The organism is Allokutzneria sp. NRRL B-24872 (assembly GCF_002155965.1).
Classification (GTDB): Bacteria; Actinomycetota; Actinomycetes; order Mycobacteriales; family Pseudonocardiaceae; genus Allokutzneria.
Genome location: NZ_MUMH01000048.1, coordinates 56,703 through 112,907, shown reverse-complemented (window position 1 = coordinate 112,907; position 56,205 = coordinate 56,703). Strand labels below are relative to the sequence as shown.

Genomic DNA, 56,205 nt, shown 5'->3' with positions numbered 1-56,205 from the left:
ATTGCGCTAGTGGCATCTCCGGAGGTGAGTAGCCCTAGCGAAATTCCGAGAAGTCGGGTAGCGGCCATGTGATCTCCCCGGCCTTCGGGTGATATGTTCAGTAGCTCCAGGGTGAGGTCTCTTGCTGCTACTTTGTCTCGGCGGGCTGAGTGGATTTCGAGAAGGTAATATGCGCAATGAACGATCGGAAAGTTCCATCCAATATCACGTTGAATGCTTGTCGACTCGTTGAGGAGCCTCTCAGCTTCGTCGAGCTCGCCAAGGTCGATGAGATTCTCGGCCATGTTAGCTATGGCGAGCGCGCGATCGATACTTTTTGCTCTTCTTGGCAGAAAGTTGAGGGATTCTCGATAGTGTCGATCGGATTCTCGGAATCTCCCCAGTGCGTTGAGTATTTCGCCAGCTTGGTTTGAAACGCGCAGCTTTAGTTCCTTGCTCAGCTCGACGGAGGTGCCCTCCGAGCGTTTTTCGAGATCGACAAGCTCCTTGAGTGCGTGGGTGAGATGTCCGGTATGGCGGTAGCACAAGGAGATGTTGCGCGTCATTCGTGCGTGTTGTTGCGGTTCTGTTTCTGGTAGTAGTCGTCTGGCGTTCGTGTAGTTCTCGATCGCGGAGTTGAATTTTCCCTGCGTGAAGTCAAGGTGCCCTTTGTTCGTGAGTAGTTCGAAACTGAGTTGCCAGTGGTCGTCGACGTGGGGTGCCTCGAGTGCGGCGGAGAGAATTCTTTTCAGCTCCTTGAGCATTCGCTGTGAGCGCAAGTATCCTGTCATGGACACCGCGAGGTATGCGGATGTCGGAGTCTGTCCCTGAAGCGTGCCGGCAAGCAAGTTTTCAAGATTATTATTTATCCAGTACAGTGCTTGGCTGGCTTCGCTTAGATTCTCGCAGGGGCCCGTGTAGTCTGCCGTCGTCAGGCCAAGAGGTAGATCGATTGCAAGATTTGCCTCCTGGATCTGCCGCAGGTAGTAGCCTATAAGCCCGCTATGGGCTTGCTTGATGGCATCCCTTTGTTCGTTCTTGATGCATTTTTCATGGGCGTACAAATGGATGAGGTCGTGCAGGTGATAGTGTTCGATGGGACTCTTTTCGATCAGATTGGCGCTGTGGAGAAGATTCAGTTCTCGTTCTGCTGCCTGGATGGAAATTTTGGCGAGGGCGGCCGTTGAGTAACTTGTGAAGCTTGTGTCGAGCATTGAGCCCAGAAGTCGAAAGACGCGTCTAGTTTCTGGTTTCAGCTGCTGGTACGAGAGTTCGAAGCTTGACCTTACTGCGGCGTCTCGATCCCCATCGATTGATAGCGAGGAGAGTCTGCTTTTCGACCTAAGTTGTTCGAGGTAATTATGGAGATCGCGGTCGACTGAGAACGCGATGTTGGCGGCGGCGATGCGCAGCGCGAGGGGAAGGGCGCCGCAGAGGTCGACGAGGGTGTCGGCGGCCTCGGGGGAGCCGCCGGGGCCGATGATGCGCTCCAGCAGGAGAAGCGCGGGCTCGCGGGCGAGGACGTCGACGGGGACGAGTTGGGCGCCGGTGGACGAGACGAGTTCGCCGAGGGTGTTGCGGCTGGTGACGACGGTGGCGCAGCTCGTGGAGCTGGGGGCGAGGGCGCGGGCCTGCTCGGCGGCGGAGGCGTTGTCGAGGACGACGAGGATGCGGCGGCCGGACAGCAGGGTGCGGTACAGCGAAGCCTGCTCCGGCTCGGCGAGCGGCACCTGCTCGGGCGGGACGCCGAGGGCGCGGAGGAACTGGGGGAGCACCTGCGCGGCGGTGAGCGCGGGTTCGGGGGAGTAGCCGCGCAGGTTGACGTAGAGCTGGCCGTCGGGGAAATCGGGCTTCAGCTCGTGCGCGGCGTGGACGGCGAGCGCGGTCTTGCCGACGCCGGGAGGGCCGGAGAGCACGACGAGCGGGGCGGTCAGCGAACCACGACGCCGGAGCAGTCCGGAGATCGTGGCCAGCTCGTCGGAGCGCCCGACGAAGTCACCGACGCGTGGCGGCAACTGGGAGACCGGGGTCCAGTCCGAAGTGGACGGAGTGGGTGGTGCGGGTGACTCGTCCTCGCCGCGCAGGATCGCTTGGTGCAGCTCGCGAAGCTCGACGCCGGGCTCGGCACCGAGTGCCGCGCGGAACTCCTGGTAGGCGCTCAGAGCGTCGGCTTGGCGGCCACTGCGGTGCAGCGCGAGCATCAGCTGGCCGAGCGGGCGCTCGCTGAACGGCCGACGCGCCACCATCGCGCGCAGCTGCGGAACGAGGTCGTGGTGGCGGCCGAGGGACAGGTCCAGCTCGACGCGGCGGTCGGCGGCGGCCATCTCCTCGTGGTCGAGCCGGGTGGCGTCGGCGTGCAGCGCGTCGGAGGGCACGGTCGCCAGCGCGGGACCTCGCCACAGCTCTGCGGCTTCGCGCAGCAGCGCGGACTCGGCGACGGGATCGCGCGCTTGGCGGCTGAGCCGGACCAGTGAGCGGAATCGGAGCAGGTCGAGCTGGTCGTCGCGGACGACGGCGCGGTAGCCGTTGGGCAGCGTCTCGATCAGCTCAGCCGAACCGAGCGCCTGCCGCAGCCTGCTGACGTAGGTGTGCACGACGGCACGCGCCGTCACGGGCGGGTCGTTGTCCCACAGGCACTCGACGAGCCTGGCGACTGGAACGACCTGGTTCGCGTCGGCGAGCAGGCGCGCCAGCAGCACCCGGTGCTTCGTCGCGGCCACCGGCACGGGCGCGCCGTCGCGGGTGATGTCGAACGGACCCAGGATGCGGAACTCGATTCCCCCACTCACGCACCGAACGCTACTGCGTGCGGAACTGGCGTGCGCTGTGCAGGGCGGTCAGTCCACGGAGGTCGTTCTCGCTGGTCACGAGCATCGCGCAGCCGGAGTCACCGGGCAGCAGGGGCCGGACTTGGTCGGGGTCGGCGACCGAGTCCAGCACCACGAGCACGCGGCGGTTGGCCAGCAGGGAGCGGTAGAGCGCCGTGCGCTCCTCGGGCTCCGGAGGCACCTGCTCCTCGCGGACGCCGAGCGCGTGCAGGAAACCGACCAGGACGCTCGCGGTATCGGTGTGCAGGGCGGCGTGCAACTGACCGCCGGGGAAGGCGTGGCGGGCCCGGTGGGCGATCCGCGCGGCCAGCTCCGACCGGCCGCCGTCCGGGCTGCCGGTCAGCACCACCAGCGGCACGGTCGGCCGCTCGTCGGGGTTCACCAGGAGCTTGGTGATCTCGTCGACCAGCTCCGTGCGCCCGGGCAGCTCGCCGGGGTCGGCGGGCAGCTGTGACGGCACCACCGCCGAGGCGCGAGGTGCTTGTGGCGCAAGGGGAAAGTCGTCGTCCCGGATGCGGTCGCGCAGCGCGCGGATCTCCGCGCCGGTGTCGATGCCCAGCTCGTCGGCGAGGCGCCGGGACACCTCGTCGTAGGCGGCGAGCGCGGCATCCCGGCGGTGCGCGCGGTAGAGGGCGATCATCAGCTGGCCCCAGAACCGTTCCCGGAGCGGGTGCGCGGCCGTCACGGAGTGCAGTTCGTCGAGCAGGTCGTGGTGCCCGCCGAGCTGGAGTTCGGCGTCGAAGCACTGCTCCAGCGCCTGCAACCGCGCCTCGGAGTGGATCGGGATGTCCGGGATGCGCTCGCGCAGCGCGACGCCGCCGACGTCGTCGAGCAGCGGACCGCGCCAGAGCCCGACGGCCTCGCGCAGCGTCGCGGCCCGCTCCGCAGTGTCGCGCGAAGCCTGCGCGCGGGTGACGAGGGCGTGGAAGTGGTGCAGGTCCACGTTCTCGGCGGCGGTCTCCAGCACGTAGCCGTCGGGACGCGTCTTGACCAGCTGCGCGTCCTGGTCGCCGATGGCCTGCCGCATCCGCATCACGTACGCCTGCACGGTGCCCTTGGCCCCGGCGGGCGGGGAGTCCTCCCAGAGGCAGTCCACCAGGGTGGCCACCGGCACGACCACGTTGGCGCGCAACAGCAGCACGGCCAACAGCGCGCGCTGCTTCGCCGGGCGCAGCGGCACCGGCTCCTCGCCCCTGGCGATCTCCAGCGGTCCGAGGACCCGGAAGATCGTGTGCACGTTCGTCCTCCCCCACGCGACGGCCCCGGCAGATCCTAAGCCGCGTCACCACGACGTCAGCGATACGACAGAACCGGCTGAGAAGCTTCTCGTCGTGGGGGAGGGATGGCCCGCACAGGAGCCGGGGGGACTCGGTGCGGGCCATCCAATGACCTTCCCCGCCACGGATTTCCCTCACCGGGCTTTCCCAGGTCCCCCAGCCTGGATCGCCCGGCGCACCCGCCTCTTCGCGTCGACGGCCCGTACGCGGGGAGGCGGTGATCCGGGGACGAGTGCCGGTAGCCATGAACCGGTGCTGGACACCGCGGTCACGAGGGAAACGAGGGTGGCCCGCGCCAGGGGGGATACCAGGCGCGGGTCGCTCTCATTACTGCTTTCGGCGGTATCTGAACTGTTCCATTTGGGCATTTGCCAGTGTTAGCCTCCGCCGCACTTCCGCGACGCACCCTGGGGGCCGCATGACCTGGCGACTGCCGCTGACCGACCCGGGGGCCCACGCGCCCAGACCGCTGGCGGACCTGTACGACCGGCTGCACGCCTCCGGGCTCGGGACCTTCCGCGACGCGGACTCCCAGCTGTACCCGGTGTGGCGCTACGAGTTCGTCGAGAACGTCCTCAAGGGCGCCGATCCCGGGGTGACCAACGCCAACACCCTGGACCCGCTCACCCCGATGGGGCGCTTCGCCGCCAATCCGGGGACGTGGTCCAGCCTGGTGCACCTCGTCGGCGTCCCGAAGGCGACCGCGAACTCGGGAGGTGCCGCGCACGAGGCCGTGCGGCGCGCCGTGTTCGCCCCGCCCGGCGGCCTCTCGCTGAGCCCCGCCACCACCGAGGAGAGCTTCGGCGAGCTGATCCGGCGCCGCGTCGCCGCGGTCGCCGACGACGTCGAGAAGTTATCGGCAAACGATGACGCGGTGGACTTCGCGGCGGTCTTCGCACGCCCGCTGTCGGCCGGGATCATCAGCGAGATCGTCGGTTTCGCCGAGTCCGACGAGGAGCGCGTGCGCTCGTGGAGCGACGGCCAGACCTCGTTGCTCGGCCGCGTGCTCGACCGGCCCGGCCAGGTCTCGGGTGTGCGCGGGCTCAGCGATCTGTCGCGCGCGTGCAGGCGCCTGGTCGCCGAGCGGGTGCGGACCCCGGCCGAGGACATGGCCAGTCACCTTCTGCGCCAAGGGCTTCCGGAGAAGCGCGCGGCGGCGGTGCTGATGAACACCATGGCCGCCGGCTACTCCACGACCTACGGAACGCTGCTCAACGCCATGCGCTACCTGCTCGCCGAAGACGGGCGGGAGCACTGGGAAGCCTTGCAGGACAAGGAGATCGTGCCCACGCTGAGCAACGAGCTGATGCGCGTCGAGACCGGACTCACCGGCTGGAAGCGCAAGGCCAAGGACGCGGTGCGGCTCGGCGACTCCGAGATCCCGGCGGGCGGGCAGATCCTGGTGATGCTCGGCGCGGCCAACCGCGACCCCGAGCACTTCCAGCAGCCGCACCGGATTCGGCTCGACCGGGCGGAGCGCAAGGAACCCAAGCCGCTGACCTTCGGCGCGGGACCGCACCTGTGCATCGGCCGCGAGGTATCCCGGTTGGAGATCGGCGCGGCGCTGAGCGTGCTGCGGGAGCGCTTCCCGGACATGCGGCTCGCGCTGCCGGGGCCGGAGGCCGACTACGACCCGGACTACCTGTTCCGCACCCCGGTCGCGCTTCCCGTTCGGCTGTAGGAGCGGAGCACGGGCGGCCGGTCGGACCGGCCGCCCGAGGGCTCACCTGGTGTACATCGCCTTGATGTCGCCGGAGAAGGTCTCCGCGACGACGTTGCGGCGCAGCTTCAGGCTCGGCGTCAGCTCGCCGCCGGACTCGGTGAAGTCCACCGGCAGGATGCGGAACTTCTTGATCGCCTCCGCGTTGGACACCGCCTGGTTGGCCTCGTCCACCGCCGCCTGGATCTCCGCGAGCAGCTCGGCGTCACCCGCGAGGGACTCCACGGAGGCGTCCTTGGGCTTGCCGCGCTGCTCCTTCCACGCCGGGAAGAACTCCGGGTCGATGGTGATCAGCGCGGCGATGAACGGCTGCTTGTCGCCGACCACCATGCACTGGCTGATTAGCGGGTGCACCCGCAGCCGGTCCTCCAGCATCGCGGGCGAGACGTTCTTGCCGCCCGCCGTCACGATGATCTCCTTCTTCCTGCCGGTGATGCTCAGGAAGCCGTCGGAGTCCAGCTTGCCCAGGTCGCCGCTGTGGAACCAGCCGTCCTGGACCGACTCGGCGGTCGCGGTCTCGTTGCGCCAGTAGCGCTCGAAGACGATGTCGCCCTTCACCAGGATCTCGCCGTCGTCGGCGATGCGCACCGAGGTGCCCGGAACCGGCCTGCCCACCGTGCCCACGCGGAAGGCCTGCTCGGTGTTCACACAGGCCGCCGCCGAGGTCTCGGTGAGGCCGTAGCCCTCGAAGACCGGGATGCCGACGCCGCGGAAGAAGTGCGCCAGCCGCTCGCCGAGCGGGGCACCGCCGGAGACCGCCGCGACGCAGCGCCCGCCGAGCGCGGCGCGCAGCTTGGTGAAGACCAGCTTGTCGAAGACCAGGTGCTTGAGCTTGAGCCCGATCCCGGCGCCACCGGCGTCCTGGGCCTGGCTGAAGGCCACCGCGGTCGCCTCTGCGGCGTCGAAGATCTTGCCCTTGCCCTCGGAGTGCGCCTTCTGCTTGGCGCTGTTGTAGACCTTCTCGAAGACCCTGGGCACCGCGACGACGAAGGTCGGCCGGAACGAGCCGAGGTCGCGCACCAGGTTCTTCACGTCGGCGGTGTGCCCGATGGTCAGCCGCGCGTAGACGCCGGTGATCGTGATCGCGCGGGCCAGCACGTGCGCCAGCGGCAGGAACGCCAGCAGCGAGTTGCCCGGCTGCATCAGGCGGGGGAACGCGGCGATCTCGGCGCGCACCTCGGCGAGGAGGTTGCGGTGGGTCAGCTCGCAGCCCTTGGGGCGGCCGGTGGTGCCGGAGGTGTAGATCAGCGTCGCGAGGTCGTCGGCCTTCACGTCCTTGCGGCTGTCGTGCACCTGGGAGTCGGTGACGTCGGCGCCGAGCGCGGTCAGCTCGTCGACGGCACCCGCGGCGCCCTCGCGGCCCGGACCGTCGATCTGCCACACGTGGCCGACCTCGGGAAGCCGGTTGACCACGCCGTCCACGGTGCTGCGGTGCGCGGCGGTCTCCAGGAACACCGCCTTCGCGCCGGAGTCGGACAAGATCCACTCCACCTGGTGCGCCGAGGAGGTCTCGTAGATCGGCACGGTGGCGCAGCCCGCCGCCCAGATGGCGAAGTCGAGCAGCGTCCACTCGTAGCGGGTCTTGGACATCAGCCCGACCCGGTCACCCGGCTTCAGCCCGGCGGCGACCAGGCCCTTCGCCACCGCGAGCACCTGGGCGGCGAAATCGGCGGCGGTGACGTCGACCCAGGTCCCGTCGACACGGCGGCGGAAGCTCACCGCCGTGCCGAACCGCTCGGCATTCGCCCACACCATGTCGGTGAGGTTTTCTTCCTCAGCCACGGTGGCGGTGGCGGGGACGCTGAACTCACGCACGTCATGACCTCCGGGTGACAGGTGTTACTGACGGGTTAACGTAGCGCGCGGCAACGCGCAGACAATAGGCCGTGACCCAGATGTTCCCGTCCGTGGCACGCTGCCGCTATGCCATCGGTTGACGTCCTCGACGAGATCTTCCTCGCCGTCCCGCCCGCCACCGTCGCCGCCGTCTTCGCGGATTCCGTTGCGTGGCGCCGGTTCTGGCCCGATCTGCGTCTTGAGGTCTACGCCGACCGGGGTGTGGAGGGGCTGCGCTGGACGGTGGACGGCGCGCTCGTCGGCACGCAGGAGGTCTGGCTGGAGCCGGTGCTCGACGGGACCCTGCTGCACTACTTCCTCCGCGCCGACCCACCGCCCGGCGGGAGCGTGCGCCCCGGCGAGGCCCAGCGCAGGCAGCTCGCCGCCAAGCGCGTCGGCTTCGCCGTCAAGGCCCGGCTGGAGGCGGGACGGGCTCCCGGATGTCCGCCCCCTGCCGCAGACTGACCCCATGCCGAGCCCCAAGCCGAACACCGTCGAGGAGTACCTGGAGTCGTTGCCGCAGGACCGGCGCGACATCGTGGGCGAGCTGCGCCGGATCATCCTGGACAACCTCCCCGAGGGCTACGAGGAGGGCATCCAGTTCGGGATGATCGGCTACTACGTCCCGCTGGAGCGCTATCCGGTCACCTACAACAAGCAGCCGCTGGGCTACGTGGCGCTGGCCTCGCAGAAGAAGCACCTCTCGCTGTACCTGATGGGCGTCTACGCGAACCCGGGCGGCGAGGAGGGCTTCCGCGCGCGGTGGGCGGCCTCGGGCAAGAAGCTCGACATGGGCAAGTCGTGCGTCCGGTTCCGCGAGCTCGCGGACGTGCCGCTCGACGTCGTGGCGGAGACGGTGGCCGGGGTCTCCGTCGAGGAGTGCATCGCGCTGTACGAGCGCAGCCGGGGCGGTCGCTAAGGTCGGCTCGTGCGAGTCCATGTGGTGTCCGACGTCCACGGAGCTGCCGAAGCGCTGGCGCGGGCGGGTAAGGGTGCCGACGCGCTGGTGGTGCTCGGCGACCTGATCGACTTCGTCGACTACCACGACCACTCGAAGGGCATCCTCGGCACGGTTTTCGGCGCCGAGAAGGTCACCAGGTTCGCCGAGCTGCGCCGGGGTCACGGGCGCGAGGCGGGCGCCTACGTCCGCTCGCTGTGGGCGACGCTGGACGATCCCGCCGCGGTGGTGCGGGAGGCGGCGCGCAAGCAGTACGCGGAGATGTTCGCCGCGATGACCACGCCCACCTACGCGATCCCCGGCAACGTCGACCTGCCCGAGCTGTGGCCGGAGTTCGCCGGTCAGGGCGTGCACCTGGTCGACGGAGGCACGGCGGAGATCGGCGGGCTGAGGTTCGGCTTCGTCGGCGGGACCTTGATCCCTCCCGGTTTCACGTTGAACCACGACGCGCCGTGGGTGCCCTACGTGCGCCCGGTCGAGGAGCACGCGGCGGCCGTGCGCGCGCTGCCCGCGATGGACGTGCTGTGCAGCCACGTACCGCCTGCCGTCGCGGAGCTGACCTACGACGTGATCGCGACGCGCTCGGAGTTCGGCTCGAAGGCGCTGCTGGAGGCGATCGGCGAGCACGCGCCGCGCTGGTCGCTGTTCGGCCACGTGCACCAGCCGCTCGCGCGGCGGGTCAGGGTCGGGCGGACGGAGTGCGTGAACGTCGGGCACTTCCAGCGCACCCGTCAGCCGTATGCACTGCGGTGGTAGGCGTACGGGTAACCTGCGCGACATGGCCGACCAGTCCACTCAGTCCATCGTGATCGACGCCACCCCCGAGCAGATCATGGCGGTGATCTCGGGCTTCGCGAAGTACCCGGAATGGGCCGAAGCGGTGAAGCACACCGAGGTGCTCAGCAGCGATTCCGCCGGGCGCGGCGAGCAGGTCCGGTTCGTCATCGACGCCGGTCCGATCAAGGACGAGTACGTGCTCGACTACGACTGGGCGCAGGACGGCCGCTCGGTGAGCTGGAACCTGATCAAGGGCCAGATGCAGAAGGCGCAGTCGGGCAGCTACGTGCTCGCGCCCGAGGGCGACTCGACCAAGGTGACCTACACCCTGTCGGTCGAGCTGACCATCCCGATGATCGGCCTGTTCCGCCGCAAGGCCGAGAAGATGATCATGGATGTGGCGCTCAAGGAGCTCAAGAACAGGGCCGAGAGCGCGGCCTGATCCGCCGTCACGGACAATCGTCCCTCGTGCGCGTCCTGCTGTTCACCGGTAAGGGCGGCGTGGGCAAGACGACCCTCGCCGCCGCGACGGCCGCTCGTCTCGCCTCGGACGGCCACAAGGCGCTGGTGGTCTCCACCGACCCGGCGCACTCCCTGGCCGACGCCCTCGGCGTCCCGCTGGGGGCGGAGCCCTCGGAAGCGGGACCGTCCGGCCTGTTCGCGGCCCAGGTCGACGCCAGGTCCCTGGTCGACGGCGCGTGGCGCGAGCTGCGCGAGCACCTGCACACCGTGCTCTCCGGGGCCGGCGTGGACGAGGTGCAGGCCGAGGAGCTGACCGTGCTGCCCGGCGTCGAGGAACTGCTGGCGCTGTCGGAGGTCCAGCGGCTCGCGGCGACCGGCCCCTGGGAGACCGTGGTCGTGGACTGCGGGCCGACCGCCGAGACGCTGCGCCTGCTGTCGCTGCCGGAAGCGCTCGCCGGGTACCTGGAGCGGCTGTTCCCGACCCACCGCAGGGTGGTCCGCGGACTGCTCGCCGGGCTGGCCGGAAGCTCCACTGTGGAGCGTTGGGACGCCGCGGCCGATGCGCTCGGCCGCCTGGCTGAACGGCTGGAGTCCTTGCGCGCCATGCTGATCGACCAGGACGTCACCAGCGTCCGACTCGTGCTCACGCCGGAGCGCGTCGTCGCGGCGGAGACCCGGCGCACGCTGACCGCGTTGGCGCTGCAGGGCATCCGCGTCGACCGCCTGGTCGCCAACCGCCTGCTGCCCGAGGTCGAGGGCGAGGAGGGCGTCGCCGCCGCGTGGCTGCGCACCAGGCGCACCGAGCAGGACGCCGTGCTCAGCGAGCTGGGCGGCGATGTCCGGACGCCGCTGAACACCGTCGGCCACCGCGCTGAGGAGCCCATCGGGGTGCCCGCGCTGCTGGAGGTCGCCGAGGAGCTGTACGGCGACGGCGACCCGCTCGGCGGGGCGGGCAGCGCGGAGCTGATCGAGGTCACCGGCGGCGGCAAGGGCCTGGACTCCGAGTACGCGATGCGGCTGCACCTGCCGCTGGCCGCCGACGCGCAGCTGGACCTGGCCAGGGTCGATGATGAGCTGGTGATCACCCTCGACGGCCGCCGCAGGCTCGTGGCCCTGCCCGCCGTGCTGTGCCGCTGCGAGATCGTCGGCGCGAGCGCGGATGACGAGGGCATCACCGTGCGGTTCCGCCCTGACCCCCGAGTGTGGATGCGGTGACATGAGCGAGAACGTGAACCAGGAGCTGAGGCAGCTGTTGGACGCTGTCGCTCAACGCGCGGAGCCGTGGCTGCGGAAGATCGCCGAGGGCAAGCCCGACGCCGAGCACAGCGCGACTTGTACGTGGTGTCCTTTGTGCGCAGCCATTTCCCTCGCGCGCGGGGAGCGGCCGGAGCTTGCCGCCAAGGCCGCCGAGCACCTCAGCGGCCTGCTGACCGTGCTGCGCGCGTCGATGGAGCCGCAGAGCCCGGAGCCGACGCCCGAGCCCGCCGCCGAACCCCGTCCGGAGCCCGCGCCGCGGGTGCAGAAGATCAGCGTCGACCGGTGCTGACCGTCGGCGTCGACGTGGGCGGCACGAGCGTCCGGGCGGGCGTCGTCGACGCGTACGGCGCCATCCTGGACACCGCCGTCGCGCCCACCCCGAGCGGGGAGGCGCCGCTGGAGGACGCGATCGTCGCGGAGGTCAAGGACCTCGCCTCGCGGCACCAGGTCACCGCGCTCGGGCTGGCCGTCGCCGGGTTCGTCACCGCGGACCGCAGGGGAGTGCGCTTCGCCCCGCACCTGGCCTGGCGCAACGCCGACGTGGCCGAACGGATCTCCGGGCGGCTCGGGCTGCCCGTGGTGCTGGAGCACGACGCCAACGCCGCCGCCCTCGCCGAGTACCGCTTCGGTGCCGCGCGCGGAACGCGGGTCGCCGCGCTGGTCGCGCTCGGCACGGGCATCGGTGGCGCGTTGCTGATCGATGGCGAGATCTTCCGAGGCGCTTACGGCGTAGCCCCCGAACTGGGCCACCTGCGCGTGGTACCGGACGGACGGCCGTGCCCGTGCGGGAAGCGCGGGTGCTGGGAGCGGTATTGCAGTGGCACCGCGCTCGCCGCGACCGCCGTGGAGATGCTGGCGCGCGACCCGGGCTGCTCGACGCTGCTCGCGCGCGAGGCCGCCGGCGACATGCGCGCGGTCACCGGCAGGAAGGTCGCGGGGGCCGCTCTGGACGGCGATCCGTTGGCGCAGCGGGCGATGGACGAGCTGGCGAAGTGGCTCGGTCAGGGCCTGGCGCTGGTGGCCGACGTCTACGACCCCGAGGTGATCGTGATCGGGGGCGGGGTCTCGCAGTCGGCGCCGCTGTTCCTCGACGACGCCCGGGAGCACTACGCGTCCCTAGTTACGGGGGCGGGGCACCGGCCGCTCGCGCGCATTCGCACCGCGCAGCTGGGCGATGACGCCGGGATCGTGGGAGCCGCCTCGCTCGCGGCCGATCTGGCAGGGCGGCGGCTGAACACCCGCTGAGGGGGTCGGGGCTGGAGGGGGACGCGGCCGGCGACGCTGCCGACAGCGCTCACTCGTCGTGCTCTCGCGGAGAAGGTCCTAGCGGTTGCGACGGCGGAGCCACCGGCGACGGGTCTTCTCGGCGGAGTGGTGCGTGCGCCGCTCGGACCGCTGTTCGGCGGCCTGGGACAGCGCACGCACGAGCACGAAGGCTTGCAACTGATCCATGAGTCACTCCCTCCGGTGCGCGGGACCCGGGGTTGTGCCCCGGAGCCCGCGATCACGTTACGGCAGCACTGAATCGTTGTGACAAGCGGAAAAGCACTTTCGTGCCCGATCTCACCGTGTTGGCCCACGGCGCGTGAGCCTGCTCTCAGCCTGGCGGCGGAGCCCGGTGCGCTCCGGGCCATGCTGCGTAGTGGTCTAGACCTGTGCGCCGTCGTCCCAGCCGGAGTCCGGCGGGGGTCCCTTGCGCATCCGCAGCACCAGCCAGCCGATGCCGCCGCTGATCGCCAGCAGCGCCAGCGGGGTCGCCGAGCCCGCCGCCATGCCGAGCAGGTTCGGCGCGATCAGCAGCAGCGCCCCGACGCAGAACAGGGCGAGCGCGCCGAGGGTCGCCGGGCGCAGCGGGGGCAGGGGCGGCGGGTCCGGCGGCACGAAGTGGTCGTCGATCGACGAGGCCGAAGACCCGCTCGCGGGGCCCGGAGGTCCGCTCGCCGGGTCGAGGGGCGAGCTCGAGGACCTGCTCGCGGCCTCGGGCGTCGAATCCGGCGACCCGCTCGTGGAGCCCGGGTCCGGTTCCACGTCCGGCTTCGGGGTCCTGCCCTTCCTCCCGGCCTTCTTCTCGGTCTCGGCGTCGCTGTCGGGCCAGTCGGCGGAGACCCCCTCGCGTTGCAGTCCGGCCACGATCGCGGCGAACGCGGCGTCGACGTCCTCGGGACCGCCGGTCTCCTCGGCCTTCTTGCTCAAGCAGCCTCCCCCACCCTGGACTCGTGCACGCGGCGCGCGAACTCCGTGCTGGCCGCGAAGATCGTCGGAGCGTCGTGGTCGAGCGTGGCGACGTGGTAGCTGTCCGGCAGCACGACCTCGGTCACGTCCTCGCTGGTCACGCCATCCAGCAGAATTCGCGAGCTGACCGCGGGCACCACCGGGTCGACGGCCGAGCGGAACAGCAGCAAAGGCTGCTGCACGCGGGCCAGGTCGCCGCGGACCACGCCCCACAGCTGTTGCAGGCTCGCCGCCGCGCGCAGCGGGGTGCGGTCGTAGGCGACCTCGTGCACCCCGGGCTTGGCGATGTTGTCGGCGACGCCCGCCACCGACGGCAACACCTTGGACAGCAGCGGTACCAGGCCCGCTCCGCGCTTGAGCGTGGTGAGCGACGGGTTGACCAGTGCGAGCCCGGCCACCTCAGCCCCGTGCCGCTGGGCGAGCCGCAACGCCAGGGTCCCGCCCATCGACAGGCCGAAGACGAAGGTCGAGCGGCACCGCGCCGACAGCTGGCCGAAGTGCGTGTCCACCCGGTCGTACCAGTGCTGCCACCGGGTGCGGTTCATGTCCTGCCACCGCGTCCCGTGCCCCGGCAGCAGCGGCACCCGCACCGAGAAGCCCTCGGCGGCCAGGTGCTCCGCCCAGGGCCGCATGCTGTGCGGCGTTCCGGTGAAACCGTGGCAGAGCAGCACACCGATGTCGTCGGAGCCCTCGTGAGCGAAGGGCTCCGCACCGGTCAGCACGGGCACGATGGCCTCCCTGTCTTGCTGGGGACGGTGGCGAGACGCCGACCTCCATAGTCCCACGCGGCACCGACGGTGCGGCAGATCTCATCGAGTTGGGCACTGTGGTTGGCTGTGCCGCGTTGTGTTCGGTAAGGAACGCTCCGTAGGCTGGCGCGTCACGCTGAGGGCAGGGAGGAGGCGGTCTTCGCAGTGCTCTACTGGCTGATGAAGTACGTCTTTCTGGGACCGCTGCTGCGGTTGTTCTTCCGGCCGACCATCGAGGGGTTGGAGAACGTGCCGCGCAAGGGCGGCGCGATTCTCGCGAGCAACCACCTCGCGGTCGCCGACTCGTTCTTCCTGCCGCTGATGGTCCCGCGCCGGGTGACCTTCCTGGCGAAGCGCGAGTACTTCACCGGCAAGGGGATCAAGGGCCGCTTCAAGAAGGCGTTCTTCAGCGGGGTGGGCCAGGTGCCCATCGACAGGGCCAGCGCCGCCGCGGCGCAGGACGCGCTGGACACCGGCGTGCGGCTGCTGCGCGAGGGCCACCTGCTCGGCATCTACCCGGAGGGCACGCGCTCGCCGGACGGCCGCCTCTACAAGGGCAAGATCGGCGTGGCCAGGATGGCGATGGAGGCCGGGGTCCCGGTCATCCCCGTGGTCATGGTCGGCACCGACAAGGCCAACCCCATCGGCTCCAAGATGTGGCGCCCGCACCGCATCCGCATCGTGATCGGCGAGCCGCTGGACTTCAGCCGCTACGACGGGCTCGGCGGCGACCGCTTCGTGGAGCGCTCGGTCACCGACGAGATCATGTACGCGCTGATGGAGATGTCCGGCCAGGAGTACGTCGACGTCTACGCGGCCAAGGTGAAGGACCCCGTGCCGCCCCGGCAGCGCAAGCCCGCCGCCGACCGGGTACCGGGGGCCAAGGCGGGCTGAGCGGACTCTAGAGTCCCTGCGGTGCGGTTTTTCTACGACACCGAGTTCATCGAGGACGGCGTGACGATCGACCTGGTGTCGATCGGCGTCGTTGACGAGCGGGGCCGCGAGTTCTACGCGGTGTCCACCGAGTTCGACCCCGACCGGGCCGGGTTGTGGGTGCGGCAGAACGTGCTGGACAAGCTGCCCCCGCCCGCCGATCCCGCGTGGCGCAGCCGCAAGCAGATCCGCGACGACCTGCTGGACTTCCTCAACGAGCCCGGCGAGGACATCGAGCTGTGGGCCTGGTTCGCCGCCTACGACCACGTCGCGCTCGCGCAGCTGTGGGGCGCCATGCCCGCGCTGCCCAGGGAGATCCCGCGCTACACCAAGGACCTGCGGCAGCGCTGGGAGGACCTCAGGCGCCCGCGCCTGACCCCGCCGCCCGCCGACGCGCACTCCGCGCTGGCCGACGCCCGGCACAACCTGGTCCGCTGGAAGATCATGGAACCCCTCTGGAAGCGCGGCTGAGCCCCAGGCCCCGTCTGGCAGGTCCGTGTTCGCGATAGCCGGGCCGCTGTGGCCAGACTTCGACCTGCGGCCGGGGCAGACTCTCCTCGAACGAGACCCACCAGGCAGGCCCCAACTGGGACCCGCCTTGCTGCACCGATCCAGCTCCTGAAAGGCTGAGCGCGACGACGGTCACACTCTGCGCGCATCCGGCGCAGCGAGGAGGCGATGAAATGCGCATCGGCGTGCTCACCGGCGGCGGGGACTGCCCCGGCCTCAACGCGGTCATCCGCGCGGTCGTCCGCAAGGGCGTCGAGGTCTACGGGCATGACTTCGTCGGCTTCCGCAACGGGTGGAAGGGCCCGATCGAGGGGCACACCCGCCCGCTCGGGCTCGACCAGGTCGAGGACATCCTGACCAGGGGCGGCACCATCCTGGGGTCCTCGCGGACCAACCCGTACAAGGTCGACGGCGGCGTCGACGCGATCCGCAAGACCCTCGCCGAGCAGCAGGTCGACGCGCTCATCGCGATCGGCGGCGAGGACACCCTGGGCGTCGCCAAGAAGCTCACCGACGACGGCATCGGCGTCGTCGGCGTGCCGAAGACGATCGACAACGACCTCGGTGCCACCGACTACACCTTCGGCTTCGACACCGCGGTGCACATCGCCACCGAGTCCATCGACCGGCTGCGCACCACCGCCGAGTCGCACCACCGCGCGCTCGTCGTGGAGGTCATGGGCAGGCACGCGGGCTGGATCGCGCTGCACTCCGGCCTCGCCGGTGGCGCCAACGTGATCCTGGTGCCGGAGAAGAAGTTCAGCGTCGACAAGGTCGTGGAGTGGGTGCAGCGCCGCTTCGAGCGCGAGTACGCCCCGATCATCGTCGTCGCCGAGGGCGCCATGCCGCAGGACGGGGCCGAGGTCCTGGTCAGCGGTGAGAAGGACGCGTTCGGCCACGTGCGCCTCGGTGGCATCGGCACCTGGCTCGCCGACGAGATCGCCGCGCGCACCGGCAAGGAGTCCCGCGCCGTCGTGCTCGGCCACACCCAGCGCGGTGGCACCCCCACCGCCTACGACCGAGTGCTGGCCACCCGCTTCGGCCTGCACGCGGTGGACGCGGTCAACGACGGCGACTTCGGCGTCATGGTCGCGTTGCGCGGCACCGACATCGTCCGCGTCAAGCTCTCCGAGGCGACCGCCGAACTGAAGACGGTCCCGACCGAGCGCTACGCCGAGGCCGAGGTCTTCTTCGGCTGATCTCAGGCACTCGCCCCAACCCCGAACGACCCGTTCAGTGCGCTCAACGCGCTGAACGGGTCGTTCGGTGCTTTCAGGGGTAAGACCCGCGTCGTCCGGATCGGGAAATGATCTCCAACGCGTTGTTCTCCTGTCGAAGCGATTTAGTCAGGCAGGTCGTAATCGGCGCTCTTGGCCACCCACGTGGCAGGGCACTTGGCTTCTGCAGAGTTCCCCTTCTGAGTCCAATCGCTGTAGAAGACCTGCCAGGCACCGTGCGTCGACTCGCAGCGGACGCCCACGCGGAACGCGACGTCGTAGCACTTCCCACCGGCTCTGTCGCTGAGGCGCCAGATCGGGTCGCAGTTCGCCATCTGGCGGACGGTGGGCTCCGCCCCGGTGGTCGCGCTGTCGGCGAAGGCGGTTCCGCCACCCATGGTGATCAGGGCTCCGACGACGGGCAGGATGGCAAGGGACTTCCTCATCGACGTCTTCACTGTTCTCCTCGATCAGTCCGGCTCGACGGCCCGATGGTTGTTGCGCCATCGTCACGGCGGCCATCACTTTCAGAGCTGGGTGAAGTCCCACGCCTTCAAAGAATTCGATGCCCACCTTTGCTTTGTGGGCACCTCTCCATTTCCCGCGCGCCAATGACCCGTTTGGTGCGTTGAGGTACCTGAATGAGTCATTCAGGTACCTCAACGCCCCGAATGAGTCATTCAGGGCGAAGACCGCTGCCTCAGCCGGGTGGGCAGCACGGTGCCGGTGACCGCGACGTCGACCCGCCCCGCACGGCGCCCGACCTCGGGCACGGCGACGAGCGAACGGCGGTAGGCCAGGGTGTTCGCGCTGAAGGTGCGCGCGCGCCTCGCCGGATCTCCTTCGCCAGCACTGGAATCGGCCACCTGCCCGCGCCATCGCGCCGACCCCGAAGCGGTAAACGCGACATGGGCGGGCCAGCTCTGGTCGGTCGGGCGGAGGGCGAGTCTCGAAGCCGTTGGCCACGCGGCAAAGCACTCGCTCCGCTGCCCTTTACGGCTGCACGGGGATCAGCTCATCGCGCGAGATCGCCAGCATCTCCTCGCGCGAGACGACCTTGATCCGTTCCCGGCCGCGCGCGTCACCGAGCCGCAGCTCGTGCACGTCCAGCCGGTTCCAGCCCTCGTGCGTGGTGTAGCGGATGTCCCTGCGCTCCAACAGTTCCAGCACCGCGGCGGGGTCCGGCTCGGGCGCGGTGCGCAGCGTCGGCAGGTCGGCGAGCAGGCTGCCGATCGTCTCCAGCGCGTCGCCCTTGGTGTGCCCGATCAGCCCGACCGGCCCGCGCTTGATCCAACCCGTGACGTAGCAGCCCGACAGCGGCTGGCCGTCTTGGTCCAGCACGCGGCCCGCGTCGTGCGGCACCGTGCCGGAGGAGTGGTCGAACGGCAGGTCCGCCAGGTGCGAGCCGAGGTAGCCGACCGCGCGGTACACGGCCTGCACGTCCCAGTCGTGGAACACGCCCGTGCCGCGCGCGCCGCCGTTGCCGTCCAGCTCCATGCGCTCGGTGCGCAGACCCGTCACCCCGTCGGCGCCGAGGACTTCGACGGGCCGGTGCAGGAAGTGCAGGTGCAGCCGCCTCGGACGGTTCCCGGGATCGCGGATCGCCCAGTCCTGCAAGGTCTTCACGACCTGGCGCACCTGGTTGCTGGAGTGGATCGCGGCCATGCTGCCGTCGTCGAACTCGATGTCCTCCGGGTGCACCAGGACCTCGACGCTGGGCGAGTGGTCCAGCTCGCGCAGCTCCAGCGGCGTGAACTTCGCCTGCGCCGGACCGCGCCTGCCGAAGACGTGCACGTCGGTGACCTGGCTCGCGGCGAGGCCCCGGTAGACGTTGTCGGGGATCTCCGTGGACAGCAGCTCGTCGGCGGGCTTGGCGAGGATGCGCGCCACGTCCAGCGCCACGTTGCCCACCCCCAGCACCGCAACGCCGCGCGCGGTCAGCGGCCAGTCGCGCGGCACGTCGGGGTGCCCGTCGTACCAGGACACGAAGTCCGCGCCGCCGTAGCTGCCCGGCAGCTCGATGCCCGGGATGTCGAGGTCGCGGTCCTTGGCAGCGCCCGTGGAGAAGATCACCGCGTCGTAGTGCCGACGCAGGTCCTCCAGCGTGATGTCCAGGCCGTAGTGCACGTTGCCCAGCAGGCGGATCTCCGGCTTCTCCAGCACGCGCTGCAACGCGTGCACGATCTGCTTGATCCTCGGGTGGTCCGGCGCGACGCCGTACCTGATCAGACCGTAGGGCGCGGGCAGCCGCTCGAAGAGGTCGATGCTGACCGGGGTGTCGGATTTGGTCAGGATGTCCGCCGCGTAAATACCGGCGGGACCGGCTCCCACGATGGCGATCCGCAGCGGGCGACGCTGATGAGCACTCACGCCGCCAAGGTTAGCCTTACCTAAGCTCCGCGTCGGTGTGGGTCTGCTTACAGCGCCCCGACGTCCAGGTAGGCGGCGAAGGTGCCCAGCCAGTGGTCGGCCGCGTAGCCGTAGCCGAACACGTAGCGCCAGCCGTCCTCGGCGTGCGTGCGGGCCGCCTCATCGGCGATGCCGCGATACGGGTGCTCAGCGGGCAGGACGGCGGCCAGCGAGCGCCACGCGGCGGCCCTGGACAGCATCAGGCCGGAGATGTGCGAGCCGTGCGGGTCGGACGGGTCGTCGACCGGCACCGGCTCGCGCAGCACGCTCCACCGCGGCGCGTCGAGGTCGGGCAGGAACGCCGCGAGCCAGTCGAGGAACGCGGGCTCGGGAAGCACGCGCCGCATCACGTCGATCTCCGTCAACGCGGGGGAGAGGAAATCCGACGCGTTCGGCTCGAAGCCGCCGTAGCCCGCGTCCGCGCCGTACCACCGCACCACCGCGGCCGTGGTCGCGTCGACCAGCTCGGTGTCACCGACCGCCCGCGCGGAGTCCAGCACCAAGCCCGCCGCGAACGCGGTGTTGGAGTGCACGCCGCTGCGCACCGGCCACCGCGCCTTGCCCGTCCACTCCAGCCAACGTGCGCGCAACACCTCCGTCAACGGGCGCAGGGCGTCCGCCCACGTGCCAGCGCGCTCACCGCCCAGCTGCGCCGCCCACAGCCGAAGTTCGGCGTCGAGCACGAACAGCCACGCCCAGCCATAGGGGCGCTCCCAGTAGCCACCGCGCGGACCTCGGAAGAACTCGGCCTCCTTCTCGCAGCCCTCGACGGTCAGCAGGCTGTCGAGCACATCGGCTGCGCGCGCCGCCTCGGCCAGGGCCGGACGCAGCCGCAGCAAGCGGACGATCAGCCACGTCTGGTGCACGCAGGAGTGCCAGTCGTAGCTGCGCGCGAACACCGGGTGCAGCTCGCTCTGCGGGACCAGCTCCTCGTCGGAGGAGATCAGGTGCGTCCAGTGCACCGGGTGGTCGCGCAGCACGTTCTCCAGCGCCACCGAGAGCAGCCTGGCGGCGGTGTCGTCGTCCAGTCGTGAGGCCATGAAAAACCATCCTGCCCCGCCCCGTGCGCGCCCACAGCACCCGATCGGCCGCACGCGAGCCGGATTCACCCCTTCCCAGCTGGTGGAACCGGAGTACCGATAGCCAGGAGATAGGCGTCACGCCGTAGGCTTGTTGGGTGAACTGGACCGTGGATGTGCCGGTCGACACGCTGCCCGAGCTGCCCCCGTTGCCGCCGGAGCTCCGTGCTCGGCTCGATGACGCCTTGTCGCGTCCTGCCGCTCAACAACCCGAGTGGCCGAATCCCGAGCAGGCCCGCAACGTGCGGACCGTTCTGGAGAGCGTCCCCCCGATCACCGTTCCCGCCGAGGTCGACCGCCTCCGCGAGCGGCTGTCGGAGGTGGCGCAGGGCCGGGCGTTCCTGCTGCAGGGCGGGGACTGCGCGGAGACCTTCGTCGACAACACCGAACCCCACATCAGGGCGAACATGCGCGCCCTGTTGCAGATGTCGGTCGTGCTGACCTACGGCGCGAGCATGCCGGTGGTGAAGGTCGGCCGGATCGCGGGCCAGTACGCCAAGCCGCGCTCCTCGGCCACCGACTCCCTCGGCCTGCCGTCCTACCGCGGCGACATGATCAACTCGATCGTGGCCAGCCCGGAGGCCAGGGTCAACGACCCCTCGCGGATGGTCCGCGCCTACGCCAACGCCAGCGCCGCGATGAACCTCCTGCGCGCGCTGACCAGCTCCGGCGTCGCCGATCTGCGCCGGGTGCACGACTGGAACAAGGACTTCGTCCGCACCTCGCCGGCCGGTGAGCGCTACGAGGCGCTGGCCACCGAGATCGACCGCGGCATGCGCTTCATGTCCGCGTGCGGGGTCGACGCCTACCCGCTGCACACCGTGGAGATCTACGCCAGCCACGAGGCGCTGGTGCTGGACTACGAGCGGGCCATGCTGCGGCTGGAGAACTCCGGCGCGCAGTCCAAGCTCTACAACCTCTCCGCGCACTTCCTGTGGATCGGTGAGCGCACCCGCCAGCTCGACGGCGCGCACATCGCCTTCGCCGAGCTGCTGGCCAACCCGATCGGGTTGAAGATCGGCCCGACCACCACGCCCGAGCAGGCCGTGGAGTACGTCGAGCGGCTCGACCCGCGCAACGAGCCCGGCAGGCTGACGCTGATCAGCCGGATGGGCAACGGCAAGGTCCGCGACGTGCTGCCGGCGATCATCGAGAAGGTCACCGCCTCCGGCCACCAGGTCATCTGGCAGTGCGACCCGATGCACGGCAACACCCACGAGGCCAGCACCGGCTACAAGACCCGGCACTTCGACCGGATCGTGGACGAGGTGCAGGGCTTCTTCGAGGTGCACCGCGCGCTGGGCACCCACCCCGGCGGCATCCACATTGAGCTGACCGGTGAGGACGTCACCGAGTGCCTGGGCGGCGCCCAGGAGATCTCCGACATCGACCTCGCCGGCCGCTACGAGACGGCCTGCGACCCGAGGCTGAACACCCAGCAGTCGCTGGAGCTGGCCTTCCTCGTCGCCGAGATGCTGCGCTCCTGACCCGATTCACCAGAAAGGCCCGAATCCTCCCCTCAGAGGATTCGGGCCTTTCTGCCGTTGGGGTGTTCGCCTAGATCACGACGAAATGCCGGACAGCGGTCTCGGTCTCCCCGCCGCAGCCCATGACGGCCTCGTACACGCCCTGCTTCACCGACGGAAAGGTGATCGACCAGGTGCCGTTCGCGTAGCTCATCTTGCCGATCTCCTCGGGCTCGTGGCCGCCGACCGTGCTGTACCAGCCGTCCGCGGAGGGGGCCTCGGTGAAGCAGGCGCCGCTGATGGTCACCGAGCTCCCCGAAACGGAGACCTCCATCTCCGGCGGCAGGGCGTGACCGGTGCCGGTGGTCACCACCGCGAGCGACATCGCGCCGAGAACGCCGAGACCGAGCATGCGCTGAATCTTGCCCATTGTGGAATCTCTCCCGATGAGATTGTTGTGCCGGTCGAATCGTTGACCGGCGTGCTGACAAGGGGGAGATGCCGCGGTGAAGACGGAAGTTGGAGCAGAACTGCGTGTCGCGGATCACATGCGCAACTGTGGCTGTTCATCAGGGAAAACGCGTGGGAAGTGCGCCGAACTGAATTCACCGTTCGACGAGGGGCGAATGGTGAATTCAGTTCCGGGTGGTCAGAAGAGACAGGTGAGGATGACCTTGGTGCCGGGGCGGACCCGGGTGCCGGGGGCGGCGGACTGGCTGACGACGGTCGCGTCGTCACGGCCCCCTCCGGGCAGCACGTGCCGCACCTCGACGTCCAAGCCCTTCTCCCGCAACGCCTTCGCGGCGTCGCTGGCCTTCTGGTTGGTCACGTTCGGCACGGTGATGGCGTTGGACAGCATCACCTTCACCCGCCTGGAGGACTTCGAGTCCAGCTTCGTCCCCGCGGGCGGATCGGTCCGCGCCACGCGCCCCGTCTCGTAGTCGGCGCTGAAGTCCTGGCCGCCGTCCTCGGGCTCGAAGCCGAGCCTGCGCAGCTCGGCGTAGGCGGTCTCCCTGGTCATCCCCGCGACGGCGGGCACGGCGACGGGCGGCTTGCCCTTGGACAGCGCGATGGTGACGGGCGAGCCGACCTTCAGCTTCGTGCCCGGGTCGGGCAGGAGCTTGAGGACGAAGCCCTCCGGTATCTCCGCGCTGTAGTCGTTGGCGGAGGCGTTCTGCGCGGGCTGGAGCTTCGCCTCGCGGATCGCCTGCTCGGCGTCGGTGCGGCTCGCGCCCGCGACCACGCGCGGCACCTCGGGCAGCCCGCTGGAGACGACGAGCGTGACCTCGTTGCCCCGCAACATCTTCGAGCCGCCCTGCGGGTTGGAGCTGATCACCTCGTCGATCGGCACCTCGTCGTGCGGCTCGTGCACCACCTTCGCGACGAGGTCCGCGGCGCGCAGCCGTTCCTGCGCCTTGACCAGGGTCTGCCCGGCGAGCACCGGCACGTCGGTGAAGCGCCCCGAGGCCAGCCACCACGCCGTCCCGCCGACCCCGGCCACGAGCACCGTGATCACGATCGACCAGATCAGCGCGAGCCGTCTGCCGCGCGCCCGGTCGCGTTCGCGCTTGGAGGGCTGCCGCTGCGTCGGCTCGTCGAGCTCGGGCTCGGCAGCCTGCGGGCGCTGGGGCATCGCGGGCAGGTCGGAGCGGTTCATCGTCCGCGTGCCCATCGGACCCGCGCTGGTGGGCTGCTGCCGCGGCTTCACCACGGTCGGACCATCTGTGTAGTCCGTGATGGCGGTGATCTGCTCGGTCGGCGGATCGTCGTCGCGCGCGGGCTTGTAGGACGGCAGCTTGGCCGCGACCTTGCTCGGCGGGACGGGGACCGGCACCGGGTGGATGCCGAGCGCGGAGCGCACGCGGCGCAGCTCGGTGAGGAACGCCGTGGCGTCGGAGGGCCGCACGGACGGGTCGCGCCGGGTCGCCCGCACGACCAGCTCGTCGAGCTCGGCGGGGATGCCCTGGCGCAGGGTGCTCGGCGCGGGCACGTCGTTGTTCACGTGGCGGTAGGCCACCGAGAGCGCGGTGTCGCCGGTGTAGGGAGGTGCGCCGGTCAGCATCTCGAAGAGCACCAGACCGGCCGAGTACACGTCGCTGCGCGCGTCGGCGGCGCCGGTGGCGACCTGCTCCGGCGCGAGGTAGGCGACCGTGCCGAGGATGACGCTGTCGCTGGTGGTCCCCGCGCCCGCGATCGCCTTCACCAGGCCGAAATCGCCCACCTTGACGGTGCCGCCGCGCCCGATGAGCACGTTCTCCGGCTTGATGTCGCGGTGCACCAGCGCGGCCTCGTGCGCGGCGGCGAGCGCGGCCAGGATCGGCTCCAGCACGCTCAGCGCCAGCGGGATCGGCAGCTCGCCCCGCTCGTGCAGCACGTCGCGCAGCGTCCCGCCCTCGATGTACTCCATGACGAGGTAGGCGAGCTCGCCGTCCTCGCGGTGGTCCACACCCTGGTCGTAGACGCCGACGATGCTCGGGTGGTGCAGCCGCGCGGCCGTGCGCGCCTCGCGCTCCAGCCGGTCGAGGAAGGACCGGTCCCCGGACAGCCGGGAGTCCATCACCTTGATCGCGACTGGGCGCTCCAGGCGGGTGTCCAGGCCCAGGTAGACCGAGGACATGCCTCCGCGCGCGATCATGGTGTCGATGCGGTAGCGCCGCTCCAGCAGCGTCCCACCCAGTTCGGCACCCCTCGATTCCACAACGCTCGATGTTAGGCGGTCCCTCCGACACCCCCGCCCGCACCTCATGCCCTTGCGGCGTGCGCTTGCGCGTTGTGGCAGGCTGGACCGCTGTGAGTCAGATCCCTACCTCCCCGGATGTGCTCGACGCCGAGGTGGAGGTCCTGCCCCTTCCCGACGTCGCGGAACGCCTCGGCCTCGTGGTGACCCGGGTGCACCAGATGCTCAGGGACGGCCAGCTGCTCGCGGTGCGCCGCGACGGCGTCCGGGCCGTTCCCGCCGCCTTCCTCACCGACACCGGCGTGGTCAAGCACCTCAGCGGCACGGTGACTGTGCTGCGCGACGCCGGCTACGACACCGAGGAGATCCTGCGGTGGCTGTTCACCGCGGACGACACCCTCCCGGGAACGCCGATCGACGCGCTGCGCGGCGACCGCGGCCGTGAGGTGAAGCGCCGAGCACAGGCCCTCGCCTTCTAGTCCTTCCTCCCACCACACCAACGACAAACGGCGCCGTCCCCGCACGTGGGGACGGCGCCGTTCGGCTGTGTACGTGGGCTAGACGTGCGCGCCCTTGCCCCGCCTGGAGAACTTCAGCGGGTCCTGCCGCAGCAGCGAGGCCGCGGCCAGCCCCGCCAGCAGCACCAAGACGGCGACGTGCAGGTAGTTGTTGCTCGCCGCGTCACCGTCGGGGTAGCTGATCGCGATCTGGAAGGCCGAGCCGAAGACGATCACCGTCGAGGCCCACTCCGACAGCGGCAGCGCGGCGGCCAGCGCCAGCGCCAGCGTGAAGTACCAGGGGAACGTGGTCTGCAGCAGCACCGACATGCCCAGCATCACCAGCGCGGCCCGCCGGATGACGTTGGCCTCCTCGCCGTCGCGCGACTTCCACCACTGCCGCACGGCGATGTAGCCGAGCAGGGCCATGCCCAGGGTGCGCGCGGTGTTGTAGTAGAGGCTGTGGCTGGGGCTGTAGAACCAGCTCGCGATGCCGTGCGCCAGCTGGCCCGCCCCGGTCGGCAGCGAGGTCCAGTTGATCACCACGGAGTTGGCCGAGAGCGCGGGGATCCAGCCGAGGCCGACGTTGGCGACCAGCTGGCAGGCGGCGAAGGCGGCGAAGAACACCGCGGCCCCGGTGCCCGCCGCGCGGGTGAAGCGCGCCAGGTCGCTGCCCTTGAGGTGCCGGGCCCAGATCCACACCAGGAACGGCAGCACCACGACGGCCTGGATCTTGATGGCCGCGCCGAGCGTGACCAGGACGATGCCCAGCACGTGCTGGCGGCGCATCACCATCAGCGTTCCCGCGGCGAGCAGGCCGACCATCATCAGGTCGTTGTGCGGCCCGCCGACCAGGTGCACCACCACGAGCGGGTTGGCGACACCGATCCACAGCGCGACGGACGGGTTGCCACCGAGGCGCTCCGCGAGCCTGGGCAGCGTCCAGCACAGCAGCAGCAGGCCGCCGATGAGCGCGACGCGCATCAGCAGCACGCCCGCGATCATGTTGTGCCCGCTGATCGCCACGACGCCCTTGGCGATCAGGATGAACAGCGGCCCGTACGGGGCGGGGGTGGTCTGCCAGATCCACGCCACGTTCTCCGCGATCGGGCCGTCCAGCGCGGCCGGGCCGAGCGCGTAGGTGTCCAGCCCCTCCAGCGGCAGCAGGCCCTGGCCGAGGTAGCTGTAGACGTCCCTGGTGAACAGCGGCGGGCCGAGCATGACCGGCACGCACCACGCGCCGATCGCCAGCAGCACGCCCTTGCGGCCGACGCGGCCCGCGCGCACGTGCCTGCCCAGCCGCACCCAGGCCCAGACCAGCAGGCCCACGCCCAGGTAGACCACGAGCTCGGCCAGGTTCTTGCCGTGCCCGAAGCGGATCCAGGTCAGCGAGGTCCCGGACAGGATGGGGTCCCTGACCAGGATGCCGCCCGCCCCGAGGGCCCCGAGCGCCGCGAGGCAGGCGCCGATGACACCGAGCAGGATGGTGCGACTGGGAATCCCGGTGGCCGGTGCCGTCCGGGAGGTCCCCGAGGCTCCGGTGCCGGAGACGGCGACCGGGCCAGGGTGCGCGCGCTCGACTGGCCGCTCGGCGACCCGGGTGCGCCCCCCGGGTTCGCTCGAGTCCGGCTCGTCGCCGGGACCCGTGATGGGCGGAGAGGACATGGTGGACATCGCTGGCCATGGTCCCATAGCCCCAGGGAGCGCTTGTACGCAACGCCTCGCCCGGCGGCTCCGGCGACCGTCAGTAGCTGCGGTGGGTGACTTCCTGGGCGAGTTCACGCAGTCGGGTGACCGCGGCAGGCGTGATCGTCACCGATTCGAGGGCAGCCAGCCCGGAAGCGGTCAGCCGGTCGATCCGCTCCTCCACGGCGCGCACCGCGCCCAGCCGGATCAGCGCCGCCCGCACCCGCTCCAGCAGCCCGCCGTCCAGCTCCGGGACGCCCAGCGCGCTCTCGATCAGCTCCGCCGATGCCGTCTCGCCCGCCTTGTGCGCCAGCTCCAGCCCGTGCGCCACCAGCGGCGTCCGCTTGCCCTCGCGCAGGTCGTCGCCTGCGGGCTTGCCGGTGACCGCCGGGTCGCCGAACACCCCGAGCAGGTCGTCGCGCAGCTGGAAGGCGATGCCGACGTCCGCGCCGTAGCGCCGCAGCGCCGCGATCAGCTCCCGGTTCGCCCCGGCGATGGCAGCGCCGAAGTGCAGCGGCCGGTCCACGGTGTAGGCGGCGGTCTTGTAGCGGCTGACCTGCTCCGCGCTGTGCAGGTCGGTCGCGGCCCTCGCCTGGGCGAGCACGTCCAGGTACTGCCCGGCCAGGACCTCCGTGCGCATGCCGCGCCACGCCTCGTTCGTCCGCGCGAGCGCCTCCAGACTCAGGCCGGAGGAGCGCACCATGTCATCCGCCCATACCAGCGCCAGGTCGCCGAGCAGCAGCGCCGCCGAGAGCCCGAACCGCTCCGCGCTGCCCGACCAGCCCAGCTCGCGGTGCTTGGCGGCGAAGGCCACGTGCACCGTCGGCTGGCCCCTGCGCATGTCCGAGTCGTCCATCAGGTCGTCCTGCACCAGCGCGCACGCCTGGATCAGCTCCAGCGAGCTGACCGCGCGCAGCACCGGCACCACCGCGTCCAGGTCCTCCGGGTCGCCGCCCGCCGCGCGCCAGCCCCACCACGCGAAGGTGGGCCGGATGCGCTTGCCCCCGGAGGTCACGAAGTCGGAGAGCGCGCCGACCGCGCTGGCGAAGGCCCCGTCGATGTCGGCCGCCGTGCTCCGCTGCTGCCCCAGGAACACGCGGAGCTCGTGCTCCACGTGCGCGGTGAGCTTCGCGTCCACGTCGGAGAGCCGGTCTACCTGCTGTTCTAGCACTGAGACATCCTCTGCCTAGTGGTGGGCGACGGCCAAGTCGGGGTGTGACTCACTACTCCGGTGAACGAGGGGCACACAAGAGATGTCCCCCGTTATCGCCCACGTCACGCCAGGACGGCGACTCCTCGTTCTTCCGCACCCGTGGTTTGTACCTTCTTCCAGTTAGTGGAACTCCGTGTCCGACTATCGGGCACCGCGAGTAACCTTGACGCATGACGGCGGTGGTTGACCGGCTCCGCGTGAGCAGCGACAGTGATCGCCCGGTGTTCTCGGTGGAGTTCTTCCCGCCGAAGGACGCCGAGGCCGAGCGCCAGCTCTGGCGCGCCATCAGGGAGCTGGAACCGCTCGACCCCGCCTTCGTGTCGGTGACCTACGGCGCGGGCGGCTCCAGCCGCGACCGCACGATCCGGGTCACCGGGCGCATCGCGCAGGAGACCACGCTGACCCCGGTCGCGCACCTGACCGCGGTCAACCACTCGGTCGCCGAGCTGCGCAACGTCATCGGCTCCTACGCCTCGGTCGGCGTGCGCAACATCCTCGCGCTGCGCGGCGACCCGCCCGGCGACCCCAACGGCGAGTGGGTCAAGCACCCGCAGGGCCTGACCTACGCGGAGGAGCTGGTCCGGCTCATCCGCGGCCTCGGTGACTTCTGCGTCGGCGTCGCGGCCTACCCGTTCGGCCACCCGCGCTCCGCCGACCTGGACTCCGACGCCGAGTTCTTCGTGCGCAAGCTGCGCGCGGGCTCGCACTACGCGGTGTCGCAGATGTTCTTCCGCGTCGAGGACTTCCTGCGGCTGCGCGACCGCATCGCCGCGCGCGGGATCGACCTGGACGAGGTGCCGCTGCTGCCCGGGCTGATGCCGATCCGCTCGGTCAAGGGCATCCAGAAGATGGCCGAGATGGCCAACACCGAGATCCCGTCGGAGGTCATCGCCAGGGTCGAGCCGCACGCCGGTGACCTGGAGTCGGTGCGCGCGGTCGGCGTGGACATCGCCACCGAGCTCGCGGAGCGGCTGCTCGCCGAAGGGCTGAAGCAGCTGCACTTCTACACGATGAACCGGTCCAACTCGACCGTGCAGGTGCTCGACCGGCTCGGCCTGCTGCCCGCCCGCGCGCGGAACTAGCTAGGCGAGCGACAGGCGCAGTTCGCGGCGGTGGCCGGTGTAGGCCATGGCCATCACGATCACCGCAGCGAGGCCCGTCGCCCCGCCCACGATCAGCGCCCAGCGCACCCACGCCTCCGAGGTGGCGTCGGCGTAGCGGGCCAGCGCGTTCAGCTCGGTGACCTGTCCCGGTCTCGGTGACCAGGTGACCTCGTTGCCGCGCGCGCGGCCGTTGCCGCTGTTGACTTTGCCGGGGAAGGTGACCCTGATCTGCACGTCCGTGCGGTCGGGGGTCAGCTGCGTCAGGTCGACCGAGCCGGAGAGCGTCACGATCCCGCCCGAGCGCCGCAGGCTGAACTGGTACTTCCCGTTGTCACCGGTGGCGGTCGCGGACAACAGCCGCAGTTCCTCGAAGGTCAGCCCGGTGAAGGTCAGCTGCGAGCCGGTGAAGCCGTCCGCCGCCGTCGCCTTGGTGACCCGCGCCCTCCCGGTGAGCCCGGCGGGCACCACCAGCTGCGGCCCGGCGTCGCCCTCCCGCTGCGGCGCCGCGAGCACCTGGAGGTCGCCGGTGACGCGGTCGTCCTCGGCGACGGAGAGCGTCATCCGGGCCCGCACGCAGCCGCTGAGCAGCAGCACCCCGAGCAGCGCCAGCACGAGGACGGCGCGACTGTGTCTTCCTCGGAGTCGGGGCGGCACCCGGCACATCGTGCCAGCGGGGCAGGCCGCACAACACCCTCATCGAGGACTCTTGACCACACCTGCCGTCGGGTTTGCCGCACTCTTGAAGACTGTGAAACCTTCGGTTGCCGGGACGCTCTCGCGGCGGGGTTCGAGGACTCGCAGGTCGGGTAGCGTGCCGGTCATGCCAGCCAGCGTGATCAACCAGATCAGCGACGACTTCGTCGGCGACTACGCCGCGCTCGACCCCAACGCGGCGACCTACCTCGGGGTGCCCGGGCACGACCAGGACCTCACCGACTACTCCCCGGACGGCCACGCCGCGCGCGCCGAGCTGGCCGCGCGGGCGCTGCGGGAGATCGGCGCGGCCGAGCCCGCCTCGGACGCCGAGCGGCTGGCGAAGGCCGTCTTCCAGGAGCGCGTCGGCCTGGATGTGGAGCGGCACGAGGCCGGGCTGACCACGTCCTCGCTGAACGTCATCGACAGTCCGCTGCAGGCCCTGCGCCAGATCTTCGACCTGATGCCCACCGGGACCGCCGACGACTGGGCGGTGATCGCCTCCAGGCTGGCCAAGACCCCGGGCGCGCTGGCGGGTGTGCGCGCTTCGCTGCTGCACTCTGCTGACAAGGGCGAGATCTCCGCGATCCGTCAGGTCTCCGGCGTCGCCGAGCAGTGCGAGACCTGGGCGGGCCGTCGCGGCGGCACCTCCTTCTTCGCCAACATGATCGCCGCCGCTGACAAGGTGGACGGGGTCAGCGACGGGCTGCGTTCGGACCTGCGCGCCGCCGCCGAGGCCGCGTCCGCCGCGTACGGGGACTTCGCCGAGTTCCTCCGCGCGGACCTCGCGCCGAGGGCGCCCAAGCGCGACGCGGTCGGCGAGGACCGCTACCGCCTCGAATCGCGCTACTACACCGGCGCGAAGCTGGACCTGCGCGAGGCCTACGAGTGGGGCTGGGCGGAGTTCTCCCGCATCGAAGCCGAGATGAAGCAGGTCGCGAACCGCATCCGCCCCGGCGCCACGCTCGCCGAGACCGCCGCCGCGCTCGACGCCGACCCGCGTTACCGCGTGCACGGCCAGGACGCCCTCGCCGCGTGGATGCAGAAGCTCTCCGACACCGCGCTCACCGAGTTGCGCGACACGCACTTCGACATCCCCGAGCCGCTGATGCGCCTGGAGTGCAAGATCGCTCCGCCCGGCGGTGGCGTCGGCGCGTACTACACCGGCCCCACCGACGACTTCAGCCGCCCGGGCCGCATGTGGTGGTCGGTGCCCGCCGACCGCGCGGAGTTCTCGACCTGGCGCGAGGTCACCACCGTCTACCACGAGGGCGTCCCCGGCCATCACCTCCAGATCGCCACGGCGGTCCACCAGGCGGCCGAGCTGAACCGCTTCCAGCGCCTCATGTGCTGGGTGTCGGGCTACGGCGAGGGCTGGGCGCTGTACTCGGAGCGGCTCATGCGCGAGCTGGGCTACCTCGACGACGACGGCGACCTGCTGGGCATGCTGGACGCGCACCTGTTCCGCGCGGCGCGCGTGGTGGTGGACATCGGCATGCACCTGGAGCTGGAGATCCCGAAGGGCACCGGCTTCCACGAGGGCGAGCGCTGGAGTCCCGACCTTGGCCTGGAGTTCATGCTCACCCGCACGATCTCCGACCCCACGCACGTGCACGACGAGATCGACCGCTACCTGGGCTGGCCGGGTCAGGCCCCCTCCTACAAGCTCGGCGAGCGGCTGTGGCTGGCAGCGCGCGAGGAGGCCAAGTCGGCCCATGGCGCGGCGTTCGACCAGAAGTCCTTCCACACCAAGGCTTTGCGCGCCGGTGCGATGGGGCTGGACCTGCTCCGCGAGCAGATGATCGGCTGAGCGCGACTTTCGGCGGTGTCGGACGCGCCCTCCTTGATGTGAGATTGATTCATATCGAGGAGGGTGTATGTCCGCAGTGCTGCGCGTGGCCCTGGCCGCCGTCCTGACCGTGCTCCCCGCCCCGGCGCAGGCCCAAGCGGAGCGCACGCTCGCCGACACGACCTACCTGACCACGCACAACGCGCACGTCAGCACCGGCGACGCGAAGTGGTGGCCGCCCAACCAGGGGCAGAGCCTGCGCAAGCAGCTCACCGACGGTGTGCGCGGGCTGATGCTCGACCTGCACATGTACGGCAACGAAGTGCACCTGTGCCACAACGACGGCCGCGAGTGCGGTCCCGTGCCAGGGCTGCACCACGGAACGCCGAGGCAGACATTTGCCGGGTCGCTGCGGACGATCGTCGACTTCCTCAACGAGAACCGCGGTGAAGTCGTCACCCTGCTGCTTGAGGACTACGCGGACGCGCCCGCGCTCGGCGCCGCGCTCGACAGCGTCGCCGGGCTCAACGACCTGATCTTCCGGCCCGACGCGTGGAAGGTGCGCGAACAGGGCTGGCCGAAGCTGAGCGACATGGTGGCGCAGAACAAGCGGCTGCTGATGCTCTCCAGCGCTTCCGGCCGCGAATCGATGGGCGTTTTCCACGGCAAGGACTACACGGTCGAGAACTACTGGAGCCTCGGTCCGCTCGGCGACAAGCTCGAATGCGTCAGCCGGTGGTCGGACGTGCCGCTGAACAAGCAGGAGCCGAACTTCAAGCGGCTGTTCGTGATGAACCACTTCCGCGACGTGCCAGCGGATTTCGCGGCGCGCTCGGACAACGGCGAGAAACTGGCGAAGCGCGTGCGGGACACGTGCACTCCGGCGGCCGGGCGCAAGCCGAACTTCGTCTCAGTGGACTTCTACGAGCAGCCCACGTCGGGGACGCGCCCGGCGAGCGTGGTCGCCGACCTCAACCGCTGACGGGGGTTTCCTCGATCGGCAGCACGCGCCCGAGCACCGCGAACGGGCGTGGGTCACCGGTGAACTGGTAGTGCCGCAGCACGTCCTGGAAACCGAGGCGCCGGTAGAGCTTCCACGCGCGCGTCGGGCCTTCCGGGGTGGACAGCAGCACGCGCTCGGAGTCGACCATGCCCGCCAGCCGCCGCAGCAGCCCCTCGCCGAGACCGCGCCCCTGCGCGTCCGGCCGCACGTGCAGTTCGGTCAGCTCGAAGTAGTCGCGCATCCATTCGTCCACAAAGGACTGATTGGAGTTCGTCCGCGCGTTCAGGCCGCGGCGCACCTGCTCGTGCCACCACTGGCCGACCGCGCCCCGGTAGCCGTAGGAGATCCCGGCGAGCGCCTCGTCCTCGTCCAGCGCGACGACGCAGCGCCACCCGTCGCGCATCATGTGCGCCAACCACATCGGGGCCCGCTGGCGCACGGTGTTGGGCGGGTAGTCCATCGCGGCGACGTAGAGCTCCAGCGCCTCGTCGAGCCGGGGCCGCAGGTCGGCGGCGGTGAACTCGATCAGCCGCAGCTGTTCCGGGCGGGGCGCGGCGGTCACCGGGTCACCTCGGCGGGGGTGCCGCCGGTGAGGGCGACGAGATCGGTGAAGGTGGTGGGGAAGACCGCCTTCGGGTGACCGGCCGCCGCCCAGACCTCGGGGTGCGCGGCCAGCGCGCGGTCGACGAACGTGCGGATCGGGGCCGGGTGGCCGACCGGGGCGACGCCGCCGATGGCCTGGCCGGTGTGCTCGCGGACGAAGTCCGGTGTCGCCCTGCCCACCTCCGCGACCCCGGCCAGTTCGGCCAGCAGCGCCGTGTCGGCCCGGTGCGCGCCGGAGGTGAGCACCAGCAGCGGCGCCCCGTCCGCGACGAAGACCAGGCTGTTCGCGATCGCGCCGACCTCGACGCCGAGCGCGTCGGCCGCCTGCGCGGCGGTGCGGACGGCGTCGGTCAGCACGCGGACCCCGGTCGCGGCGGAGTCGAATCCGGCCTCGGCCAGCGCGGTGGTGACCTTGTGGATGCCCGGGTGGTCCTGTGCGCTCACCGGCTCATCAGACCATGCCCCGGCCGGTCGAGCCCGTCCCGCCCCCTGAACCGCTGCGCGCGCGTCGTTTTGCGGTGACGCGAGAACCGCTCGCGTCGATTTGTGCGAATTCTTCCCGTGAATACGCTGAATTCCGGTCGGGGGACCATCGTGAAAGGCGTCCCATGTCTCGTGTCATGACCGCTCTCGGTCTCGCGCTGCTCAGCGTTCTCGCCCTCGGCGCGCCCGCCTCTGCTGCGACGTACTCGTTCCGCTGCACTCCCCAGGTCTACCCGCAGGTGTGCGGAAAGGCGTTCGCCGTGCCGTCGGGGAAGTCCGTGTGGGTCAATTTCAAGTCCTCGGGCTACATGGCGGGTTTCAAGGCCTACAACAAGGACGGTGACCACTACCTCGGCAAGACGGAGGCGGCGTACTCGGGCAATGTCAGGCTGTGGTTCAACAACACGAACCGGACGATCCGGGTGCAGGTCCGGGCCTCTGTTCTCGTGGGTGGCAACGGTGCCGTGAGCGGGACCTACTGGGTCGGATAGGGCGGGGCGCCAAGAGCCCACCGCCGCATCGGTGGTGGGCCCTTGGCATTCCCCCGGCAGGGTCGCGCCGCAGGTCGCTTGAGACTGTCAGACCCCCCGGGTATCGTTGGTCGTGTTCGAACGAGTGTTCGAGACGCCTGGAGTGACCTGCTGGTTGACCCGACGGGGTGCCGGCACCGCGCTCCGCTGGGCGCTCGGCACCCGTCCGGGCACGCCGGGCGGCGGAGTGGGGGAAGCACCCCGCCGCCCGGCACCGCCGGCTTCCCCTCGGCACACCGTCGTTCCCTGACGTCCCCAGGAGGCCGAGATGTCCGTTCCTCTGCACTTCCCGGTCCCTTCCCCCCGCCATCCCGACGACGCGCGCACCGCCGCCATCCCGGCGCCGCGCAACCCCCAGGCCGTCTCGCTGCTGGCGCACGCGGTGCGCACGCTGCGCGAGGCGGAGGGCTCGACCAAGCCCGCGGACCGCTACTCGGTGGCCTACCTCGCCGCGATCCGCGGATCAGCCGCCGTGCTCGCCATGCGCGGCCGGCCGCACCGCGCCCGGGCCCGCCCGGCCAGCGTGTGGGAACTGCTCGTCCGCAACGCGCCCGAGCTGCGCGAGTGGGCGGCGTTCTTCGCCGCGGGCTCCTCGCGCCGCGCGGCCGTGCAGGCGGGAGCCAGCAGGCTGGTCGACGCCGCGACCGCCGACGACCTCGTCCGGCGCACCGGGGAGTTCCTCCAGCTGGTGCGGCGGATCGTGCACGGGGCGGGGCGGTGAGCGGGGCGGCTCTCATCGATCACGGCCGCCTGCTCGACGTCCTGGTGACCGAGGGCGAGACGCTCGCCCACTCGGCGCCCCCCGACGCCATGGACCTGCCGATCCCGGGCCGCCCCGGGATCACGGTCGGCACCGTGCTGCGCCAGGCCGGTGACGGCTACCGCGGCGCGCTCGCCTGGATGCGCGACCGCGGCGTTCCCGCCTGGCCGGTGCCCGAGCAGCGCGCGTCCGGCTCCCAGGCCCAGCCGGAGGCGGCCGACCTGCGCTCGGGGCTCGTCGACCTCGTTGTGAAGCTCGGTGAGCACGAGCCGGACGAGCCCTGCCCGACGTGGTGGCCGCAGGACCAGACCTACGGTTTCTGGCGGCGGCGGATGGCGCACGAGAGCACGGTGCACCGCATCGACGTGCAGGCCGCGCTCGGCGGGCCGGTGCTCGACGTCCCCGATGACGTGGCGCTGGACGGCGTCGACGAGGTGCTGCTGCTGTGGCTCGGGCATCGCTTGCGCACCAGGGGGATCACCGGTCCGCACCGCTGCTCGCTCGGCGTCCGCACCGCCGAGCACGCGTGGTACGTCCGCGTGGAGCCCGAGGGCATCTCGGTGTTCCGCGCCGCGCCCACCGGCCTCACCAACGTGGACGCCGTGATCACCGGAGCGCCGTCGGCGGTGTACCGCTGGCTGTGGGGCCGCGCGCCCGACCACACCGTCCGCCTCATCGGTGACCGCCACGCCACCGCGCAGCTCTGGGCACTGCTCCGCCTGGCAACTGCCTGACCCTGACCCCGTTTCGTACTCATAGCGGTACGCGTGAGCGCTCTTTTTCCCGCTATGAGTACGAAACGGGCTTTGCCGAGTGAGGAGGGGCCATGTCGTCATCGGTCGGCCAACTGCGCGAGGGGCTGGCGGGGTTGTCGAGGTACCCGTTGCTGTTCGGGCCGTCGCCCGTGCACGAGCTGGAGCGGCTCGGCGCCCACCTCGGCGGCGCGCGGATCTGGGCGAAGCGAGAGGACTGCAACTCGGGCTTGGCCTACGGCGGCAACAAGACCCGCAAGCTGGAGTACCTGCTCGCCGAGGCGATCACCGAGGGCTGCGACACGCTCGTCTCCGTCGGCGGAGTGCAGTCCAACCACACTCGCCAGGTCGCCGCCGCTGCCGCCCGCGCCGGGCTGCGCTGCGTGCTGGTGCAGGAGAGCTGGGTGGAGTGGCCGGACTCCGTCTACGACCGCGTCGGCAACATCCTGCTGAGCCGGCTCATGGGCGCCGATGTGCGCCTGGTGCAGGCGGAGTTCACCATCGGCCTCCGGCCCAGCTGGGAGAACGCGCTCGCCGAGGTGCGCGAGAGCGGCGGCAAGCCCTACGCGATCCCCGCGGGCGCCTCCGACCACCGGCTCGGCGGCATGGGTTTCGCGGGCTGGGCCGCCGAGGTCGCCGAGCAGGAGCGCCAGCTCGGCCTCTTCTTCGACACCGTCGTCGTCTGCTCCGTCACCGGCTCCACGCAGGCGGGCATGATCGCCGGTTTCGCCGCGCTCGACGGCCCGCCCCGGCGCGTCATCGGCATCGACGCCTCCGCGGCGCCCGCCACCACCGAGGCCCAGATCGCCTGGATCGCCGCGGGCACCGCCGACCTGCTCGGAGTCACCGACCTGCCGCCCGTCGAGCTGGACGAGCGCTACCACGCCGGCACCTACGGCATCGCCGACGAACGCACCCTCGCCGCCATGCGCGTCGCCGCCCGCCTCGAAGGCATGATCACCGACCCCGTGTACGAGGGGAAGTCCATGGCGGGCCTGATCGACCTCGTCAGCTCCGGCGAGATCCCCAAGGACTCCACCGTCCTCTACGCCCACCTCGGCGGCCAACCCGCCCTCAACGCCTACTCCGCCCTCTTCCCCTAAGCCGACGTTTCGCAGAGGCCGAGGCGACGCTCGCGGCGGCGGGGTTTGGGGTGGTTAACGACAAGCGGAGGCGGAGTTGGGCGTACTTGAAGACCAGCAAACCGCGCCGGTGCGGCCAAGCGGCCGAGGGGAACCGATCGCCGTCGCGGGATGAGCGGCGGGCCCGTCGCCCGTGTTTCGCGTTTTGGCTACTTGTTGTGATTTGGGAGCGCTCTCCTTCGCAACGCGTTGCCAAAACGTGAGGGGTGAGACCGGGGGTTACTGGGCGCGGAGGCGGAGGCCCTTGGGGGTGGCGCGGAAACCGGCGTCGCGGAGGATGGCGGAGAGGTGGGAGCCGAGGGCCTGTTCGCCGTCGGTGCGCTGCACGGCCAGTTGGCCCAGCCAGCCGTCGCGGACGGCTCCGGCGAGGACGTCGGCCGCGGCGCGCAGTGCGGGCTCGTCCTCGGTGAAGGAGAGCAGCGAGCGGCCGCCGCGCTCCACGTAGAAGACGGGGCGGCCGTCGACGAGGACGGCGATCGCGCCTGCCTTGCGGGCGGGGCGGTGCTTGGTGTCGCCGAGGGCGGCGGGCCAGTCGAGCGCGGCGCCGTAGGGCTGGGCGGGGTCGGCCGCGGCGAGCACGACGGCCACGGAGTCGACGTCGCGCACGGAGCTGGAGTCCGAAGTGGACAGTGCGCGCAGGCGGTCGACGGCGCCGTGCGCGGCGAACTGGGCGGCGCCGAGCCCTTCGACGACGTAGCCGCGCACGACCTGGCCGGACTCCTCCATCGCGCGGAGCACCCGGTACACGCCGCTGAACCCGCCGGTCACGCGCTCGGTGTCCAGGGCGCCCCTGGTCAGAACGCCGTGGCGCTCAAGGAAAGCCTCCGCGCGAGCGTGCGCGCGGCGGGTCGGCGCGGTCTCGCGCTCGGGGGCCAGGGACCACCGCCCCGCGACCGTGGGCGGCCCGGTGCGGCTCGGCATGGTCGGGCGCGGAGCGCGTAGGCGGGCGTAGCGACCGCGCGGGGCGGAGCGGCGTGGTTTGTGCGCGGCGCCCTTGCCGGACACGAGCGCGCGCAGCGGAGCGAGCGTGTCGTTGGTGACCTGCCCGGACCACACGAGGTCCCACAGCGCGGCGATCACGGCGGGGTCGTCGACGGGCTCGTCAGTGACACCGGAGACTGTGCCGGACACGCGATCGGTCAACTGGCGGAAGAACTGCGCCCCACCCTCCAAAGTGGACAGAACGGCGCGGTGCAGCGGGCCGTCGGGGACCTCCTCGTCCACCTCTGGCAGCAGCAGGTCGGCCAGATCCGTTGGGGCGAGGGCGATCCAGCCGTCTCCACCGGCCAGAGCACCGCAGCCGGTCCACGACACCTCGCCGGTCGCGGTCAGCTCGTCGAGCAGCGCGGGGGAGTAGCCGGGCAGCCGAGCGGGCAGGATCAGCGACTCCACCGCGCTCGCCGGGAGCGGCGCGCCCGCGAGCTGTTCGACCACCGTCATCAGGTCGTCGACGGTCGCGGCCGTCCGAGGCGCGAACTGGCCACCACGCCGCTTCCCGCCGATCCCGTGCCAGGACGGCAAAAACCGGCCCAACGCGGCCTGCTCGACGGGCTCGACCTCAGCGCGCAGCTTCGCCAGGGACGCGCGCCGCAGCCGTCGCAACACCTCGGCGTCGCAGAACTCCATGCCCGCGTCGTCAGCCGCCACCAATGGGCGCAGCTCGCCGCGCACGAGCCGTCCGGTACCCGCGAGCCGCTCCAGAACGCTGGTCACCACCGCGACGCCCAAGCCGAATCGCTCAGCCGCCTGGGCAGCCGGGAACGGACCGCGCGTGCGGGCGTAGCGCGAGATCAGGTCGCCGAGCGGATCGGCGACGGGCTCGGTGAACGCCTCGGGCACGCCGACCGGCAACGCGACGCCGAGCGCGTCCCGGACCCGTCCCGCGTCCTCGATCGCGATCCACCGCATCTGCCCGGCGATCCGGACCTGGATCACCCGGCGCTGGTTCTCCAGCTCTGTCAACCACTCCGGCTCGACACCGCGTTCCAGAGCCTCCGCCGTGGACAGCTCGCCCAGCGCGCGAAGCAGGTCGGCCGCGTCCTCAAGGTTGCGGGCCTTGCGCTCCGGGCTCAGCCGCTGGAGCTGCGCTTCGACCTCGGCCAGCACCTCGGGATCGAGCAGCTCGCGGATCGCCTCGGAGCCCAACAACTCGGCCAGCAGCGCCGAATCCAGCGACAGCGCGGCGGCTCTCCGTTCCGCGAGCGGCGCGTCGGTCTCGTAGAGGAACATCCCCACGTAGCCGAACAGCAGGCTGCGGGCGAACGGCGAAGCGGTCGGCGTCTCCACCTCCACGACCCGCACCTTGCGCGCGCGGACCTCCGCCATCAACTCGCGCAGGCCGGGCAGGTCGTAAACGTCCTGGACGCACTCGCGCATCGCCTCCAAGACCACCGGGAAACGCTCGTACTTCGCGGCGACCGACAGCAGTTGCGACGCGCGCTGGCGCTGCTGCCACAACGGCGAACGCCGACGAGGATCGCGCCGGGGCAACAACAACGACCGAGCGGCGCACTCGCGGAAACGGGCGGCGAACAGCGCGGAGCCGCCGAGCTCGGCGACCACGATCTGCTCCACCTCCTCGGGGTTGACCAGCACGTCCTCGGCCGTGGGCAGGATGTCCGCGCCCGCGTCCTCGAAGCCGTCGTCCAACCCCACGGTCGGCAGCCGCAACACGATCCCGTCATCGGAGTGCGCCAGCTGCGGGTCCCACCCGTGCTTCTCCTTCAGCCGCGCGCCGATCGCCAGCGCCCACGGGGCGTTCACCCGCGCGCCGAACGGCGAGTGCACCACGAGCCGCCAGTCGCCCAGCTCGTCGCGAAAGCGCTCGACCAGGATCGTCTTGTCATTGGGCAGGTGCCGGGTGGCCGTGCGCTGTTCCGCCAAGTACGCCAACAGGTTCTGCGTGGCCCACTCGTCGAGCCCCGCGTCGGCCGCGCGTTGGACCGCGTCCGCGTTGTCCAAAGTGGACAGTTCGCGGACGAAGGCGCCGAGCGCGCGCCCGAGCTCCAGTGGGCGGCCTGGCGCATCGCCCTTCCAGAACGGCAGCCGCGCGGGCTGACCCGGCGCGGGGGTGACGATCACGCGATCGTGCGTGATGTCCTCGATCCGCCACGACGACGTGCCCAGCAGCACCACGTCACCGACGCGCGACTCGTAGACCATCTCCTCGTCCAGCTCGCCGACGCGCGAGCCGCCCTTGCCGTCCGCGCCGGGAGTGCTGACGGTGAACAGGCCGCGATCGGGGATGGTGCCGCCGGAGGTCACCGCGAGCCGCTGCGCGCTCGGCCGCCCGTTGAGCACGCCGGTGACGCGGTCCCAGGTGATCCGCGCGCGCAGTTCGCCGAACTCCTCGCTCGGATAGCGCCCGGCGAGCATGTCGAGCACCGCGTGCAGCGCGGAGTCCGGCAGCGACGCGAACGGCGCCGCCCCGCGCACCACGGCGGCCAGCTGGTCGACGGTCCACGGCTCCATCGCGGTCATCGCGACCACGTGCTGCGCCAGGACGTCGAGCGGGTTGCGGGGGTAGCGCAGCGCCTCGATCGAGCCGGCGGCCATCCGCTCGGCCACCACCGCACAGGACACCAGGTCACCGCGGAACTTCGGGAACACCACGCCCTTCGACACCGCGCCGACCTGGTGCCCCGCGCGGCCCACGCGTTGCAGCCCGGAGGCCACGGTCGGTGGCGCCTCCACCTGGATCACCAGGTCCACCGCGCCCATGTCGATGCCCAGCTCCAACGAGGAGGTGGCGACCACGCACGGCAGCACGCCCGCCTTCAGCTCCTCCTCGACCAGGGTGCGCTGTTCGCGGGCCATGGAACCGTGGTGCGCCTTGGCGATCACGGTCGTCGAGCCCGTCGTGATGCCCGAGCCGCCCACCGCCTCGGCGGGGAAGCGCTCCACCTCCGCGGGTTCGCTGGCCAGCTCGTTCAGCCGCGAGGTCAGCCGTTCTGCGAGCCGTCGCGAGTTGGCGAAGACGATCGTGGACCGGTGCTGCCGCACCAGGTCGAGAATCCGCTCCTCCACGGCGGGCCAGATCGACGGCCGCCGCGCCGCTCCCGCCGCCGAGCCGGTGATCTCCTCGTCCTCGGGCAGCTGCTCCGCCGGTCTGTCCAAAGTGGACATGTCCTCGACGGGGACCTCCACCCGCACCGCGACGGTCTTGCGGTTCTCCGGCCGCACCACGCGCACCGGCCGCCCGCCCGCGAGGAAGGAGGTGACCTCCTCGATCGGTCGCACGGTCGCGGACAGTCCGATGCGCTGAGCGGGGCGCTCCAGCAGCGCGTCCAGCCGTTCGAGGGACAACGCCAGGTGCGCGCCGCGCTTGGTGCCCGCGACGGCGTGCACCTCGTCGACGATCACCGTGCGCACCCCGGCGAGTGATTCCCGCGCGGCCGAGGTCAGCAGCAGGAACAGCGACTCCGGTGTCGTCACCAGCACGTCCGGTGGGCGGCGGGCGAAAGATCGGCGCTCCTCCGCAGGCGTGTCACCGGTGCGCATGCCCACGGTGATCCCCGGGTCAGGCAGACCGAGCCGGTGCGCCGCCTGCCGGATACCGGTCAGCGGCGCTCGGAGGTTGCGCTCCACGTCCACCGCGAGCGCCTTGAGCGGCGAGATGTAGAGGACGCGGCAGCGGTGCTTCGGCTCGGCGGGAGGCTCGGAGCGGGCGAGCTGGTCCAGTGCCCAGAGGAACGCCGCCAACGTCTTGCCCGAGCCGGTCGGGGCGACGACCAGGGCGTGCTCGGCGTCCGCGACGGCGTTCCACGCGCCGACCTGGGCATCGGTCGGCGCGGCGAACGCGCCCCGGAACCACTCCCTGGTCGGCGCGGAGAACTTCTCCAGCACTTCGGACATGACCCCATCCTGAACCAGGGGTCTGACAGTCGCCGGGCTACGGCTTGCGATAGGTCAGCAGGTACCGCCAGAAAAGCTGCCGCCGTACATGGTGACCAGGCAAAACGCGATTCGCGTCGGCGCGGATCTCCGCATAGGTCAGCTCGGCGCCCTTGACCGGGGCGTGAACTCCGTCGTCCTTCCGGGTCAAGGCGTTGAGCGCCAGGTTCACCGGCGCTGCGGCCAAGCTCAGCGCGTGGTCCGAAGCGGTCTTCTCCCGGTAGAGCCCCAGGATCGCCAGAACTCCGCCCGGCTTCAGGGAGTCGCGGAGCCGCTCCAACGCGTCAGGGAAGGACGGCAGGTGGTGCACCGTCGCGATGCACGAGACGAAGTCGTAGCGCGCGGGCTCGATGTCCATGAGGTCGCATTGGCGGAACTCGATGTTCGCCGCACCCATGGACCGCGTGCGCGCTACGTCGACCATCTCGGCAGACGCGTCGATCGCGTCCACCCAGCCGGCTTGACGGGCCAGACGCCTCGCGAACACACCGGTGCCGCAACCGACGTCAAGTGCGTCAGCGCAGTGTGAGGGCACGTGTCGCAGGAGTCTTCGGTGATAGAAGTCGTTGTGATTGAAAGTCATCGCTTCAAGGACGCGCTCGCGTCCTCCTTGGTTGTACTCCAACGCCATTGCGACTCACCGTCAACGACCGTGTCTGTTTGAGTGAGCCCGGCAGCCGCGGCGACCGCGCCCGACGCCGCGTGCCCGGGGTGCACGTGGGCCACGATTTCGGTCACACCGCTTGAACGCAGCCAGTCCACCAACGCGCGCGCGGACTCGGTAGCGAAGCCACGGCCCTGCCATGGCGTGCCAACGACCCACGCGATCTCCGCGCTGCCGTGGGCGACGGTGGCCTGCACGTAGCCCGTCAGGCAGTTCTCCGCGCGCGATCTGATGACGAAGTTCATCCAGGTCACAGATGGATCGGGAGAGCCGTCGACCTGCTTCGCGTAGCGCTGGCGCAAGTGCTCGACAGTGGCGGGCGCGCCACCCGTGAACTCGTGCAGTGCCGCGTCCGCCAAGACCTCCGCCATCTCCTCCGCGTGCTCCACGCGGAGCGGAACGAGATCGAGGCGGTCAGTGCGCAACGGACCCATGAGAGGAGACCGTAACCGCCAATCTGGGCAACCCCGCCACATGGCCTAACCCCGACATGGCAGCATCACACCCCAGCGTCCAAACCGGACGCTGTGCGTCCCGTGGCGACAAGGGGAGAGCAGTGCGCGTCCTGTCGGTGGACCTGGGTACGTCCAACACCGTTGCCGTGTTGTCAGCACACGGCAGGCCACCGCGCGTGGTCGAGGTCGACGGCTCGGCGACGATGCCCTCAGCCGTCTTCGCCTCCGAGGACGGCGGACTGGTCGTCGGCCGTGACGCCGAGCGGCGGGCCCGGCTCGACCCGTCGCGCTTCGAGCCCAACCCCAAGCGCCGGGTGGACGACACCACGCTGCTGCTGGGCAACACCGTCATCACGGTGACCGACGCGATGGCAGCGGTGCTCCAGCGCGTCGCGGACGAGACCAAGCGCCAGCTCGGCGGCGAGATGCCGGACGAGGTGCGACTGACGCACCCCGCGCAGTGGGGCGCGATCCGCCGCAACGTCCTGCTCTCCGCCGCGCGTCTGGCCGGGTTCGGCCCGCAGCTGACCCTGGTGCCGGAGCCCGTCGCCGCCGCCGCGCACTTCGCGTCCTTCCCGGAGCGCTCGCTGGCACCCGGACAGGCGCTCGCCGTCTACGACCTCGGCGCGGGCACCTTCGACGTCGCCGTGGTCGGCGCGACCCCCACGGGCTTCGTCGTGCTCGCCGAGAACGGCCTGCCCGACCTCGGTGGTCTTGATGTGGACCACGCGCTGCTGGTGCACGTGGGACGCGAGGTGTCCTACCGCGACCCCGAGAAGTGGCAGCGCGTTCTGCGCCCCGAGTCGACCGCGGACCGCCGTGCCCGCCGCACGCTCCTTGAAGACGTGCGCGCGGCCAAGGAGGCGCTGTCCCGGCACCCGCAGACCGAAGTTCCGATGCCGGAGCCCTTCGACGACGTGCTCGTCACGCGCGCGGAGCTCGAAGCGCTGATCCGCCCCAGTCTGCTGCGCAGCATCGAACTGCTCGCCGACACCATCGGCTCCGCCGGGATGACCCCGGAGTCACTGGCGGGCATCTACCTCGTCGGTGGCTCCAGCCGCATCCCGTTGGTGGCCAAGCTGATCTCCGACCGGCTCCGCGTCGTCCCGACGAGCCTCGACCAGCCGGAGACCGCCGTCGCACTCGGCGCGCACCACGTGCCGCAGGACGGCACCAGCGCGCGCACGGGGCAGCTCCCGCCGCAGGAGATGTACCCGGGCGGCGTGACCGCGCCGTACCCCACGGCGATGACCACCGCGCCCGCGTACCCGAACACCGGGCCGCAGCCGGTGCAGCAACACCAGCACCAGCAGCAGCACCAAGCCCCGCCGCAGTACGGCGGCTACCCGCAGTACCCGCAGCAGCAGCCCAAGAAGAACTCCAAGCCGTTGCTGATCGGCGTCGCGGCCTCCATCGTGCTGGTGCTCGCCGTGGTGCTGGGCATCGTGCTGCTCGGCGGTTCCGGCCTGCCGAGCGCGAGCGACTGCTCGAAGCCGGGCGAGGCCGACCCCAAGGGCTTCACCTCGTGCATGCGCCAGCTCGCCGGCGACCTGGCCGACAACGTCCAGTGCGACCCGGGCGTCAGCGGGCTCGCCCAGAACGCGCTCGGCCGCATCCAGGGCGTCAAGGTGACCTGTCAGCTGCCCGCGGGCAACGGCGCGCCCACGCTCACCATCGCGTACGCGCACGCGGGTTCGATGGAGGTCGTGCAGAACATCGCCAACACCGTGATCGGTGAGTCCAAGACCGAACAGGTCGAGGCGGACTGGGGCGGCAACGGGCTCACCGGGCACTACCAGGCCACCACTGACCAGAGTGTCGGCTACCTCGTCTTCACCGTGAAGGACCGCCCCGTCGTCGGGTTGATGACCGTCGTGAACCCGACCGGAGCAGGCCCGAAGGCCAACGAGCTGGCCGACTACTTCGAGAAGCAGGTTCAGCCCGGGACCTGACCGGAGCTATCCCCGCGCGATTCGCGCGTGCCACGATCGGGGCATGCAGCGTGATCTCTTCGAGGCCGACCACGACGCGTTCCGCGAGCTGGTGCGCAGGTTCTTCGCCGATGAGGTGGTGCCCAAGCACCCGCAGTGGGAGTCCGAAGGGGTCGTCCCGAGGGAGGTCTGGGCCGCCGCCGGCGAGCTGGGCATGCTCGGCTTCGACATGCCCGAGGAGCACGGCGGTGGCGGGCAGCGCGACTTCCGGTTCAACACCGTGGTCGGCGAGGAGCTCGTGCGCACCGGCTCGACCGGTTGCGGCTTCGGTCTGCACACCGACGTCGTCGGCCCCTATCTGCGCGAGCTGGCCACCGAGGAGCAGAAGGCGCGCTGGCTGCCCGGGTTCTGCTCGGGCGAGCTGATCACCGCCATCGCGATGAGCGAGCCCGGCGCCGGTTCCGACCTCCAGGGAGTCCGCACGCACGCGCGCCGCGACGGCTCCGACTTCGTGCTCAACGGCTCGAAGACCTTCATCACCAACGGCATCAACTCCGACCTGGTGCTGGTCGTGGCCAAGACCGACCCCGAGGCACCCGGCAGCAAGGGGCTGAGCCTGCTCGCGGTGGAGCGCGGGATGGCCGGGTTCTCCCGTGGCCGCAACCTCGACAAGATCGGCTTGAAGGCGCAGGACACCGCCGAGCTGTTCTTCGAGGACGTGCGCGTGCCTGCGGAGAACGTCCTCGGCGAGGTCAACCGCGGCTTCTACCACCTGATGGCGATGCTGCCGCAGGAGCGAATCTCCGTCGCCGTGGGTTCGATCGCCACGGTGAGCGCCGCGCTGGAGCTGACCAAGGAGTACGTGCGCGGGCGCAAGGCGTTCGGGCGCAGCGTCGGCGCGTTCCAGAACACCCGCTTCGAACTGGCCGAGCTGGAGACGGAGTACTGGGTCACCCAGGTCTTCCTGGACCGCTGCGTGCGCGACCTCAACGCGGGGACGCTGTCCGCCACCGACGCGGCCATGGCCAAGCTGTGGACCTCCGAGCTGGCAAGGAAGGCCGCCGACCGCTGCCTCCAGCTGCACGGCGGCTACGGCTACATGAGCGAGTACCCGATCTCCAAGCTGTTCCTCGACGGCCGCGTGCAGGCGATCTACGCGGGCACCAACGAGATCATGAAGGAGATCATCGGCCGCTCGCTCGGCCTGGAAGAGCGGTCGTGACCGAACTCCTCGGCCGCCCCGTCGCGGCCGTGCAGCGCCGGGTGCTCGGCACGCTCACCACGAGCCAGGTCCTCGGCGGGGTCGGCGTGGCCACCGGGGTCACCGTCAGCTCGCTCGCGGCGGCCTCGCTGTCCGGCTCCGAGGTGGTCGGCGGGCTCGCCCAGACCAGCGCCGTGATGGGCGCGGCGCTGCTGTCGCTGCCCGCCGCGCGACTGGCCGAGCGCAGGGGCCGCCGTCCCGCGCTGATCATGGGCTACGGCCTGGCCGCCGTCGGCGCCGCGCTGGCGGCCACGGCGATCGCGCTGGGCTCGTGGCCGCTGCTGCTGGCCGCGCTCGTGCTGGTCGGCGGGGGCAGCACCGCCAACCTGGCGGCCCGCTACGCCGCGACCGACCTCGCCGCCCCGGAGCGCAGGGCCAGGTCGCTGTCGCTGGTGGTGTGGGCGACGACGATCGGTTCGGTGGCCGGTCCCAACCTCGCCGAGCCAGCGCAGCGGCTGGCCGGCTGGCTCGGCATCGCGGAGCGCTCCGGCCCGTTCCTGGTGTCGGTACTGGGTTTCAGCGCCGCGGCGGCGTGGGTGTGGTTCGGCCTGCGCCCCGATCCGCTGGTGCTGGCGCGGTCGGTCGAAGCGGTCGAGCCCGGGCCGTCCTGCCCCGCGCACGGTGCCCCGCTGCGGTGGACCGGCAAGCTCGCCAAGCTTCACCCGATGGGGTGGTTGGCGGTGGCGGGCATCGTGCTCTGCCACACCGCGATGGTCGGGCTGATGACCATGACGCCGGTGCACATGGACCACGGCGGCGCCTCGTTGAGCCTGGTCGGCGTGGTGATCAGCCTGCACATCGCCGGGATGTACGCGGCGAGCCCGGTGTTCGGGTGGATGGCCGACCGCTGGGGCCGGGTGCCCGTGCTCGCGCTGGGCGCCGGGCTCATCGTCGCCGCGGCGGGTGTTGCGGGGACCGCCTCCTCGCACGACGCGCCGCAGCTCGCGGTGGGCCTGGTGCTGCTCGGTTTCGGGTGGTCCGCCGGGCTGGTGTCCGGGTCGGCGTTGCTCACCGAGTCCGTGCCGCTGGCCGATCGGCCCGCCCTGCAGGGCATGTCCGACCTGGCGATGAACGTCGGCGGCGCGCTCGGCGGGCTCACAGCGGGGCTGGTGGTGACCGTGTGGTCCTACCAGGTGCTCGGCCTGCTCGTCGGCGTGCTCGCGCTGCCGTTCCTGGTGCTCTGCCTGCTCAGCGCTTTCGGTTCTGGCGGAACCAGATCAGCCCGTAGACGATCACGCCGATGAGGCCGCCCGCGAGGATCAGCTGGCCGAGCGGCGAGGAGAGGCCGGTGGGGTCGTCTTCGGTGAACACCCGCCGAGCGTAGCCTTGCCCCCGATGCGTATCACCCTTTTCCGCAGCCGGATGAACGACGAGTTCGGCTCCGTCCGCGCTGAGCTGATGGCCAGCACCCACGTGTTCTCCTCCCTCGGCGGGCGCACCGTCGACCAGGCCATGGAGGCCGGGATGGACCCGAAGCGGATCTGGCTCGCCGTGTGCGAGGCCTTCGACGTACCGCCGGAACGGCGCTGACCAGCGCTTCTCCTCACTGCCTCACCCCGAAGCGTGTCTCGACTGGACTCGAACACCTGTTCGGCTATGGTGTTGTCCACATCGGCACCAGCTATCCACAGATCCCGACCTCTCCGCGCTGACTGTCAGACCTACGCCGTAGCGTCGACCACGACCCGGTAGAGGGCCCCATCTGACGGCTAAAGGCGAGGCAGTGAAGCAAGGCAGGAAGCCCATGGCAGCGGTAGCACCCGACCGGGACAAGGCTCTTGAGCTTGCCCTGGCCCAGATCGACAAGCAGTTCGGCAAGGGATCGGTGATGCGTCTCGGTGAGGACACCAGGCCACCGGTCGCGGTGATCCCCACCGGCTCCATCGCCCTGGACGTGGCGTTGGGCATCGGCGGCCTGCCCAAGGGCCGCGTCATCGAGGTGTACGGGCCGGAGTCCTCCGGTAAGACGACCGTCGCGCTGCACGCGGTGGCCAACGCCCAGCGCCTTGGCGGCATCGCGGCGTTCATCGACGCCGAGCACGCGCTGGACCCCGAGTACGCCAAGGCGCTCGGCGTGGACACCGACGCGCTGCTGGTGTCCCAGCCGGACACCGGTGAGCAGGCGCTGGAGATCGCGGACATGCTCGTGCGCTCCGGCGCGCTGGACATCCTGGTCATCGACTCCGTGGCGGCCCTGGTGCCGCGTGCGGAGATCGAGGGCGAGATGGGTGACAGCCACGTCGGTCTGCAGGCCCGGCTGATGAGCCAGGCGCTGCGGAAGATGACCAGCGCGCTGAACAACTCCGGAACCACCGCGATCTTCATCAACCAGCTGCGCGAGAAGATCGGCGTGATGTTCGGCAGCCCCGAGACCACCACCGGTGGCAAGGCGCTGAAGTTCTACGCGTCGGTGCGGCTGGACGTGCGGCGGATCGAGACCCTGAAGGAGGGAACCGACGCGGTCGGCAACCGCACCAGGGTCAAGGTCGTGAAGAACAAGATGGCGCCGCCGTTCAAGCAGGCGGAGTTCGACATCCTCTACGGCCAGGGCATCAGCCGCGAGGGCTCCCTGATCGACATGGGTGTCGACCAGGGCATCGTCCGCAAGTCCGGTGCCTGGTACACCTACGAGGGCGACCAGCTCGGCCAGGGCAAGGAGAACGCCCGCAAGTTCATGCGGGAGAACCCCGACATCGCCAACGAGGTCGAGAAGCGCATCAAGGAGAAGCTCAACATCGGCCCGCAGCTCGCGGTCGAGGGCGAGGAAGCAGCGCCCGCTCCCGTCGAGTTCTAGCCCTTCTCGCACAGCACGGCTCCTTCTCGCACAGCGCAACGCGTTCGCCCTCCCGCCCGGGGTGCCGGTCCTCCGGCGCCCCGGCGGGAGGGAACGCCAGGACCGAGGTGATCTCCCATGACCCGGCCCGGTCGTTCCCGGCGCCGCCCCGGTTCCGGCATGCCCGGTGGCTCCGGCCCCAGCTCCGCTGACGGGGCGTCGGCCGAGCGTCGGCAGCAGGCTCCCCGCGATCCGGTGGAGCACGCGCGCGACATCTGCCTGCGGCTGCTCGCGGTGCGTCCGCGCACCCGCGTCGAGCTGGAGCAGGCGTTGCGGCGCAAGGAGATCCCCGATGACGTGATCGCGGCGGTGCTCGATCGCTACAGCGACCTCAAACTGGTCGACGACGCCGCGTTCGCCGAGCTGTGGGTGCGCTCCCGGCACACCCACCAGGGCATGGCCCGCCGCGCCCTCGTCGCCGAACTGCGCCGCAAGGGCGTCGACGGCGAGACCGCGGCCGATGCGGCGTCCACAGTGGACAGTGAGGCCGAGGAGGAGCGGGCGCGCGCCCTGGTCCGCCGCAAGATCCCCTCGGTGCTGCGCGTCGACGAGACCGCCCGCGTCCGCCGCCTGGTCGGCATGCTCGCGCGCAAGGGCTATCCCGAGGGCATGGCCTACCGGGTCGTCCGCGACGAACTCCGCGAAGCAGGCTCCGAAACCACCCTCCTCGACGACTGACCCGAGTCCCCCTTCTCCCGTTTCGTACTCCTAACGGGAAAAAGAGCGCTCCCAACACCCGATTCCGGTACGAAACGGGAAACAGCGATGGGTCAGCGGACGCCGAGCTCGCGGGCGATGACCATGCGCTGCACCTCGCTGGTGCCCTCGCCGATCTCCAGGATCTTGGCGTCGCGCCAGTGCCGGGCGACCGGGTACTCGTCCATGAACCCGTAGCCGCCGAAGATCTGCGTGGCGTCCCGGGCGTTGTCCACCGCGATGGTGGAGGCGTAGAGCTTGGCGATGGCGGCCTGCTTCTTGAACGGCTGCCCCGCCACCAGCCTCGCCGCGGCGTCGTACCAGGCCAGGCGCGCCACGTGGGTGCGCATCTCCATGTCGGCGATCTTGAACTGGATCGCCTGGTAGTGGCCGATGTTGTGGCCGAAGGCGGTGCGCTCGGCTGCGTAGCGCACGCACTCGTCGAGGCAGCCCTGGGCCAGGCCGACGCTGAGCGCGGCGATCGCCACCCGCCCTTCGTCCAAAGTGGACAGGAACTGGGCGAAACCCCTGCCGCGCGTGCCGAGCAGGTTCTCCTCGGGCACGCGCAGGTCGTCGAAGGACAGCTCGCGGGTGTCGGAGGCGCGCCAGCCGACCTTCTGGTACTTCGGCGCCACGGTCAGCCCTGGCGTCCCGGCGGGCACGATGATCGAGGAGATCTCGTCCTCCCCGGTGCGCGCGGCGACGGTGATCATCGAGGTGATGTCGGTGCCGGAGTTGGTGATGAAGCACTTCGAGCCGTTGAGCACCCACTCCCCGCCGTCCAGCCGCGCGGTGCTGCGCAGCGCGGCGGCGTCGGAGCCGCTGCCGGGCTCGGTGAGGCCGAAGGCGGCGAGCCTGCGCCCGGCGACGAGGTCGGGCAGCCAGCGCTGCTTCTGCTCGTCGGTGCCGTAGCGGTAGACGGGCATCGCGCCCAGCGACACCCCCGCCTCCAGCGTGATCGCGACCGAGGAGTCGGCGCGGGCCAGCTCCTCCAGCGCCAGGCAGAGCACGAAGTAGTCGCCGTCCATGCCCCCGTGCTCCTCAGGGAAGGGCAGGCCGAACAGGCCCATCTCCCCCATCTGGCGGACGACGTCGTACGGGAAGGTCCCAGCGGCGTCGCTGGCGTGCGCTTGTGGCGCCACCACGGTGCTGGCGAAATCCGCGACGGTCTTGCGGAAATCTTCCTGCTCGGCATCGAGCCGGTAGTCAGGCATGTGACACCCCTTGCTGAATAGTTGGCCCAAGTGTCACATCCGCGGCGCGTCCACGCCAGGTCCTCGTTCGCGCGGGGGGCGCGTCCGGACGGGTGAACGCCGATTCGTAGACTGCGCCGGTGGCCGCACTGGACGCTCTCTCGCTCCGCCTGCCCCAGCCGTACCGCGATCTGGTGATCAAGCACCAGGAACTGCTGCGGTTCGCCGTCGTCGGCTCCATCACCTTCGTGGTGAACACCGTGGTCTTCTACGGTCTCAAGTGGACGATCCTGGAGCCCAAGCCGGTCAGCGCACTCGCGGTCGCGGTGATCGTGGCCACGATCGTCGGCTACGTGCTCAACCGCGAGTGGTCCTTCCGCACCAGGGGCGGCCGCGAGCGCCACCACGAGGCCGCGCTGTACTTCCTGATCAGCGGCGTCGGCGTGCTGATCAACTCGGCCCCGCTCTACGCATCCCGCTACTGGCTGACGCTGGAGGAGCCGCACGTCAGCGCCCTCACCCAGGAGCTGGCCGACTTCGCGAGCGGCATGCTGCTGGGCACCGTGCTCGCCATGGTCTTCCGGTGGTGGGCGTTCCGGAAGTACGTCTTCCCGGACGAGGGCGCCAGGGTCGTGCGCGACGCGGAGAAACTGCTCAAAGCGGACGTCAGGGCCCGTTCGGCATCCGAGTGATATCCGCGTACGTAGACTCGCGCGGGTGTCCCTGATCCACACGGTCGTCGGCAAGTTCCCCAAGCCCGTGCGCGAGCTGATGCTCAAGCACCGCGAGCTGCTCAAGTTCGCGTTCGTGGGCGGGACGACGTTCGTCATCGACACGGCCATCTTCTACGGCCTGAAGCTGACGATCCTGCACGACCGCCCGGTCACCTCGAAGGTGATCGCGGTGCTGGTCGCGACGATCGTGTCCTACGTGCTCAACCGCGAGTGGTCCTTCCGGCAGCGCGGCGGCCGCGAGAAGCGGCACGAGGCGGCCCTGTACTTCCTGGTCAGCGGCATCGGCGTGGGCATCTACGCGTTCCCGCTGTTCTTCTCCCGCTACGTGCTGGACCTGCGCTTCCCCGACGTCTCGGTGACCTACCAGGAGCTGGGCGACTTCTTCATCGGCCAGATCGGCGGCGTGCTGGTCGGCATGGTGTTCCGCTGGTGGGCGTTCCGGAAGTTCGTCTTCCCCGAGGAGAACGCCCGCCCGCGCGCCAGGGCGGGTTCGGTCGCCCGCAACGGCGACGCCGACTCCGACGAGGAGTTCGGCCACTCCTGAGCTGGTGCTAACGCGGCGTCTCCGCTGGCCAGGGCAGGCCGAGCACGTCGTCCGCGCGCGGCACCGGCAGGAAGATCACGAACGTGGCGCGGCGCGTTGAGGACAGGTCCAGCCGCCCGCCGTCCGCCTCCACCAGCGCGCGGGCCAGTGCCAGGCCGACCCCCGTCGAGCCGGAGCCGGAGACCCCGCGCTCGAAGACGTGCGCGACCAGCTCGTCGGGCACGCCCGTCCCACCGTCGGTGACCTCCACGGTGACCATGCCGTCCCCGTGCTTCGCCGAGATCGTCACCGTGCCGTCGCCGTGCACGCGCGCGTTGTCCAGCAGCACGCCGACCGCCTCGCGCAGCCGCGACGGCGTCGCCCTGGCGAGCAGCCCGGAGGTGACCCTGATGCGCAGCGCCCTGCCTTCCTTGCGCAGCGGCTCCCGCCACTCCGCGGCGATCGCGGGCAGCTCCACGGCGAGGTCCACCGGCTCGGCGCCGACGGAGCGGGCCCGGTGCGCGGCGGCGAGCAGTTCCTCCAGCACGGTGACCAGGTGGTCGACCTGCTCCAGCGCGGCGGCGGCCTCGCTGGAGGTGGACTCCTCCGGGTGCATGGCGAGGGCCTCCAGCCGCAGCCGCATCGCGGTGAGGCGGCTGCGCAGCTGGTGCGAGACGTCGCCGATCAGCTCGCGCTCGCGCTGCATCAGCTCGGCCAACGCGGAGGCCGAGGTGTCCAGCGCCTCGGCGAGGCGGTCCAGCTCGGGAACCTCGTACCGGCGGCGGTCGGGCCGGAAGTCACCCGCGCCGAGCCGGGCCGCGCGGTTGGCGACGTGCCGCAACGGGTCGGCGAGGCGGCGTGCGGTGACCGTCGCGACCGCCGTCCCGATGCCCATCGACAGCACGACCAGCAGCATCACCAGCCCGGCCATCTCCAGCTGGTCGCGGCGCAGGTTGGCGTCGGGGATGGTGAGCAGGACCTCCCCCTGGCGCACGATCGGCTGCCGCTCGGTGAGCGTGTCGTCCTCGACGAGATCGGGGCCGAGCCGCCGGTCCGCCTCCCCCGGCATCCGCACGACCAGCTCCCCGCCGGGTGGTACCAGCTGGACCTCGTTGAGGTCGATCTTGGCGCCCCTGGCGAGCTGCTCGTCCAGGATCGTGGCGATCTGCCTGGCCCTGGTGGAGAGCTCCTTGCGGGTGATGTCCTCGACGACCTGGAGGGCGCTGTAGCCGAGCGGGATGCCCAGCGCGAACCCCGTGACCAGGACGGCGAGCAGGATGGCACGGAGGATGCGGCGGCGCATGCGCCTGTTTATCAGGCCAGGCCGGCGGCCCGCCGCAGAGCCGTCTCGTCGTAGCGGACCAGGTTCTCGACCACGAGCCCGTCGCGCACGACCACCCGGTCCATGCCCTGGAACTCGAACGGCCCGTCCACCCCGGTGCCGCGCGCCACGTAGTGCAGGAAGATCGCATCGCCGGTGGCCGCGTGCGACAGCAGCTCCAGGCGCAGCGTCGGGACCTCGGTGAGCAGCCGGGCGATCCGCGCCAGGTAGTCGGGCAGCCCGCGCACCGGCTCGGGGTCGCCCGGCCAGTACCCGACGATGTCGTCGGAGAGCACGCTGTCCCCGCTCGGCGCGGCGAACGGGTCCTTCCAGAAGTCGGCCCAGAAATCGACGGTGAAGTTCCTCTTGTCAGCCATGCGATGAGCTTCGTTCACCGCGTGCCGCACAGCAATTACCTCACAGGTAAGGGGATTCAGTCGGCGTTGAAGCGGAACCCGACCCCGCGCACGGTCGCGATGCGCCGCTCGGTCATACCGGCGTGAGCGTCGCCGATCTTCCTGCGCAGCCACGAGATGTGCATGTCCAGCGTCTTGCTCCCGCGCAGCTCCGGGTCGTTCCAGACCTCTTCGAGGATGTCGTCGCGGCTGACCACCTGCCCCGCGCGCTCCATCAGCACGCGAAGCAGCTCGAACTCCTTGTTGGCCAACTGCACCTCGCGGCCGTCGACCTGCACGCGACGCGCGGCGAAGTCGATGCGCACACCGTTGGCCTCCAGGCTGCTGTGCGCGCGACGGCGCAGCAGCGCGCGGATGCGGGCCATCAGCTCCGCCAGCCGGAACGGTTTGGCCACGTAGTCGTCGGCGCCGGCGTCGAGGCCGACCACGAAGTCCACCTCGTCCACGCGCGCGGTGAGCATCAGCACGGGTATGCCCCGCCCGGCCGCGCGCAGGCGGCGGCAGACCTCCAGCCCGTCCAGCCCCGGCAGCCCCAGGTCGAGCACCAGCAGGTCCACGCCGCCGTTGACCGCGGCGGCCAGTGCGGCCGGGCCCTCGGAGACGACCTGGACGGAATAGCCCTCCCGGCTGAGCGCGCGGGAGAGGGGTTCAGCGATGGCCGGATCGTCCTCGGCCAGCAGCACGACGCTCACGGTGCCAGCCTAGGTGTATTGACCTATGAGGTTAGAAGTGCGGCTTGCGGATGGTCGGCCCGATCCGGCGACGATGAGGTGTCGCGCCATTGCCCTTGCGCAGACACCCAATCAGCAGTGGACGCAGCCGAGGATTCCGGCGCGACCCGGCGCCCTGGAGCTGTCCCTCAAGCCTGTGCTCGAGGGACAGCTCCGGTGGGCAGGTTGCTGGTCAGGTGGCCTCGTCACCCTCACGCCGGGGAAGACGCGCGAGTCGTTTCGCCCATTCTCGGCCAGCGTCCGGGGCCGGTTGCGGTGCTGGCTGGACCGGGGGTATCGGCCGCGTGCGCGGTGATCTTGGGGTCATGATCAGCTGCGGAGACTGCCGGGTCTCCCGTCTCCTGAAAGGTCGGTTGACGATCAACATGAAGCCGAGCCCAAACATCGAGGCGATCGCCAGCGCGATCACGCTGGAGACCAGCGCCCGGTTCATCTGAAGCTGCTGGAGGTGAATCTCGCTAAACAGATACATCCCGGCAGCCACGCTGAGCCCGACCGTCAGCAGAGCGAAGACCACGATGATTGCGATAATCGCCCCCGGCTCCCAGCGCTCTGTCTGGAACCTCTGCTCGTCCTCGTGCGTTCGCGCACAGACCTGGGAATGCGGGGCTATGGGCACGGCGGGGGTCGTGGCCACGGGGAGTTCAGGCGCAGCGTGTTGCTGTGCGCGACATCGCGTCCACAAGGTCATGATCCGCTGGACCTGCGTACTCGTCAGGCCGCAGGCGACGGCAAAGGCTTGAACATGTTCGTGCTTGACGGGCAGGTTCTGCCGGTCGGGCTTGACCATGTCGTAGCAGGAGCTACGCGGGATACCTGAGGCCTTGGCAAGCTGTCCAGGAGTGCGTCCAGAACGCTCTTGAAGCAGTCGCAGCAGTTTGTTGAATTCCGGCGCCGCCCGCGCATCAAGTTCTGCCAACAGGGTCGGCACAGCTGCCGTGTGCGAGCGTGGCGGTACGTTTGGGGTTTCGGGCATGTTCAGGCGCACGGCGGTGCGACGACCGGCTCCCTGGCGCGGCTTCGATAGGTCCTTCGGTGCACTGCCCGCGAAGTCCAGAGGCATGACCAGTTCGGGGTCGATGCCCTCATGGCCGATCCGGAACGCGACGTTCGCCTGTGCCCGCGCCTGCCGCCCCAGGCGAAGCGACCTAAGTAGCTTTAGTACGGCGTCGGCTGTCGGCGGAACCCAGTCCTGGATATAAGCCAACTCCTCCGTGCGCGACAGGCCTGCGCGCCGGGCCAGCCTGTCGGGCCGGAGCCCTTGCTGAGTCGCGATTCGCTTGATGAATGCGCAGAGATCGTGGCGAGCTTGCATCGCCGGGTCGACCAGCGAGACGGTGCGCAGCGGTACGCCGAGGTTGTACGCCCGATTTGGGGTTTCCGCGGAGGCCATCGGGATGACTTGTGTCTTGCTCATCACCGCTCCGCCGAGGACACGGAGTCCTGCACCACGCGCCAGACGGCGCGGCGCAGTTTGAGAGCACCGGTGGATAGGGCCAGCACCGTCACGACCAGCACCACGGCGGTGCTGACCGCCTCAACCGGGGTATGCCCGCGGTGAAGCATCCAGCCCGCGAACAGCATGGTTAGCGCGAGGATCACTGTCGGGACCCATGCGCTGGACCAGTGCTCCCACGCGTGTGACGGTCGAGTCTTGTTCATCCTGGTCACAGTCATTGAACCTCATGTCGTACGTCGAACGCGGTGTCGCGGGACCACCTCGAGGATCGCCCCGCGACACCACCTGATGGCACGGCCTGCTCGACGGGGTGAACCGTCGACTACAGCCACCGCCAGTTGGCGAACCAGCGGGTTGTGGAAATTTGACGATTTCCACTCGGCGGACACGGGTGACGCGTTCGCCGTGGCGACATTTTCCCCATCAGGGCGGTATTGGTCTAGTCGGTGCAGATGCCCCATGTCCGGATGCATCC

At 70.5% G+C, this 56,205-nt stretch carries 55 protein-coding genes (1 of these 55 cut by a window edge); 28 read left to right on the top strand and 27 right to left on the bottom strand.

The annotated features are described in order from the left end of the window. Window positions 1–2,768 carry the 5' portion of a BTAD domain-containing putative transcriptional regulator gene (locus CCN37_RS14155; RefSeq protein ID WP_086821213.1) on the bottom strand. It extends 451 nt beyond the left edge of the window, so the window shows 2,768 of its 3,219 coding nt (coding positions 1–2,768); it begins with the start codon at window positions 2,766–2,768; its stop codon lies off the left edge, out of view. Between the two features lie 10 nt (window positions 2,769–2,778). Then, a complete protein-coding gene (locus CCN37_RS14150) occupies window positions 2,779–4,044 on the bottom strand; it encodes an AfsR/SARP family transcriptional regulator (RefSeq protein ID WP_086821212.1) in 1,266 nt (421 codons plus the stop codon). A gap of 458 nt (window positions 4,045–4,502) precedes the next feature. Here CCN37_RS14150 and CCN37_RS14145 point away from each other — a divergent pair, with 458 nt between their 5' ends. Then, window positions 4,503–5,765: a cytochrome P450 gene (locus tag CCN37_RS14145; RefSeq protein ID WP_168200661.1), complete on the top strand. Its 1,263-nt coding sequence runs from the start codon at window positions 4,503–4,505 to the stop codon at window positions 5,763–5,765. Between the two features lie 42 nt (window positions 5,766–5,807). Here the strand turns inward: CCN37_RS14145 and CCN37_RS14140 are convergent, their stop codons facing one another. After that, the gene (locus tag CCN37_RS14140) at window positions 5,808–7,619 is read right to left on the bottom strand and encodes a long-chain fatty acid--CoA ligase (RefSeq protein WP_086821210.1); all 1,812 of its coding nucleotides are present in this window, start codon (window positions 7,617–7,619) and stop codon (window positions 5,808–5,810) included. 108 nt (window positions 7,620–7,727) lie between these two features. Here CCN37_RS14140 and CCN37_RS14135 point away from each other — a divergent pair, with 108 nt between their 5' ends. The 7 genes from CCN37_RS14135 to CCN37_RS14105 are packed head-to-tail and all read left to right on the top strand — an operon-like array spanning window position 7,728 to window position 12,339. Beyond that, a complete protein-coding gene (locus tag CCN37_RS14135) occupies window positions 7,728–8,105 on the top strand; it encodes a polyketide cyclase / dehydrase and lipid transport (RefSeq protein WP_086821209.1) in 378 nt (125 codons plus the stop codon). 4 nt (window positions 8,106–8,109) lie between these two features. Beyond that, the gene (locus CCN37_RS14130) at window positions 8,110–8,559 is read left to right on the top strand and encodes an iron chaperone (RefSeq protein ID WP_086821208.1); all 450 of its coding nucleotides are present in this window, start codon (window positions 8,110–8,112) and stop codon (window positions 8,557–8,559) included. A gap of 9 nt (window positions 8,560–8,568) precedes the next feature. Then, a complete protein-coding gene (locus CCN37_RS14125; protein ID WP_086821207.1) occupies window positions 8,569–9,354 on the top strand; it encodes a metallophosphoesterase in 786 nt (261 codons plus the stop codon). A 22-nt stretch (window positions 9,355–9,376) separates the two neighbouring features. Further along, the gene (locus tag CCN37_RS14120; RefSeq protein ID WP_086821206.1) at window positions 9,377–9,817 is read left to right on the top strand and encodes an SRPBCC family protein; all 441 of its coding nucleotides are present in this window, start codon (window positions 9,377–9,379) and stop codon (window positions 9,815–9,817) included. Window positions 9,818–9,843: 26 nt separating this feature from the next. Next, a complete protein-coding gene (locus tag CCN37_RS14115; protein WP_086821205.1) occupies window positions 9,844–11,052 on the top strand; it encodes an ArsA family ATPase in 1,209 nt (402 codons plus the stop codon). Between the two features lies 1 nt (window position 11,053). Then, window positions 11,054–11,383 carry a hypothetical protein gene (locus CCN37_RS14110; protein WP_086821204.1) on the top strand — a complete coding sequence of 110 codons (330 nt, stop codon included), beginning with the start codon at window positions 11,054–11,056 and terminating at the stop codon, window positions 11,381–11,383. Then, window positions 11,377–12,339, top strand: coding sequence for an ROK family glucokinase (locus tag CCN37_RS14105; RefSeq protein WP_086821203.1), 963 nt, complete (start codon window positions 11,377–11,379; stop codon window positions 12,337–12,339). The genes CCN37_RS14110 and CCN37_RS14105 overlap by 7 nt, the downstream gene beginning before the upstream one ends. Before the next feature lie 78 nt (window positions 12,340–12,417). On the opposite strand, the gene CCN37_RS42025 is transcribed toward CCN37_RS14105, so the two are convergent. The 3 genes from CCN37_RS42025 to CCN37_RS14095 form a co-directional block, all read right to left on the bottom strand. Further along, a complete protein-coding gene (locus CCN37_RS42025) occupies window positions 12,418–12,546 on the bottom strand; it encodes a hypothetical protein (protein ID WP_256388044.1) in 129 nt (42 codons plus the stop codon). 195 nt (window positions 12,547–12,741) lie between these two features. After that, window positions 12,742–13,287 (bottom strand): hypothetical protein, encoded by a 546-nt coding sequence (locus CCN37_RS14100; RefSeq protein ID WP_086821202.1) that lies wholly within the window; start codon window positions 13,285–13,287, stop codon window positions 12,742–12,744. Beyond that, complete coding sequence (locus CCN37_RS14095; protein WP_086821201.1) at window positions 13,284–14,054, bottom strand: carboxylesterase; 771 nt, start codon at window positions 14,052–14,054, stop codon at window positions 13,284–13,286. Before CCN37_RS14095 ends, CCN37_RS14100 begins: the two co-directional genes overlap by 4 nt. Before the next feature lie 186 nt (window positions 14,055–14,240). Here CCN37_RS14095 and CCN37_RS14090 point away from each other — a divergent pair, with 186 nt between their 5' ends. The 3 genes from CCN37_RS14090 (at window position 14,241) to CCN37_RS14080 (ending at window position 16,717) form a co-directional block, all read left to right on the top strand. Continuing rightward, complete coding sequence (locus tag CCN37_RS14090) at window positions 14,241–14,969, top strand: 1-acyl-sn-glycerol-3-phosphate acyltransferase (protein WP_086821200.1); 729 nt, start codon at window positions 14,241–14,243, stop codon at window positions 14,967–14,969. Window positions 14,970–14,990: 21 nt separating this feature from the next. Next, entirely contained in the window at window positions 14,991–15,479 is a 489-nt protein-coding gene (locus CCN37_RS14085; protein WP_086821199.1) for a polyadenylate-specific 3'-exoribonuclease AS, read from the top strand. A 212-nt stretch (window positions 15,480–15,691) separates the two neighbouring features. Then, the gene (locus tag CCN37_RS14080; protein ID WP_086821198.1) at window positions 15,692–16,717 is read left to right on the top strand and encodes a 6-phosphofructokinase; all 1,026 of its coding nucleotides are present in this window, start codon (window positions 15,692–15,694) and stop codon (window positions 16,715–16,717) included. Between the two features lie 143 nt (window positions 16,718–16,860). Here CCN37_RS14080 and CCN37_RS14075 read toward each other — a convergent pair whose 3' ends face one another. The 4 genes from CCN37_RS14075 to CCN37_RS14060 form a co-directional block, all read right to left on the bottom strand. Further along, on the bottom strand, window positions 16,861–17,193 hold the full coding sequence (locus CCN37_RS14075; protein ID WP_086821197.1) for a hypothetical protein: 333 nt from the start codon (window positions 17,191–17,193) through the stop codon (window positions 16,861–16,863). Window positions 17,194–17,415: 222 nt separating this feature from the next. After that, entirely contained in the window at window positions 17,416–17,601 is a 186-nt protein-coding gene (locus CCN37_RS14070) for a hypothetical protein (protein ID WP_086821196.1), read from the bottom strand. Between the two features lie 127 nt (window positions 17,602–17,728). After that, a complete protein-coding gene (locus CCN37_RS14065; RefSeq protein WP_086821195.1) occupies window positions 17,729–19,066 on the bottom strand; it encodes a pyridine nucleotide-disulfide oxidoreductase in 1,338 nt (445 codons plus the stop codon). 86 nt (window positions 19,067–19,152) lie between these two features. Then, entirely contained in the window at window positions 19,153–20,184 is a 1,032-nt protein-coding gene (locus tag CCN37_RS14060; protein WP_086821194.1) for a DUF2891 domain-containing protein, read from the bottom strand. Window positions 20,185–20,321: 137 nt separating this feature from the next. Here CCN37_RS14060 and CCN37_RS14055 point away from each other — a divergent pair, with 137 nt between their 5' ends. Continuing rightward, a complete protein-coding gene (locus CCN37_RS14055; RefSeq protein ID WP_086821193.1) occupies window positions 20,322–21,710 on the top strand; it encodes a class II 3-deoxy-7-phosphoheptulonate synthase in 1,389 nt (462 codons plus the stop codon). Between the two features lie 70 nt (window positions 21,711–21,780). Here CCN37_RS14055 and CCN37_RS14050 read toward each other — a convergent pair whose 3' ends face one another. Both CCN37_RS14050 and pknB read right to left on the bottom strand, forming a co-directional pair. Next, a complete protein-coding gene (locus CCN37_RS14050; RefSeq protein ID WP_086821192.1) occupies window positions 21,781–22,119 on the bottom strand; it encodes a hypothetical protein in 339 nt (112 codons plus the stop codon). 219 nt (window positions 22,120–22,338) lie between these two features. Next, the gene (gene pknB / locus CCN37_RS14045; RefSeq protein ID WP_246843032.1) at window positions 22,339–24,387 is read right to left on the bottom strand and encodes a Stk1 family PASTA domain-containing Ser/Thr kinase; all 2,049 of its coding nucleotides are present in this window, start codon (window positions 24,385–24,387) and stop codon (window positions 22,339–22,341) included. Window positions 24,388–24,479: 92 nt separating this feature from the next. On the opposite strand from pknB, the gene CCN37_RS14040 reads away from it, so the two are divergent. Further along, the gene (locus CCN37_RS14040; RefSeq protein WP_210408014.1) at window positions 24,480–24,845 is read left to right on the top strand and encodes an Rv2175c family DNA-binding protein; all 366 of its coding nucleotides are present in this window, start codon (window positions 24,480–24,482) and stop codon (window positions 24,843–24,845) included. A 78-nt stretch (window positions 24,846–24,923) separates the two neighbouring features. Here the strand turns inward: CCN37_RS14040 and mptB are convergent, their stop codons facing one another. Together mptB and CCN37_RS14030 are read right to left on the bottom strand one after the other, a co-directional pair. Further along, window positions 24,924–26,537 carry a polyprenol phosphomannose-dependent alpha 1,6 mannosyltransferase MptB gene (gene mptB, locus CCN37_RS14035; protein WP_246843031.1) on the bottom strand — a complete coding sequence of 538 codons (1,614 nt, stop codon included), beginning with the start codon at window positions 26,535–26,537 and terminating at the stop codon, window positions 24,924–24,926. 70 nt (window positions 26,538–26,607) lie between these two features. After that, window positions 26,608–27,720, bottom strand: coding sequence for a polyprenyl synthetase family protein (locus CCN37_RS14030; RefSeq protein WP_246843030.1), 1,113 nt, complete (start codon window positions 27,718–27,720; stop codon window positions 26,608–26,610). 212 nt (window positions 27,721–27,932) lie between these two features. On the opposite strand from CCN37_RS14030, the gene metF reads away from it, so the two are divergent. Next, window positions 27,933–28,844, top strand: coding sequence for a methylenetetrahydrofolate reductase [NAD(P)H] (gene metF, locus CCN37_RS14025; protein ID WP_086821189.1), 912 nt, complete (start codon window positions 27,933–27,935; stop codon window positions 28,842–28,844). Here the strand turns inward: metF and CCN37_RS14020 are convergent, their stop codons facing one another. Further along, window positions 28,845–29,519, bottom strand: coding sequence for a DUF3153 domain-containing protein (locus tag CCN37_RS14020; RefSeq protein WP_168200660.1), 675 nt, complete (start codon window positions 29,517–29,519; stop codon window positions 28,845–28,847). It lies immediately after the preceding gene. A gap of 166 nt (window positions 29,520–29,685) precedes the next feature. Here CCN37_RS14020 and CCN37_RS14015 point away from each other — a divergent pair, with 166 nt between their 5' ends. Further along, window positions 29,686–31,368 carry a DUF885 domain-containing protein gene (locus CCN37_RS14015; RefSeq protein WP_086821246.1) on the top strand — a complete coding sequence of 561 codons (1,683 nt, stop codon included), beginning with the start codon at window positions 29,686–29,688 and terminating at the stop codon, window positions 31,366–31,368. 67 nt (window positions 31,369–31,435) lie between these two features. Further along, window positions 31,436–32,329 carry a PI-PLC domain-containing protein gene (locus tag CCN37_RS14010; protein WP_086821187.1) on the top strand — a complete coding sequence of 298 codons (894 nt, stop codon included), beginning with the start codon at window positions 31,436–31,438 and terminating at the stop codon, window positions 32,327–32,329. Here CCN37_RS14010 and CCN37_RS14005 read toward each other — a convergent pair. Further along, window positions 32,319–32,912: a GNAT family N-acetyltransferase gene (locus CCN37_RS14005; protein ID WP_210408013.1), complete on the bottom strand. Its 594-nt coding sequence runs from the start codon at window positions 32,910–32,912 to the stop codon at window positions 32,319–32,321. The two genes, CCN37_RS14010 and CCN37_RS14005, sit on opposite strands and share 11 nt — an antisense overlap. Next, window positions 32,909–33,397 carry a YbaK/EbsC family protein gene (locus tag CCN37_RS14000; RefSeq protein ID WP_086821186.1) on the bottom strand — a complete coding sequence of 163 codons (489 nt, stop codon included), beginning with the start codon at window positions 33,395–33,397 and terminating at the stop codon, window positions 32,909–32,911. Before CCN37_RS14000 ends, CCN37_RS14005 begins: the two co-directional genes overlap by 4 nt. Before the next feature lie 176 nt (window positions 33,398–33,573). Between CCN37_RS14000 and CCN37_RS13995 the strand changes: the two genes are divergently transcribed. The 4 genes from CCN37_RS13995 (at window position 33,574) to CCN37_RS13980 (ending at window position 36,581) form a co-directional block, all read left to right on the top strand. Continuing rightward, window positions 33,574–33,927 (top strand): hypothetical protein, encoded by a 354-nt coding sequence (locus tag CCN37_RS13995; protein WP_086821185.1) that lies wholly within the window; start codon window positions 33,574–33,576, stop codon window positions 33,925–33,927. Between the two features lie 307 nt (window positions 33,928–34,234). Then, entirely contained in the window at window positions 34,235–34,687 is a 453-nt protein-coding gene (locus CCN37_RS13990) for an SAV_6107 family HEPN domain-containing protein (RefSeq protein WP_086821184.1), read from the top strand. Beyond that, complete coding sequence (locus CCN37_RS13985) at window positions 34,684–35,460, top strand: maleylpyruvate isomerase N-terminal domain-containing protein (RefSeq protein WP_086821183.1); 777 nt, start codon at window positions 34,684–34,686, stop codon at window positions 35,458–35,460. Before CCN37_RS13990 ends, CCN37_RS13985 begins: the two co-directional genes overlap by 4 nt. Before the next feature lie 92 nt (window positions 35,461–35,552). Continuing rightward, window positions 35,553–36,581 carry a 1-aminocyclopropane-1-carboxylate deaminase gene (locus CCN37_RS13980; RefSeq protein WP_086821182.1) on the top strand — a complete coding sequence of 343 codons (1,029 nt, stop codon included), beginning with the start codon at window positions 35,553–35,555 and terminating at the stop codon, window positions 36,579–36,581. 258 nt (window positions 36,582–36,839) lie between these two features. On the opposite strand, the gene CCN37_RS13975 is transcribed toward CCN37_RS13980, so the two are convergent. From CCN37_RS13975 to CCN37_RS13965, 3 genes are read right to left on the bottom strand one after another with little or no spacing between them, the layout of a single operon-like run. After that, window positions 36,840–41,474 carry an ATP-dependent helicase gene (locus tag CCN37_RS13975; RefSeq protein ID WP_086821181.1) on the bottom strand — a complete coding sequence of 1,545 codons (4,635 nt, stop codon included), beginning with the start codon at window positions 41,472–41,474 and terminating at the stop codon, window positions 36,840–36,842. 37 nt (window positions 41,475–41,511) lie between these two features. Continuing rightward, complete coding sequence (locus CCN37_RS13970; RefSeq protein WP_086821180.1) at window positions 41,512–42,096, bottom strand: bifunctional 2-polyprenyl-6-hydroxyphenol methylase/3-demethylubiquinol 3-O-methyltransferase UbiG; 585 nt, start codon at window positions 42,094–42,096, stop codon at window positions 41,512–41,514. Continuing rightward, the gene (locus CCN37_RS13965; protein ID WP_086821179.1) at window positions 42,093–42,611 is read right to left on the bottom strand and encodes a GNAT family N-acetyltransferase; all 519 of its coding nucleotides are present in this window, start codon (window positions 42,609–42,611) and stop codon (window positions 42,093–42,095) included. Before CCN37_RS13965 ends, CCN37_RS13970 begins: the two co-directional genes overlap by 4 nt. Window positions 42,612–42,733: 122 nt before the next feature. Here CCN37_RS13965 and CCN37_RS13960 point away from each other — a divergent pair, with 122 nt between their 5' ends. The 3 genes from CCN37_RS13960 to CCN37_RS13950 are packed head-to-tail and all read left to right on the top strand — an operon-like array spanning window position 42,734 to window position 47,068. Next, complete coding sequence (locus CCN37_RS13960; protein WP_086821178.1) at window positions 42,734–44,584, top strand: Hsp70 family protein; 1,851 nt, start codon at window positions 42,734–42,736, stop codon at window positions 44,582–44,584. A 43-nt stretch (window positions 44,585–44,627) separates the two neighbouring features. Continuing rightward, complete coding sequence (locus CCN37_RS13955; protein WP_086821177.1) at window positions 44,628–45,785, top strand: acyl-CoA dehydrogenase family protein; 1,158 nt, start codon at window positions 44,628–44,630, stop codon at window positions 45,783–45,785. Then, window positions 45,782–47,068 (top strand): MFS transporter, encoded by a 1,287-nt coding sequence (locus CCN37_RS13950; RefSeq protein WP_086821176.1) that lies wholly within the window; start codon window positions 45,782–45,784, stop codon window positions 47,066–47,068. Before CCN37_RS13955 ends, CCN37_RS13950 begins: the two co-directional genes overlap by 4 nt. On the opposite strand, the gene CCN37_RS42020 is transcribed toward CCN37_RS13950, so the two are convergent. Next, the gene (locus tag CCN37_RS42020) at window positions 47,013–47,135 is read right to left on the bottom strand and encodes a hypothetical protein (RefSeq protein WP_256388043.1); all 123 of its coding nucleotides are present in this window, start codon (window positions 47,133–47,135) and stop codon (window positions 47,013–47,015) included. The genes CCN37_RS13950 and CCN37_RS42020 overlap by 56 nt on opposite strands. A 24-nt stretch (window positions 47,136–47,159) precedes the next feature. On the opposite strand from CCN37_RS42020, the gene CCN37_RS13945 reads away from it, so the two are divergent. From CCN37_RS13945 to CCN37_RS13935, 3 genes are all read left to right on the top strand, one after another. Continuing rightward, window positions 47,160–47,354: a DUF3046 domain-containing protein gene (locus CCN37_RS13945; RefSeq protein WP_086821175.1), complete on the top strand. Its 195-nt coding sequence runs from the start codon at window positions 47,160–47,162 to the stop codon at window positions 47,352–47,354. Window positions 47,355–47,568: 214 nt separating this feature from the next. Further along, window positions 47,569–48,618 carry a recombinase RecA gene (gene recA / locus CCN37_RS13940; protein ID WP_086821174.1) on the top strand — a complete coding sequence of 350 codons (1,050 nt, stop codon included), beginning with the start codon at window positions 47,569–47,571 and terminating at the stop codon, window positions 48,616–48,618. A gap of 117 nt (window positions 48,619–48,735) precedes the next feature. Continuing rightward, entirely contained in the window at window positions 48,736–49,335 is a 600-nt protein-coding gene (locus CCN37_RS13935) for a regulatory protein RecX (RefSeq protein ID WP_246843029.1), read from the top strand. 92 nt (window positions 49,336–49,427) lie between these two features. On the opposite strand, the gene CCN37_RS13930 is transcribed toward CCN37_RS13935, so the two are convergent. Beyond that, a complete protein-coding gene (locus tag CCN37_RS13930; protein WP_086821173.1) occupies window positions 49,428–50,567 on the bottom strand; it encodes an acyl-CoA dehydrogenase family protein in 1,140 nt (379 codons plus the stop codon). Between the two features lie 119 nt (window positions 50,568–50,686). Here CCN37_RS13930 and CCN37_RS13925 point away from each other — a divergent pair, with 119 nt between their 5' ends. Continuing rightward, window positions 50,687–51,238 (top strand): GtrA family protein, encoded by a 552-nt coding sequence (locus CCN37_RS13925; RefSeq protein ID WP_246843028.1) that lies wholly within the window; start codon window positions 50,687–50,689, stop codon window positions 51,236–51,238. Window positions 51,239–51,263: 25 nt separating this feature from the next. Beyond that, the gene (locus CCN37_RS13920; RefSeq protein WP_210408011.1) at window positions 51,264–51,824 is read left to right on the top strand and encodes a GtrA family protein; all 561 of its coding nucleotides are present in this window, start codon (window positions 51,264–51,266) and stop codon (window positions 51,822–51,824) included. A 7-nt stretch (window positions 51,825–51,831) separates the two neighbouring features. On the opposite strand, the gene CCN37_RS13915 is transcribed toward CCN37_RS13920, so the two are convergent. The 5 genes from CCN37_RS13915 to CCN37_RS13895 all read right to left on the bottom strand — a co-directional run bounded on the left by CCN37_RS13915 (window position 51,832) and on the right by CCN37_RS13895 (window position 55,873). Continuing rightward, on the bottom strand, window positions 51,832–53,106 hold the full coding sequence (locus CCN37_RS13915) for an ATP-binding protein (protein WP_086821172.1): 1,275 nt from the start codon (window positions 53,104–53,106) through the stop codon (window positions 51,832–51,834). 11 nt (window positions 53,107–53,117) lie between these two features. Then, window positions 53,118–53,501 (bottom strand): nuclear transport factor 2 family protein, encoded by a 384-nt coding sequence (locus CCN37_RS13910; protein ID WP_086821171.1) that lies wholly within the window; start codon window positions 53,499–53,501, stop codon window positions 53,118–53,120. 56 nt (window positions 53,502–53,557) lie between these two features. Next, window positions 53,558–54,232 (bottom strand): response regulator transcription factor, encoded by a 675-nt coding sequence (locus CCN37_RS13905; protein WP_086821170.1) that lies wholly within the window; start codon window positions 54,230–54,232, stop codon window positions 53,558–53,560. Window positions 54,233–54,443: 211 nt separating this feature from the next. After that, on the bottom strand, window positions 54,444–55,688 hold the full coding sequence (locus CCN37_RS38990) for a hypothetical protein (RefSeq protein WP_143261599.1): 1,245 nt from the start codon (window positions 55,686–55,688) through the stop codon (window positions 54,444–54,446). After that, on the bottom strand, window positions 55,688–55,873 hold the full coding sequence (locus CCN37_RS13895; RefSeq protein WP_086821168.1) for a hypothetical protein: 186 nt from the start codon (window positions 55,871–55,873) through the stop codon (window positions 55,688–55,690). The genes CCN37_RS38990 and CCN37_RS13895 overlap by 1 nt, the downstream gene beginning before the upstream one ends. Window positions 55,874–56,205: the final 332 nt, after the last annotated feature.

Bases quoted from the DNA above. Each gene is read 5' to 3' on its own strand.
- CCN37_RS14015 (WP_086821246.1), top strand. From the start codon at position 29,686: ATGCCAGCCAGCGTGATCAACCAGATCAGCGACGACTTCGTCGGCGAC.
- CCN37_RS13910 (WP_086821171.1), bottom strand. From the start codon at position 53,501: ATGGCTGACAAGAGGAACTTCACCGTCGATTTCTGGGCCGACTTCTGG.
- CCN37_RS14060 (WP_086821194.1), bottom strand. From the start codon at position 20,184: ATGGCCTCACGACTGGACGACGACACCGCCGCCAGGCTGCTCTCGGTG.
- CCN37_RS13945 (WP_086821175.1), top strand. From the start codon at position 47,160: ATGCGTATCACCCTTTTCCGCAGCCGGATGAACGACGAGTTCGGCTCC.
- CCN37_RS14080 (WP_086821198.1), top strand. From the start codon at position 15,692: ATGCGCATCGGCGTGCTCACCGGCGGCGGGGACTGCCCCGGCCTCAAC.
- CCN37_RS14010 (WP_086821187.1), top strand. From the start codon at position 31,436: ATGTCCGCAGTGCTGCGCGTGGCCCTGGCCGCCGTCCTGACCGTGCTC.
- CCN37_RS14130 (WP_086821208.1), top strand. From the start codon at position 8,110: ATGCCGAGCCCCAAGCCGAACACCGTCGAGGAGTACCTGGAGTCGTTG.
- recA (WP_086821174.1), top strand. From the start codon at position 47,569: ATGGCAGCGGTAGCACCCGACCGGGACAAGGCTCTTGAGCTTGCCCTG.
- CCN37_RS13990 (WP_086821184.1), top strand. From the start codon at position 34,235: ATGTCCGTTCCTCTGCACTTCCCGGTCCCTTCCCCCCGCCATCCCGAC.
- CCN37_RS14145 (WP_168200661.1), top strand. From the start codon at position 4,503: ATGACCTGGCGACTGCCGCTGACCGACCCGGGGGCCCACGCGCCCAGA.
- CCN37_RS13935 (WP_246843029.1), top strand. From the start codon at position 48,736: ATGACCCGGCCCGGTCGTTCCCGGCGCCGCCCCGGTTCCGGCATGCCC.
- CCN37_RS42025 (WP_256388044.1), bottom strand. From the start codon at position 12,546: ATGGATCAGTTGCAAGCCTTCGTGCTCGTGCGTGCGCTGTCCCAGGCC.
- CCN37_RS14110 (WP_086821204.1), top strand. From the start codon at position 11,054: ATGAGCGAGAACGTGAACCAGGAGCTGAGGCAGCTGTTGGACGCTGTC.
- CCN37_RS13975 (WP_086821181.1), bottom strand. From the start codon at position 41,474: ATGTCCGAAGTGCTGGAGAAGTTCTCCGCGCCGACCAGGGAGTGGTTC.
- CCN37_RS38990 (WP_143261599.1), bottom strand. From the start codon at position 55,688: ATGAGCAAGACACAAGTCATCCCGATGGCCTCCGCGGAAACCCCAAAT.
- CCN37_RS13955 (WP_086821177.1), top strand. From the start codon at position 44,628: ATGCAGCGTGATCTCTTCGAGGCCGACCACGACGCGTTCCGCGAGCTG.
- mptB (WP_246843031.1), bottom strand. From the start codon at position 26,537: ATGTCCACCATGTCCTCTCCGCCCATCACGGGTCCCGGCGACGAGCCG.
- CCN37_RS14050 (WP_086821192.1), bottom strand. From the start codon at position 22,119: ATGGGCAAGATTCAGCGCATGCTCGGTCTCGGCGTTCTCGGCGCGATG.
- CCN37_RS13930 (WP_086821173.1), bottom strand. From the start codon at position 50,567: ATGCCTGACTACCGGCTCGATGCCGAGCAGGAAGATTTCCGCAAGACC.
- CCN37_RS13970 (WP_086821180.1), bottom strand. From the start codon at position 42,096: ATGACTTTCAATCACAACGACTTCTATCACCGAAGACTCCTGCGACAC.
- CCN37_RS13915 (WP_086821172.1), bottom strand. From the start codon at position 53,106: ATGCGCCGCCGCATCCTCCGTGCCATCCTGCTCGCCGTCCTGGTCACG.
- metF (WP_086821189.1), top strand. From the start codon at position 27,933: ATGACGGCGGTGGTTGACCGGCTCCGCGTGAGCAGCGACAGTGATCGC.
- CCN37_RS13980 (WP_086821182.1), top strand. From the start codon at position 35,553: ATGTCGTCATCGGTCGGCCAACTGCGCGAGGGGCTGGCGGGGTTGTCG.
- CCN37_RS13965 (WP_086821179.1), bottom strand. From the start codon at position 42,611: ATGGGTCCGTTGCGCACTGACCGCCTCGATCTCGTTCCGCTCCGCGTG.
- CCN37_RS13995 (WP_086821185.1), top strand. From the start codon at position 33,574: ATGACCGCTCTCGGTCTCGCGCTGCTCAGCGTTCTCGCCCTCGGCGCG.
- CCN37_RS14120 (WP_086821206.1), top strand. From the start codon at position 9,377: ATGGCCGACCAGTCCACTCAGTCCATCGTGATCGACGCCACCCCCGAG.
- CCN37_RS14135 (WP_086821209.1), top strand. From the start codon at position 7,728: ATGCCATCGGTTGACGTCCTCGACGAGATCTTCCTCGCCGTCCCGCCC.